Consider the following 57,671-nt stretch of genomic DNA (forward strand, 5'->3'; position numbering starts at 1 on the left):
GCAACATCTTCTCGACTCAGGATCACGCCGCCGCCGCAATCGCCGCGCGCGGCATTCCGGTGTTCGCCGTGAAGGGCGAAACGCTGGGCGAATATTGGGATTACGTCGGCCGTATCTTCGACTGGTCGAGCGAGGCTGATCAGGACCTTACCTGCAACATGATCCTCGACGATGGCGGCGATGCGACCATGTTCGCGCTGTGGGGCGCGCGCATCGAAGCGGGCGAGGAAATGCCTGCTCCTGCCAATGCCGAGGAAGTCGAATTCCAGCGTGCGCTCAAGGCCTTCGTCGCCGCCAAGCCGGGCTACCTCACCAAGACCGTCAAGACCATCAAGGGCGTTTCGGAAGAAACCACCACCGGCGTCATGCGGCTCTACCAGATCGCCAAGCAGGGCAAGCTGCCGTTCCCCGCGATCAACGTGAACGATTCGGTGACCAAGTCGAAGTTCGACAACCTCTACGGCTGCAAGGAATCGCTGGTCGACGCGATCCGCCGCGCGACCGACGTGATGCTGGCCGGCAAGGTCGCCTGCGTTGCCGGTTACGGCGATGTCGGCAAGGGTTCGGCCGCTTCGCTGCGTGACGGCGGCGCGCGTGTGATGGTGACCGAAATCGATCCGATCTGCGCGCTTCAGGCGGCGATGGACGGGTTTGAAGTCGTCACCATGGAAGACGCGGTCAAGCGTGCCGACATTTTCGTGACCGCCACCGGCAACGAGGACGTGATCACCGCCGATCACATGATGAACATGAAGCCGATGGCGATCGTCTGCAATATCGGCCACTTCGACAGCGAGATCCAGATTTCGGCGCTTTCCAACTATGACTGGAAGGAAATCAAGGAAGGCACCGATCTGGTCACCTTCCCCGATGGCAAGTCGATCCTGATCCTCGCCAAGGGCCGTCTGGTGAACCTCGGCTGCGCCACCGGCCACCCGAGCTTCGTGATGAGCGCGAGCTTCACCAACCAGACGCTGGCCCAGATCGAGCTGTTCACCAAGTCGGACGAATACGACAACGACGTCTACGTTCTGCCCAAGCACCTCGATGAAAAGGTCGCCGCGCTGCATCTCGAAAAGCTGGGCGTGAAGCTGACCCAGCTGTCGGACAAGCAGGCGAGCTATATCGGCGTGCCGCAGGCCGGCCCGTTCAAGCCCGATCACTATCGCTATTGATCGCCCACAGCCGCGTTCCCGCCCCGTTTTTTCACGGGGTTGGGGGCGGGCATGGCGAACCCCGTTGCACTGGCCGCGCGCCGCGCATAGCTGGTGAATGATGGAATCCTCGCCGCTTTCGCTTGTGCTGATTGCGCTGGTGCTCGCCGCATGGGCGGTGGGCGCGGCGGTGGTGGTGCTGCGCGCAAGCGGCAGCATGAAGCGCGCCCGGGCGCTCAAGGCCAGTCTCAAGCGGATGTCGACCTTGCTCGATGTCGCTCCGGCGGTGCCGCTGCTGGTGCGGGTAGACGGGCGGATCGAGGCACCGGAAAAGCTGGCGCGGCTGCTCGGTCTGCCGGCGATGCCGAAATATCTCAGCGAACTGGCAGCGCGCGGGGATGATCCGCGCAGCGGCGGCCTGTCGCCCGATCAGCTCGATCAGCTCTGGGCCAGGGTGCAGGCCACCCAGAAGACCGCCGCCCCGTTCCGCATGGCGATCAATCCGCTCGGCTCGCAGCGCAGTCTGGCATTGCACGGGACGCTGGCCGATCCGCAGGTCTCCCCCGGCGGTGCGGCGCTGGTGTGGGTGTTCGACTTCAGCGAAAGCCATGCCGAAATGGCACGCCTGCGCGCCGCTGCAACCCGGGCGACGGGGGACTTTGCTGCGCTGGTGGGGCTGATCGAAGCCGCGCCGATGCCGATGTGGTTCCGCGGCAGCGATCTTTCGCTCCAGCTCGTCAATCAGGCCTATGTCGACGCGGTCGGCGCGGCCAGCGCGACCGAGGTGGTGGAGGGGCAGATCGAACTGCTCGAACCCGAAGACGGACGCTCTCCGGCAGAAATCGCGCGCGACACGCTCAAAAGCCAGACCAAATCCGAACGTTCCGTCGCGGCGACCGTGCACGGCGCGCGCCGCACCTTGCGGGTCAGTGATCTGCCGCTGGGGCTAGAAGGCGTCGCCGGCTACGCCATCGATATCGAGGAACAACAGCAGGTCGCGCGGAATTTTCGCGCCTTCCGCGATGCACAGCGCGCGCTGCTCGATCAGCTTTCGGTCGGCGTGGCGCAGTTCGATGCGGAGGAACGGCTGGTCTTCGCCAATCGCCCGTTCCGCCGCCTGTTCGTGCTTACCGACGAAGCGATCGAGGCGCGCACGCCGTTCGAACGTTTCCTTGCCGAAGCGCGCGAGCGTGGGCGCACGCCGGAAGTGCGCGATTTCCCCGAATGGCGGCGCGAGCGGGCCGGATGGTTCGAGGCGAGCGCGACGCTGGAAGAGGCGTGGCCGCTGCCGGGCGGCACGCATCTGCGTATCGTTGCCCAGCCGCTTCCCGATGGCGGGCTGGTGCTGATTGCCGAAGACCGCACCGAACAACTGGCGCTTTCGGCCGTGCGCGACACATTGCTGCGCACCCGCACCGCAACGCTCGACAGCCTGTTCGAAGCACTGGCAATCTTCGCACCCGACGGTTCGGTGCAGCTGTGGAACCGTAGCTTCGCGGGCACCTGGGGCCTGACCCCCGAACTGCTCGACGCGCATCCCAGCGCCGATGAATTGCTTGGCGCGATCGGGCGCAATCTGGTGCGCCCCGAAGATGCCGGGTTGATCGGTGCGGCGGTGCGCGCGGCGACGCTCGACCGGCGCGAGAAGGGCGGTCAGGTGGACCTTGCCGACGGGCGCACCCTGCGTTTTGCCGGGGTGCCGCTGCCCGACGGCAACGGGCTTTTGACCGTGCTCGATATCACCGCCTCGCAAAAGGCCGAGCAAGCCCTGCGCGAACGCGCCGAGGCACTGGAGGAGGCCGACGCGGTCAAGGCGCGGTTCCTCGCCAACATGTCCTACGAATTCCGCACGCCGCTCACCACCATCGGCGGCTATGCCGAACTGCTGAAGGCCGGTGTGGCGAGCGATCCGCAAGCCGCGGGCGAATATGTCGATGCGATCCTCAGCGCGGTCGAACGCCTGACCGAACAGGTCGAAAACGTGCTCGACCTGTCGCAGAGCGAGGCAGGGTTGCTGCCGATCCGCAAGGAGAGGCTCGATCTGCTCGAATTCCTCACCACGCTGGTGCGCGAGCGCGAGCAGGCGATCATCGCCGCCGGGCTGAGCCTTGATCTCAAGGGCCGCCGCGGGCGGGTGATCGAGGGCGACCCGCGCCAGCTAGGCCGGGCGCTCGGCAATCTGATCGACAATGCCATTGCCGGAACCCCCGATGGCGGGCGGATCGTGATCGAGATCAGGAAAGCCCCCGAAGGCGCGGAGTGGGGAATGGAAATCGGCATTGCCGATAATGGCCGCGGGATGACTTCGCAGGAACTGGCGCGCGCGCTTGGCGGATTGCAGCCGGGCAAGGACGGATCGCCCGAACGCCGCACCGGGCTGGGCCTGCCGCTGGCCCGCCAGCTGATCGAGGCGCATGACGGCACGCTGGAGATCGCCAGCCGCCCGGGCGCTGGCACCACCGCAACGATTCGCCTCCCGTGAACGCACTCCCCGAAGTTCTGCCCGATCTTGCGGCCATGGCAGCCTATGGCGCGCGCATCGCGGCGCGGCTGCGCGCGGGCGACGTGGTCGCGCTGTCGGGCGGGCTGGGAGCGGGCAAGACCACGCTGGCGCGCGCGATCCTCGCCGCGCTGGGGCACAGGGGCGAGGTGCCTTCGCCAACCTTCACCATTATCGAAACCTACCCGTCGCCTCCCCTGCGTCTGGCGGTGGTGCACGCCGATTTCTACCGCCTTGAAAACCCGTCGGAGCTGTTGGAAATCGGGCTGGACGATTACCGCGTAGGCGCGGCGCTGCTGGCCGAATGGCCCGATCACGCGGGCGGTTTTTCGAATGAGCCGGGGTGTCTTGAGATCGCCCTCGAACCTGCCGGAGAAAGCGGGGAAGGCGGGCGGATTGCGATTGCCCGCGGCGGGGCGGATTGGGTAGGGCGGATGCCATGAGCGAACTGCCCGCAGGCCTTGCCGACTTCACTGCCCGTGCCGGATGGGCCGATGCCGCTGTCCAGCCGCTGCCCGGCGACGCCTCGTTCCGGCGCTATTTCCGGCTGGTGCGCGATTCGGGCGAAACGGCCATGCTGATGCACGCGCCCCCGCCGCATGAGGATCCTGCGCCTTTCCTGCATGTGGCCGGCTGGCTGACCGCCAACGGAATGCGCGGCCCGGCGATCATCGCTGCGGAAGCGGACGCGGGCTGGGTGCTGACCGAGGATTTCGGCAATGACCGGATGCGCGACTGGCTCGACGCGAACCCCGGCGACGAGCGGGCGGCCTATGAAGCCGCGGTCGAGGCGCTGGTGGCGCTGCATCGTCTGCCGCCCGGTTCCTTCGCACCTTATGACATGGCGACCTACCAGCGCGAGGCGGCGCTGCTGACCGAGTGGTATTGCCCTGCACAGGGGCTTGAAGTGGATGAGGCGGGGTATGCTGCGGCATGGGAAGAGGTGCTGTCTCCCTTGCTCACCCGCCAGCAGCCCGGAGTCACCGTGCTGCGCGACTATCATGCCGAAAACATCATGCTGCTCCACGGCCAGCCGGGCGCGCCGCAGGGCCTGATCGATTTCCAGGATGCGCTGGTGGGGCATCCGGCCTATGATCTTGTCTCGCTGTTGCAGGACGCGCGGCGCGACGTGTCGGAAGACCTCGAAACCGCGATGCTGCTTCATTACGCGCATCATTCGGGCGCCGCCGACGACGAATTCCTGGCCGACTACGCCCGCCTCGGCGCGCAGCGCAATGCCAAGATCGTCGGCATTTTTACCCGGCTCGACCGGCGGGACGGGAAGCCGAAATACCTTGCCATGATCCCGCGCGTCTGGGCCGCGCTTGAACGCGATCTGGCCCATCCGGCGCTGGAGCCGGTGGCGCGCTGGTTCGATGCCAATATCCCCGATACGCTGCGATTTGCCCATGGAGCCTTTGCCGCATGAGCGAAGCCGGCCTTGTCACCGATACCGCGATGGTGCTCGCCGCCGGGCTGGGCAAGCGGATGCGTCCGCTCACCGCCAGCCAGCCAAAGCCGATGGTCCGGGTCGCGGGAAAGCCGCTGATCGATCACGCGCTTGATCGTCTGGCCGAAGCGGGGGTCGCCCGGGCGGTGGTCAACGTGCATTATCTGGCCGACGCGCTGGAGGCCCATGTCGGCGCCCGCAAGACGCCGCAGGTGACCGTGTCGGACGAGCGCGCTGTGCTGCTGGAAACCGGCGGGGGGATGATCAAGGCGTTGCCGCAACTGCCCGATCCCTTCTTCGCGCTCAATGCCGACAACATCTGGCTCGACGGGCCGAACAACGCCTTTGCCGAATTGTCGCGGCGCTGGAATCCCGATCAGATGGATGCGCTGCTGCTGCTGGTGTCGCACGCGCGAGCGGCCAATTTCAACGGGCCGGGCGATTTCCACATGGACCCCAACGGCCTGCTTTCGCGCCGCCGCGACGGGCGGATCGCGCCGTTCATCTACACCGGCATCCAGCTTGTCAGCCACCGCCTGCTGCGCGATGCGCCCGAAGGGCCGTTCTCCACCAACATTCTGTGGAACCGCGCGATTGCCGAAGGGCGGCTTTACGGCCTGTCGTTCGGTGGTTTGTGGTTCGAAGTCGGCACGCCGCAGGCGATCCGCCCGACCGAGGAGGCCTTGCAGCGTGGCTGAGCCGCGCCGCGCCGGCCCCCTGGTCTATTCGATTGCCGCACACCGCGGGTTTGCAGATGCACTCGTCGCCGGGCTGGTGCCGCGTTACCGCGAGCCGGGTTTCGGCCTCGCGAGGCTGACGCTGCTCGTCCCTTCTAGCCGCGCGGCGCGCACCTTGTCCGAAGCTTTCATCCGCCACGCGGGCGAAACGGGCGAGGGCGGGCTGCTGATGCCGCGCATGGTCGCGGTCGGCGATCTCGATCTTGACGAGAAACTGGGCGCGGCGCTCGATCCGTTGGGCGCTGCCGACATTCCGCCCGCCTGCGATCCGGTGCGCCGCTGGCTGACGCTTGATCGCCTGATTGCCGAGGAACGCGCGGGCGAGAGGATGGAGCCGCTGCCGGGCCGCGCGCGGCTTAATCTGGCGCGCGAAATGGCGCGAACGATTGACCGGCTGCTGGTCGAGGAAAAGACCTTCGAGGATCTGCTGTCCGATCCCGTGCTCGACAGCATGGCCGGCGTAGCGGAGCACTGGAAGCGTTCGATCCGCCTGTTCGCGCGGGTTAATGTCCGCTGGCAGGCCGAACTGGCTGCGCGCGGCGAGGAGGATGCCGCAACGCGGCGCAACCTGCTGTTCGATCGTGCTGCACGGCGCTGGAAGGACCATCCGCCGCGTCATCCGGTCGTCGCTGCCGGTGTCACCAGCGCCGCGCCCGCGCTGGCGCGGCTGCTGCGCGTTATTGCCGAATTGCCCGAAGGGGCGGTGATCCTGCCCGATCTCGACCGCGAGATGAGCGCCGGGGCGTGGGACGAACTGGGCCGAGCGGGCGCTGCCGATGAGCCGGGCGGAGCGGTGTTCGGCGCCGATGATGCCGTCACCCATCCGCAATACCATCTGAAGCTGCTGCTGAACCGGATGGGCGTCAACCGGGCGGAGGTGCAGCCGTGGCACCGGCGCGGGATCGCGGCGGCGGAACCTGCCCGCAGCCGTGCAATTTCCTCGCTGTTTCTGCCCCCGCAGGCGAGCCGCGACTGGGTCAGCCTCGACGCGGCCGACCGTCGCCTTGCCGGTGTGCGTCTGCTTACCAGCGCGACGATCGAGGAAGAAGCCCAGGCGATCGCGCTGCTTGTGCGCGAGGCGCTGGAACAGCCCGAACGGCGTATCGCCGTCGTCACCGCCGATCGCGGTCTGGCGCGGCGGGTGGTGCAGCATCTGGAACGCTGGAATATCGCCGCCGACGATTCGGCGGGGCGTCCACTGGCCTTGACCCCTGCGGGCCGCCTGCTCGGTCTGCTGGCCGAGATTGCAGCGCATGGCCCCGATCCTGCCCGGCTTGTCGCCGCCTTCGGCCATCCGCTTGTGCGCGGATCCGAGCCGGACGCGCGGCGCGACTGGCTGAAGGGCCTGCGCGCCTTCGACCGCGAATTGCGCGGTCCTGCACCCGCAGCCGGATGGGAGCCGCTGCGCGAGGCGGCCGAAGAGGCAAAGGTTGCCGTGTGGTGGACCGAGGCCGAGGCGCTCGTCGCCCCGCTGACCGGTTGGCCCGAAGAGATCGCGCTTGCCGAGGCGCTCGACAAACTTGCCGCTGCGGCCGAGGATTTCGCTGGCACCGCCGCGTGGGAGCGCGAGGATGGGCGTGCGCTGGGCACCATGATCGAGGATTTGCGCCAGCAGGCGCAGGCGGCGGGAACGATGATCGCCGCCGCCGATCTTGCCGGTATCCTTCGTGACGCGATGGACGAGGTGGCGGTGCGTCCCGGCTATGGCGGGCACCCGCGCGTGGCGATCTACGGCTTGCTGGAAGCGCGTATGGCGCGTGCCGATCTTGTCGTCTGCGGCGGGCTGAACGAAGGATCATGGCCGCAGCCGCCGGGCGCCGATGCGCTGCTGGCGCCCGCGATTCTGCGCGCGCTTGGCGTGCCGGGGGCAGAATTCCGCATCGGCCTTGCCGCGCATGACCTTGCCGGGGCGCTGGGGGCTCCGCAGGTGGTGCTGAGCCGCGCCTTGCGCGATGCCGAAGGGCCGACGCTGCCTTCGCGCTTCCTCCTGCGGGTCGAGGCGCTGCTGGGCGAGGATCTGGCAAACGAGCACCGCGAAAGCGCCATCCCTGCGCTGCTGCCGCATCTCGACCGGCTGCGCCCGATCGCAGCACCCTATCCGCGCCCTGCGCCCGATCCCGAGCCACGGCTGCGCGATGTGGCGATCAAGGTAACCGCGCTCGACCGGTTGCTGGGCGATCCCTACCAGTTCTACGCGCAGGCGATCCTCGACCTGCGGCGGCTTGATCCGCTCGCCGCCGATCCCTTCAGCGACCCGGCGCTGCGCGGCACCCTGGTGCACGACATTCTCGACAAGTGGCACAAGGCGCGCCTGCGCGACCCGGCCGTGCCGATGGCGCCCTTTGCCGCCGCACATTTCGCCGCCGAGCGCGTCCATGCGCTGTTCCGGGCGCTGTGGCAGCCGCGTCTGATCGCCGCGCTCACCCGCTTTGAACAGTGGGTGCGCGAAGGCGAGGCCGAAGGCCGCACCGTGCTGGCGAGCGAGATTTCCGGCGCGATGGAGGTGGACGGCGTGAAGGTGATAGGCCGCGCCGACCGGATCGACCGGCTGGCCGACGGCAGTCTTGCCATCGTCGATTACAAGACGGGCGCGCCGCCTGCCAAGAAACAGGTGACTTCGGGCTTTGCCCTGCAACTCGGTCTGCTCGGGCTTATTGCCCGCGACGGGCGCTTTGCGGACGACAAGAGCGGGCAGGTTGTCACCGGTACACCGACGCGGTTCGAATACTGGTCGCTCGGCAAGGCAAAGAAGCAAGAAGGCTTCGGCTATCGCGAAACGCCGATGAAGATAGACAAAGCCAAGACCGGCCTCGAACCCGATGGGTACCTGCCCTTTCATGAAGAAAAGCTGGCCCTTGCGATCCGCGAATACATCAAGGGCAGCAAGCCCTTTACCGCGCGCGAGAACCCCGATTACGAAGGCTATAATGAATATGACCAGCTGATGCGGCTGGAAGAGTGGATCGTCCACCACACCGGCACCGACGACACGGCGGAGGACGCGGCGTGAGCGGCGGCAACGGCAAGGTCTTTCCGCTGCAGGATAACCAGCGTCTGGCGGCCGAACCGCAGGACAACGTCTGGCTGTCGGCATCGGCGGGGACGGGCAAGACGCAGGTGCTTTCTGCGCGCGTGTTGCGGCTGCTTTTGCGCGAGGATGTCGCGCCCTCGCAGATCCTGTGCCTGACCTTTACCAAGGCGGGCGCGGCGGAAATGGCCAACCGCATCAACGCGGTGCTGGCGCGCTGGGTGCGGTTGCCGGCGGGCCAGCTGGGCAAGGAGCTGGGCTATCTCGGCGCAGACATCGACCCCGCCACGCAGGCCCGCGCGCGCAGCCTGTTCGCCAGCGTGCTCGATTGCCCCGGCGGGGGGCTGCGGATCGACACCATCCATGCTTTCGCCCAGTTCCTGATCGGCAATTTCCCAGAGGAAGCGGGCCTAGCCCCCGGCACTCGGGTGATGGAGGATCGCAGCCGCGAATTGCTGGCGCGCGAGGTGCTGACCGATCTGGTCGAGGAGGCCGAACGGACGCATGACGTGGCGGTGCTGGACGGCATCCGGCTGTTCACCACCCGCAAGGACCCGGGCGCGCTGCATAACTGGCTGATGCGCGCCGCCGGGGCGCAGGAGCTGTGGGAAGGGCCGGGCAGCTGGCAACGGCCGATGGCGCAGCGGGTGCGCCAGCTGCTGGATATGCCCGCCGACGCGGACGCGGCATGGGCGACTGAGACGCTCGATCCCGATGTGTTTCCCGATGATCATCTCATGGCGATGATCACGCCGCTCGAATCATGGGGGACGGCAACTGCGGACAAGTGCCTGAATTTCATACGCGAATGGCTGGTACTAGATCTGCCAGCAAGAATAGATGCGGCAAGCGGTTTCCGCGGCACTGTGCTGAAGGCCGACGGCACCCCCAGCCTCAATCTCAAGAAGCCGCGCGAGACCGATCCCGATTTCGCCGATAATCAGGAAATCATAGCCGAAGCGTTGCGTCTGGTCGAAGAACGCCGCGCGCTGCTCGCCTGCGCTGAAATCGTCACCTCGGCGCTTGAGGTGGGGCGTGCCTTTGCTGTCCGCTGGGAGGACCGCAAGGCCCGCGAAGGCCTGCTCGATTTTTCCGATCTGATCCGCAAGGCCGCCGTGCTGCTCGGCAATAGCGAGGCCGCCGACTGGATCCGCTACAAGCTTGATCGCCACTTCGATCACATCCTGATCGACGAGGCGCAGGACACCAATGCCAGCCAGTGGGACATTGTCGATGCGCTGATCGATGACTTCTTCAGCGGCGACGGCGCGCGCGGCGACAAGCTGCGCACCATCTTCACCGTGGGCGATTACAAGCAGGCGATCTTCGGCTTTCAGGGCACCAGCCCGGAAAACTTCGCCCGCGCCAAAAAGCGTATCCATGCCCGCATCGAAGCCGCGCGGCAGGGTATCGCATCCAGCCGCACCAACCGCCGCATGCCCGGCTGGCAGGATCTCGATCTTGGCCGGTCGTTCCGCACCGCCGATATCGTGCTCGGTTTCGTCAACCGCATGATCGCGGCGCTGGGCTTTGCCGAATTCGGGCTCGACAAGGCGCCTCCCGAACACAGGGGGGATATCCGCCCCGGCCTTGTCACGCTGTGGCCGCCGGTGGTGCCGGAAAAGGGCGAAGATGCGGACGATCAGGACGATGGCGATGATGCCGGGCGCGACTGGCTGCCACGGCACGATACCCTGCTTGCCGGACGTATCGCCGATCAGGTGCAGCGCTGGCTGACCGAGGAACCCTTCGTGCTGGAGAAGGGCGGACGGCGCCACGCGCAGGCGGGCGACATCATGGTGCTGGTGCGCCAGCGCAAGGAGCTTGCCGCCCAGATCGTCGCCAAGCTTTATGCGCGCGGCGTTCCGGTGGCGGGGGTCGATCGCTTGCGGCTGGGCGCGCCGCTGGCGGTGCGCGACGTGCTTGCCGCACTGCGTTTTGCCGCGCAGCCGCAGGATGATCTCAGCCTCGCCAATCTGCTTGCCTCGCCGCTGATCGGGTGGACGCAGGACGATATCCTTGCCCATGTCCCGCGCGCGCCCAAGCAGCGTTTGTGGGATCATCTGCGCCGCGAAGATGCGCCGGCATTCGTGACAGAGACGGCAGAGCGATTGCGCGAACTGCTCCGCCGTGCCGATTATCAGACCCCGCAGGCGCTCATCTCATGGTTGTTGACGGGGCCGTGGGAAGGGCGGGCGAGGCTGGTCGCGCGGCTGGGCGCGGAAGCCAATGATCCGCTCGACGAATTGCTTAACCAGGCCTTCGCCTACGAGGCCGAGCATTGGCCGAGCCTCGCCGGGTTCCTCGGCTGGTTCGATGCCGGAACGGCCGATCTCAAGCGCGATCCGGACGCCGTCGGCGGGCAGGTGCGGGTGATGACGGTTCACGGGTCCAAGGGCTTGCAGGCGCCGATCGTCATTCTGGCCGATGCCACGGGCGCGCCGGGCGATCCGCGCGATCTGGCGCTGGAGGACGATCCGCTCGGCCTTGGCCTTGGCACAGAGCGCAAACGCGAAGTGCCGCTGCCGCCGCTGGGCAAGGACGAGAAGGCAGGCCGGGTCACCGAGGCCGAGGAGGTGGCCAAGGCGGCTGCGATGCAGGAACACTGGCGGCTGCTCTATGTCGCTGCGACCCGCGCCGAGGAAGCGCTGTTTATCGGCGGCTCGCTCAACAAGAAAGAAGCCAAGAAGGGCGTTCCGCATGACGACAGCTGGTATGCCCGCCTGGCGCCGCTGTTCGAGGGCGATCAACTCGACGACCCGGTATGGTGCTGGCGCAAGGAATGGGGCGAACGCGCCGAGCCGCTGGTGCCCGACGACAGAGCCGCTGCGGAACAGGGCGGCGTGCCCGCATTGCCGCACTGGATGACGACCCCCATCGGCCCTGAACCGCGCCCGCCGCGTCCGCTGGCACCATCGGCGGCGGGTGAGGAGGGAGGGGCCGAACCGCCGCTCCCGCCCGAGGCCGCGCGCCATGCCGCAAGGCGCGGCAGCCTGATCCACGGGCTGCTCGAACGTCTGCCCGATGTCGCGCCCGATGATCGCGGTGAGGCGGCGAGGGGCTGGCTCGAACGGCAGGCGGGGGATCTGGACGCAGGCCTGCGCGATGAAATGCTGGGCGCGGCGCTGGGGGTGCTTGATTATCCTGAATTCGCCGCGCTGTTTTCGCCGCAGGCGCTGGCCGAGGTGCCGCTGGCCGCGACGGTCGATGGCGTGGTGGTGGCAGGCACGGCTGATCGCCTGCTGATCGAGGATGCGCGCATTACCGTGGTCGATTTCAAGACAACCCGCCGCCCGCCGGCCAGCGCCGCCGACATTCCGGTCGCCACGCAGCGCCAGATGGCGGCCTATACCGCCGCGCTGGAGGTGATCTATCCGGGCCGCGAAGTGCGCGCGGGCGTGCTCTACACCCATGCGCCCGCGCTGTTCGATCTTTCGCCCGAAATGCTGCGGTTACACAAGAACGCGTTGCAGATGGCGCAGCAATCCTTTTTGCCGCCGGATATTGAGTGAAAAGCTTGGCGCACTAGATTGCAATGCGAGCCTGCGCGCCCCTATGTTCGCGGGCAAAAGGAGATTGATGAAATGGCCACCGTCACCGTAACCGATGCCAGCTTCAAGGCTGACGTGCTCGACAGCGATACCCCCGTGCTGGTCGATTTCTGGGCCGACTGGTGCGGCCCGTGCAAGATGATCGCCCCCGCGCTGGAGGAAATCAGCAACGAACTGGCCGGACAGGTCAAGATCGCCAAGGTCGATATCATGGAAAACACCGATATCGCCGCGCAGATGGGCGTGCAGTCGATCCCGCTGATGGTGCTGTTCAAGAACGGCCAGCCGGTGGCGCGCAAGGTCGGCGCTGCGCCCAAGAGCCAGCTCAAGGGCTGGATCGAAAGCGAACTGTAAGGCGTCCTAGGCCAGCACCCGGGCGACGAATTCATCCCAGATTGCCGGGCTGGACGCGCCGACAAGCCCCGGCTTGTTCTGTTCGTCCACCCGGTATTCGCTGCCGTCGAGGCGCGCGGCCTTGCCGCCTGCCTCGTTGAGCCACAACACGCCTGCGGCATGATCCCAGGCAAGCGTGCGCTTGAAGCTGGAAACGTCGTTTTCGCCCAGACCAAGACGCGGATATTGCTCTGCGGCACAGCGCGGGATGTCGACCAGCGTGTAATGCGGGGCGAGCTTCGCATCGACGAGTCGGCTTTGTTCGGGGGTGAGGAAAATCCGGCTCACTGCCGTCACCGGGCGATCCTGACCGGTGGTGCGCGCGACGATCTTTTCGCCGTTCACGAACGCCCCTTCGCCGGCGCGGGCGTGGCAGAACCGTTCGTGCACCGGATCATAAATCCACCCTGCCACCGCACGGCCCGCGTCGGCGAGCGCGATGATGATTCCGAACGGCTCCTTGCCTTCGGCAAAATTGGCGGTGCCGTCGAGCGGATCGATGATCCAGCACTGGCCCGATAGCGCATCAAGCACCGCCGGGTCGGCATGCGCGGCTTCCTCGCCCACCACAGCAACGCCGGGTGCGAGCCGGGTGAGGGCTTCGGTTAGAAAGCTCTCCACCTCGCGGTCAACCACGGTGACCGGATCGTCCGCGCCCTTCATCTCTACCTCGTGCGCGGCCAACTGGCGGAAGCGCGGCAGCATCGAACGCTGCGCGGCAAAGCGCATCAGGTCGCGGATCTCGTCGTCCAGCGCGCTCACGAACGGTAATCCCCGTTGATGGCGATGTAGCCGTGGGTGAGATCGCAGGTCCACACGGTGGCACGGCCTTCGCCGAGACCGAGATCGACGGCAATGTCGATCTCTTCGCCCTTGAGATGCGCGGCCACGGGGGCCTCATTATAATCCTCCACAGGAACGCCGTTTCGCGCCGTCCAGATCCCGCCGAAAGCGATTGAAAGCTTGTCGCGATCGGCCGGCTCGCCCGCCTTGCCCACCGCCATGACGACGCGGCCCCAGTTGGCGTCCTCGCCCGCGATGGCGGTCTTGACCAGCGGCGAATTGGCGATCGCAAGGCCGACGCGGCGGGCGCTGTCATCGCTCGCGGCGCCTAAAACACGGATGGTGATGAATTTTTGCGCACCCTCGCCATCGCGCACAACCAGCTGCCCAAGATTGCGGCACACCTCCGCCAGCGCGGCGGCAAAGGCATCCGCGCCGGGGCTGTCCCAGCTTTCGATGCGCGTATTGCCCGCCTTGCCCGTGGCGAACACCATCACCGTGTCGCTGGTCGAGGTATCGCCGTCGACGGTGATGCAGCTGAAGGTCTGCGCATTGGCGCGTTCGAGTGCTTCCTGAAGGAACGCGGGCGCGATGTCGGCATCGGTGAAGATATAGCCGAGCATGGTCGCCATGTCGGGCGCGATCATGCCGCTGCCCTTGATGATCCCGGCAAGTTCGACGCGGGTGTCGCCCACCATCGCGCTCGCGCCTGCGCCCTTGGCAAAGGTGTCGGTGGTGCCGATTGCATTGGCGGCATCCTCCCACCCGCAAGGTTCGGCTTCGAGCGCGGCGGCGACTCCGCCCCGTGCCTTGTCCTTGGGCAGCGGCACGCCGATCACCCCGGTGGAGGACACGAACACCTCTTCGCGCGGGCAGCCGAGTGCCGCGCTGACCTGATCCATGATCGCCTCGACCGCCTCGCGCCCGCGATAACCGGTGAAGGCGTTGGAGTTGCCCGCATTGACGACCAGCGCCCGCGCGCAGCCCTGTTTGACGCCCGCACGGCCGAGTTCGACTTCGGAGGAGGCGCAGGCGCTTTTGGTGAAAACCCCGGCGACGCTGGTGCCTTCGGCCAGTTCGGCAAAGGTCAGGTCGGCCCGGTCCCAATTCTTGTAGCGCGCACGAGCGACGCGCAGCGTCACACCGTCGATCATCGGCATGTCAGGGAAGGGCAAGGCGAGGGGGGATGTCTCTAATTCCATTCAGGCGCGATTAGTCTTTAGAACCTACTGATGCAATGAAGCCTGCAATCGTTCGGCCAAGCTTTGGTTTGCCGAATTCTGGGGATTGGTTCGAAGGAGCAGTATCTTGCGTCAATCGGGGAAGTTTCGCCTTGCATACGTTTTGGTACTGGGTGCTGCAGTGCCTCTTGCCGCGCCAGCTTATGGACATGCCTCCGTGGCTTCAGCGCAGGTCGTGGCGGACGAGGCAAGAGATCGCATCCCGCCACGGGCAATTCCCACCCGAGCTGATCCGGACAGGTATTCTTCGAAAAGCAAACAGCGGGATCCAGTGCCGATCTGGAATGACGGCGAATGGATCACCGACGCCGACATTCCCGCATCGTCGTGGATCGCGGGGCATGTTGGTGAAACCTTTTACCAACTGCGGATCACTGCCGATGGTGAGATAGCCGAATGCACCATCGAAGCGGCATCGGGCCATAGCGCCCTTGATGGGCTGGTCTGCCCTCTGCTGAAGGAAAGGGCGCAGTTCAAGCCAGCACTTGATGCCGAGGGCGTTGCTGAAGCGGGCGTCTATCAATCCAAGGTTGAATGGAGAAAGCGCGAACCGGAATTTGCAGCCGATGCCGTTGTGCGGACCCGTTACGAACTCGATGAGCGGGGCCGGATTCAGAACTGCACGGTGCTGGAAATTTCGGAGCATGTCCCGACGGAGATGCGTCGGAACATTCACAAAAATCCGTGCCGCATGAGCAGCCGTTACGAAGGCATTCCTTATCGTGACGAGACGGGCAAGCCGGTCCGCAAGGCTGTTACCCTGACCTATCGCATGGAAGTCGATCCGGTTGAATGAAGGATCGGTGTCAGCACGCCGGAGGATGATTGAAAGCCGGTAGACGTTTTTGGCCGGGAAGCCTATGTTCCACGTCGATGACGCGGAAACTGCTCGCCCTTCTGGCCCTGCTTACCGGCCTTGCTGCAATCGGCAGCCCGGCCAGTGCTGGCATTGGGGCGTCGCTGGCCGAGGCACTGGCATGCGATTCCAGCATTGCTGCTGCCGCCGGGGATGAAGCCTCCGGCAGCGAAAGCGTCGCGGGGCAAGCGGCCCCGGCTTCGCTGCGGGCGACCCGCAAGGCAGAAGCGCCCGAACGCCGCCCCGCACCGCCGCACGCGCTGCGCCTGCCGGTGCTGATGGGGATTGAACGCGCCTACGAATAGGCGCGCTTTCACACGCACTCCTCCGAAGATTTCCGCGCTGCGCCCTCGCGCGCGCACATTCCCGCAAAATTTCCGGCCCGCCGCAGGGCCGCACCGCTTCAAAGGCACGCCACACCCATGCTCAATACCATCATCAAATCCGTGTTCGGATCGTCCAACGACCGTTACGTGAAATCGCTGCGCAAGATCGTCGCGCAGATCAACGCGCTCGAACCGCAGGTGCAGGCCCTTTCCGACGAGGAATTGCAGGCCCAGACCGCCAAGCTGCGCGGCCTGATCGACAATGGTTCCAAGCTTGACGACATCCTGCCCGAAGCCTTCGCCACGGTGCGCGAGGCATCGGTGCGGGTGTTCGGGATGCGCCATTTCGATGTGCAGATGATCGGCGGCATCGTGCTCCACCGCGGCGAGATCGCGGAAATGCGCACCGGCGAGGGCAAGACGCTGATGGCGACGCTGGCGGTCTATCTCAACGCGCTTGAAGGCAAGGGCGTGCACGTCGTGACCGTCAATGATTACCTCGCCCGGCGCGACGCGGCGGAGATGGGGCGGCTTTATAACTGGCTTGGCCTGACGGTCGGCGTGATTGTCCCCGGGATGCCCGAGGAGTTGAAGCGCGACGCCTACAACGCCGACATCACCTATGGCACCAACAACGAATTCGGCTTCGATTACCTGCGCGACAACATGAAGCACGAACGCAGCCAGATGTGCCAGCGTCCGTTCAATTTCGCGATCGTCGACGAAGTGGACTCGATCCTGATCGACGAGGCGCGCACCCCGCTGATCATCTCCGGCCCGACAGAGGACAAATCCGATCTCTACATCGCGCTGGACGAGGTCGCGCGCGAGATTCCGGAAGACTGGCTCGACATCGACGAGAAGGTGAAGCGCGTCCAGCTGACCGAAGACGGGCTTGAGGAAATCGAAAAGCTGCTGCTGGAAAAGGGCCTGCTCGCCACCAACAACCTTTACGACGTCGAAAACACCCAGGTCGTCCACCACCTCGATCAGGCGCTGGTCGCCAATTTCGCCCGCAAGCGCGATACCGACTACATCGTCAAGGACGGCAAGGTCGTGATCATCGACGAGTTCACCGGCCGCATGATGGACGGACGGCGCTGGTCGAACGGCTTGCACCAGGCGGTAGAGGCCAAGGAAGGCGTCAAGATCGAGCCCGAGAACCAGACCATGGCCTCGATCACCTTCCAGAACTATTTCCGTATGTATCCCAAGCTGTCCGGCATGACCGGCACCGCGGCCACCGAAGCGCCGGAATTCTGGGACATCTACAAGGTCGGCGTGGTCGAAATCCCGACCAACCTGCCCGTCGCGCGCATCGACGAGGAAGACGAGTTCTACAAGAACACGGTCGATAAATTCGGCGCGATTGCCAAGGCGATCAAGGAAAAGCAGGAAATCGGACAGCCGGTGCTGGTCGGCACGGTGTCGATCGAGAAATCCGAGCTGCTCAGCCAGTTCCTCGACAAGGAAGGCGTGAAGCATTCGGTGCTGAACGCTCGTTTCCACGAACAGGAAGCGCATATCGTGGCGCAGGCCGGGCGATTGGGCGCGGTAACCATCGCCACCAACATGGCCGGTCGCGGCACCGACATCCAGCTGGGCGGCAATGTCGAATTTCGCATCAATGACGAATTGCGCGACATGCCCGACGGGCCGGAGCGCGATGCCGCCATCGCCCGCATCAAGGCCGAGGTGGCCGAGGAAAAGCGCAAGGTGATCGAAGCAGGCGGCCTGTTCGTGCTGGGCACCGAACGCCACGAATCGCGGCGTATCGACAACCAGTTGCGCGGCCGTTCGGGCCGTCAGGGCGACCCGGGCCTGTCGCGCTTCTACCTGTGCCTTGAGGATGATCTGCTGCGCATCTTCGGCCCCGACACGCTGTTTTCCAAGATGATGAAGTCGAACCTTGCCGATGGCGAGGCGATCGGTTCGAAGTGGCTGTCGAAAGCGATCGAGACCGCACAGAAGAAGGTCGAAGCGCGCAACTACGACATGCGCAAGCAGGTGGTGCAGTACGACGACGTGATGAACGACCAGCGCAAGGTGGTCTACGAACAGCGCGCCGAGATCATGGATTCCGAAGCCGTCGACGATGTCGTGATCGACATGCGCCACGACACCATCAACACCATCGTCGGCACCGCGTGCCCGCCGGGTTCCTATCCCGAACAGTGGGACATCGCCGGCCTGAAGGAAAAGGTCGAAGCGGTATTCGGCCTCCAGCCGCCGTTCGAGGAATGGCTGGCCGAGGAGCAGGTTGAGCCCGAACTGCTCGAAGAACGCCTGCGCACCATGACCGACGCGATGATGGACGAGAAGATGGCCACCAACACGGCCGACTGGCGTATCGTCGAAAAGGACGTCCTGCTGCGCCAGCTCGACCATCACTGGAAGGAACACCTCGCGACGTTGGATGCGCTGCGTCAGGTGATCTGGATGCGCTCGATCGCGCAGAAGCAGCCGATCAACGAATACAAGCAGGAAGCCTTCGGCCTGTTCGAGACCATGCTCGACACGCTGCGTGAAGAGGTCACCAGAATCCTGTTCCGCGCCGAGCTGCGCATCGCGCCGCCCGAAGTGCAGAATCTGCCCGAACTGCCCGATTTCCTGACCGGCCATATCGATCCGCTGACGGGGCTGGACAATTCGAATGACGGCGACGGGTCGGAAATGCGGCCCGAATTGTTCGGTGCGCTGGCCGGAAGCCCGCGTGCCGCCTTCGGTCCGGGCGGGGCCAATCCCGACAATCCCTACGCCAATCTCGACATCAGCCGCAATGCGCCGTGCCCGTGCGGTTCGGGGAACAAGTACAAGCATTGCCACGGCGCGGTGAGCGAGCGGCAGATCGTCTGATCCGGCCGGCCGCAGCGCAGGGGATTGAAGGATGATCGGTGCGGTGCCGGTGCTGCTGGTGCTCGGCTTTCTGGTCACCGCGCTGCTTTATGCCAGTGTCGGTTTCGGCGGCGGTTCGACCTATTCGGCGCTGCTGGCGCTTTCGGGGCTGGATTACCGGCTGTTGCCGCTGGTCAGCCTTGCCTGCAACATCGTGGTGGTGGCCGGATCGAGCATTCGCTTTGCCCGCGCCGGGATAACACCGTGGCGTCCGGCGCTGGTGCTGGTCGGCCTGGCCGCGCCTGCCAGTTTCCTTGGCGGGCTGGTGCCGATCGGGCGCGAGGCGTTTCTGATGCTGCTCGGCACGAGCCTGGTGCTGACCAGCCTGACAATGCTGATCCCCGTGGCCGAGGCGCGCGCGGGCGAGCCGACGCGCTTTGCCCGCTGGATGCCCTTCGTCGCGCCGCCGCTGGGCTTTCTGGCGGGGCTGGTGGGCATCGGGGGCGGCATCTTCCTTGCCCCGCTCCTGCATCTGGCCCGCTGGCAGGGCGCGCGGGCAATTGCGGCGACGGCGAGCTTGTTTATCCTCGTCAATTCGCTGTTCGGGCTGGCAGGGCAATTGCTGAAGAACGGCCCGGGCATGATGGGGCAGGCGATTGGCGCCTCCTTGCCGCTGCTGCTGGCGGTGGTGGTAGGTGGCCAGATCGGCAGCCTGCTCGCCGCGCGCCTGCTGCCGCTGCAATGGATCCGCCGGCTGACGGCGGTGCTGGTTTTCATGGTGGGGTTCCGGCTGCTCTGCACAGGCTGAGGCTTGCTTTTTGCACAAATATGTCTAGTAACGCCTCGCTGGATTATCGCTTCGGGATCACTGATCATGCAGAATGAGCATCACAAAGGCGCGAAGCACGCGTATGCGACGCCGGTTTTGTCCGTTTATGGATCGGTCCGCCAGCTTACTGGCGGCAGCAACGGACCGCACGGCGACGGTGGCGGCTCCAAGCGCGCCGGCACCGGCCCGAAATAAGCCTGTGACGCGGTTCGGCCGGATCGTTCATCTATAGAATTTCCGCGAGCGCAACAGATGGCCGGGGCGCGCAAGCGCCAGGGCCGCGCCGTTATTGTGTCCGGGTCAGGCTGGCGTCATACGATATCGCAGTGCAGTCGCGGCCATTCTGAACGGCGGGCGTTACCGCCTTGAAGATCATCCAGCACAGGACAATCAGCAGAGGTCCGATCAGGCTCGGCCAGCTTAGCGTCTGCGCCACTGCGGTGCCGCCGGCCAAGTTTGGCGCACCGGTCTCCGTCAACGCTGCGATCAGCACGCCGTAGCCGCTGGCCAGCCAGCACAATGCCAGCAATCCGGCAAGCTCCCCCAAGCGCTGGCGGGCGATCAGATCGGGCAGGATGAAGGCAAGGCCCACACCGAGGATCGCAAGATCATAGTCGTAGTTGTAAGGGCTGACGAACAGGGACAGCGCGCAGATCAGGGCGGCACGAAAGCGGAAGGCAATCGTGCTCGTGCAGGCCCAGACCAGCAAGCCGAGCGCCGTGAGCGCGCCGAGCGCGTGGCCGGCCATGGCCCATCCGGCAGGCAGTCCCGCAGCGTGCAGCGCGGCATAGACCGAATTCATCCGGTAAAGCGGATAAAGGCCGGCGGAAAGAAACGCGCCCGCTTCCTCCACCGCAAAGCGGAACGCATCCCAGACGACGAAGCCATAGGCGAAGGTTGCCAGCCCCAGCGCTACGGCTGCGACAATCGCGGCGATCGCCAGCACACTCCACCGCCTACCGAACAGCGCCAGCAGGCCGACGCCCGCGGCAAGGTGCGGCTTGATGATCATCAGGCCCAGCGGCAGCCCGGCAGCGGGGCTTTGCCTGCGCCAAGCGATCAGGAAGGCACCGATCAGCCCCGCGACAAGAAACCCGTTCTGTCCGGTGCGCAGGCTGATCAGGATCGTGGGCATCATGAACAACAGGACGCCGGGCAGATATTCCCCGGCAATTCGGCGCAGGACCGCGAGATAAAATCCGAAACTGGCGAGAATGAACAGCACATAGGCAGTGCCGATCGGCAGCCGGGCCAGACCATCGACGAACAGGGTAAAGGGCGGCGGATAGGTCCATGGCATCAGCTTCACCTTGCCGGTCAGCTCCAACTGGGCCTGCCGCATGGTTTCAGCGTGATAGGCATCGGCCACATCGCCGCGCCCGGCCAGGGTTCCGGCAATGTGGAAGGCATCGAAATCGGTCAGCACCTTTTCCTGACCGAGCAGTTCGGGAGCCTGGAACCGCACCGCCGAAACCGCGACCAGCGCCAGCGCCACCAGCACGAAGGCCCAGAGGATCACCCGGCTGCGGGCGACCTGTTCGGGCACGGACAGGCCGGCATGGCTCACAGCTTCGTCCCCTTGAAGATGCCCTCGGGTATCGCGCGGATGATGGCCATCACCAGCCGCCAGACCGGCTTCACGTAGATCACGTCGCGCTGTTTCGTCGCGGCGCGGAAGATCGCCTCTGCCACGGCGGCGGGTTCGGCGGTCAGGCGCGCAGGCAGGTCCATGCCCGCGGTCATGCGGGTGCGCACGAACCCGGGCAGCACCGTCATTACATGCACGCCCGTTTTCGACAGGCGGTTGCGCAGACCCGAAAGGAACGCGGTGTAACCTGCCTTGGCCGATCCGTAGACGTAATTGCTCGCCCGACCGCGCTCTCCCGCGACCGAGCTGATGCCGATGATCGTGCCGCTGCCGCGAGCGGCGAAGCGTTCGGCAATGAGGCCGGTAAGCAGCGCAGGGCCTTCGTAATTGCTGCGCATGGTCAGCTGTGCGGCGGCGATATCGGTCTGCGAGGTGGCCTGATCGCCCAGCAGTCCGACCACGCAGATCGCCACGTGCGGAAGCTGCGGCAGGCTGTCGAGAAACGCTGCGAAGCTTTCGGGTTCGAGAATGTCGATCTCGTGCACGCTGGCGCTTGTGCCGTGACGCAGCGCGATGTTGGCGGCGTCCGCTTCCAGCCCCTTGCTCGCGCGCGCGGCCAGCTGCACCGGATGCCCGGCTGCGGCGTAGCGGTGCGCCAGCGCCATGCCGATGTCGGAACGCGCGCCGATGATGAGGACGGGGGCAGCAGTCACAGGCAAAGTCTTTCAGATTGGCTGGAACGGAAATTGGCAAGGCCGGCATCGCGTCGCACCTTGGCCAGCACATCGGCGCGCGGGTCTGCACGGCGCAGGGTGGCGGCGCTCATGCGGGCATCCTTGGCGAGATAGAACCGCCCGCCGTGATCGAGCGTTATCGCATCGAGCCGCTCCATCAGCCGCGCGGTGCCGGACGAAAACGGAAAGTCTAACGCCAGCGTGTAGCCTTCCATCGGAAAGGAGAAGGGGCCGTGTTCCGCGCCCATCCGTTTCAGCACCGACAGGAACGATCCTTCGCCGCTGGCGATAATCGCGCGCAGCAATTCGGTGAGGCCCGCATGGGCGCTGTCCAGCGGCAGCACGCATTGGAACTGCATGAAGCCGCGCGCGCCATAGATGCGGTTCCATTCGAGGATCGCGTCGAGGGGGTAGAAATAGCTGTCCCAATCGACCAGCGCGTCGCCCGCAGCGGCGCGGGCATTGCGATAATACAGGGCGTTGAAGGCCTTCACCGTCATGCGGTTCAATGCCGCGCGCGGCAGATCGACCGGCATGGTGCGGCTGCGCTTTGCCGGCACCGAAAACGGTGCGTTGCGGCGGGTGCGCGACAATTCGTCGGCGCACGCATGTTCGCCCAGCATCAGCGCCGAACGGCCAAGCCCGCTTCCGGTGTTGAGGCAATCGATCCACGCCACCGAATAGGTCGCCGCGCCGTTTTCCTCGAACAGCGCCATGACATGATCGAGATTGCGCGCGGGCAGGGTGGTCTGGCGGATCCATGCGCTTTCCACCCGGCGCAGGCGAAAGGCGACGCGCAGGATCACTCCCGTCAGCCCCATGCCGCCGATCGTCCAGGCGAAAAGCTCGGCGTTCTCCTGCGGGCTGCAACGGCGCACCTCGCCATCCTCGCCCATCAGATCGATCCAGTCGACGAAACGCCCGAAGGTGCCGTCGCGGTGGTGGTTCTTGCCGTGCACGTCGGCCGCCACCATGCCGCCGATGGTGACGAACTTGGTCCCCGGAGTGACCGGCGGAAACCAGCCGCGCGGCAGGAAGGTGTCGATCACCTCGGCCAGCAGCACGCCTGCCTCGGTCACCAGCTGGCCGGTCTCTTCCTCGAAGGCGAGCATGCGGTTGAAACGGCGCATCTCGATCGTGGCGTTGCGCTGCATTGCGCAGTCGCCATAGCCGCGCCCGTTGCCGCGCGCGATCCGCGGCCCTGTCGCCATCGCCGCGCGCACTTCGGCCTCGTCACGCGGCTGATGCAGCGCGCACCATTGCTGCGGAAAGCGGCCCCAGCCCGACAGCATCATGCCGCAAGCCCCCCGCCGGTGGTGAAGACGAAGCGCCGGTCGAGCCGGTATTTGACGACATAACCGATCGCGAGGCCGATCACCGCGCCCAGTTCGCGCGCGGTGTGAGTTAGCCAGACGATCCAGAACAGCGTTTCGGTTCCCCAGAAAATCGCCGTGGTCGCCACGCCCATCAGCGCATAAAGCGAAAAGCGTTTGCCGTGCGCTTCGATCCCTTGCGAGAAATCATGGAAGATCCAGCGCTTGTCCAGCAGGTACTTGATCACAAGGCCCGCCAGCGTGCCCGCGCCCAGCGCCAGCGGATATGCCAGGATTGCGGGCACACCCGGCAGCGCCAGCGCCAGCCGCTGTACCGCCAGATTGGCCAGCGTCGCAATCACTGCGAAGGCGACATAACGCAAGGTCAGCGTGGTGCGGCTCACATCAGCGCCCCTGCCAGTGCGAGCGCGCCGACAATCGCGCCGCAGGCAAGGCTCACCTTGTCGCGCGCGGCGAAGACCAGCGGATCATCGTGCATCTCTCCGCGCTGGGTCAGGATGGTGATGCGGCTGTTCCAGAACAGCAGGACAAGGCAGATGCCCCACAGCGTTTCGGGCGTGCGATACAGCGCCTGCACCGGATCGGAATTGGCATAGAGCGCCAGCACCAGCACCGACACCATCCCTGCAGACACCGCGATATTGCCGACGATCGCAAGGTCATCGACATGATAGCCGCGACCATGCGCCTTGACCCGGCCCGCGCTGATGCCATCGACCAGTTCGGCCTGACGCTTCACCGCTGCCAGCGAGAAGAAGAAGAACGTGGAGAAAGCCAGCAGCCACATCGACGACGGAATGCCCGTCGCCGCGCTGCCCGCGAGGATGCGCAGGGTATACAGCACGGCGAGGGTGCACACATCGATCACCACCAGCCGTTTGAGGCGGAAGGAATAGGCGCTCGTCAACAGCGTGTAGAGCAGCAGCATGGCGAGCAGCGCGGGGCCGGAAACCAGCGCCGCGCCGATCCCCGCCAGCGCCAGCAGCGGCATCAGCAAGGTGCCTTGTGACAGGCTCACCGCGCCCGAGGCGAGCGGGCGGTTGCGTTTGCGCGGATGGGCGCGGTCGGCGTTGAGATCGAGCAGATCGTTGAGGATATAGGTGCTCGACGCGATCAGGCTGAAGGCGACGAATGCAAGCACCGAATGCCACAGCGCCGCCGGGGTGAAAGCATGCGCGGCCAGCATCGGCACAAACACCAGCGCGTTCTTCAGCCACTGGTGCGGACGCATCAGCCGGATCATCGCCTTGAAAGAGGCTTCGGGTGCAGTTGCGGTAACTTCGGGCATGGGATCGCGCGCGGCCGCGGCGGCCCAGTCCGGCGCGATCAGCGTATCATTGGCGATCGTGGCATAACCGCCCTGGCCATAAAGTCCCTCGAGACCGCCGGTTGCGGCGGCGACGCCGCCATGGGCTTCATCGAACAGCGCGAGGTGCGCGGCAACGGCATCGACGGTGGCCTGATCCTGTCCGCCCACCAGCGCGACGCGGCCACCCGCTTCCCGCCATGATTGCACCGCACCCAGCACGTCCTCGCGGTAATGCAGCCGCGCAGGCACGCGGTAGAGCGTTTCTTTCAGCCGGTTCTGGAGGCGTGCCCGATCCGGTGCGTGGCGGGCGAGTGCCGATAGCGTCGCCAGCCAGTTGGCCGAGGCAGCGGTCCAGAACGCCTCCAGCAGCGATGCGGGCGGGCTGACCAGTTCGTCGAGACCCACCACCACAATCGCGTCAGACGGGTTCCTGCGCCCCTCGTCCATCAAATCACCCCTCGTGCCCGTTCCGGCGCGCTTGCACCGTCTTCAAGGGAGGGCGGTATAGTTAATATGCTAATAATTCCTGACCGCGCGTGCCCTTGTGGCCGAATTTCGCGGGCCGGCCGATCAGGATCTATCATGCGGCCAGCGACACCGTTGTTGACCTGATTGAAATGTGGCATTTTTCTTCGATGGGACGAAGAAAGCTGATGCAGCTCGGGGTGGGGATTGCGCTGCTGGCAGCCTTTCCCTTCGTCGCCCCGGTGGCGCTCACAAAACCTGACCGCGCCACCAGGACACTTCTTGCGCAGGGCTACACCGATGTTCGCACGACGGGCTATGCCTATTTTGATTGCGGGAAGGGTGACCTTTTCGCGACCGCGTTCGAAGCCACCAGTCCCTCCGGACAGCGCGTCGAAGGGGCTGTTTGTTCGGGGCTGTTAAAGGGCAACACGGTTCGCCTGGATTGAAAAGGGCAAGCAGTCCGGTCCCTAGCCGTGTCCCATTCCCCGCGCCGTGCGGGCCAGTGCGATCACACTGTGGCTCGGCATCGGCCGGGCGCGCAGGTAACCTTGCCAGTAATCGCACCCTTCCGCGGTGATCGCGGCGCGCTGGATCTCGGTCTCGATACCTTCGGCATAGATCGCCAGCCCCAGCGCTTTGCCCAGCGCGACGATGGCACGGAATACCGCGAGCGCGGTCGGATCGCCGGGCACGCCCTCAACCATCGCCTTATCGAGCTTGAGCGCATCCAGCGGCAATTCGCGCAGGTAGCGGAAATTGCAGAACCCCGCACCGAAATCGTCGAGTGCGGTACGGAAACCCAGCTTGCGCAACGCGCCTAGCGCGGCGGCAGCCTGCTTGAGATTGCGCAGCAGCAGATCCTCGGTGATTTCCAGCATCAGCCGGTGCGGCGCGATTTGCGACTGTCCGATCAGTGCCGCAAAATCATGGGCGAAGCGCGGATCGCCCAGCTCCTCGGGCGTGATGTTCAGCGACAGGGTGAGATTGTCCGGCCAGGTCGCGGCATCTTCCAGCGCGCGGGCGACGACGTGGCGCGATAGCGGTGCGACCAGCGCGGCCCGTTCGGCAATCGCGAAAAGATCGCGCGCGCCGATCTCGCCCAGTGAGGGGTGCTGCCATCGCGCCAGCGCCTCGGCCCCTACCACGGCCCCGCTGGTGCAGGCGAATTGCGGCTGGAACAGCACTTCGATCTCGCGCCGGTCGAGCGCGCGCAGCAGGTCGGTTTCGAGCATGCCGGCGCGCACGCCGGGAAAGGTCCCCCGCGTGGCTCCGCGCAATGATGTCAGGCCCTGTTCCATCCGCGCCCTTTCTGCCACGGCTTTAGACACGAATCTGTCACTTGGCGTGCATCAATTGCAATCCGCCCAAATCTGGCACATCAGGGCGATCCTCCGGCACGGCGCGGGGGATAAGTGCCATGTTCGGCATAGGCATCCTGGAGGGGGATAGATGGCAAGCAACGGCACACCTTTCCAACGGCTGGCGCTGGTTGCGTCTGACACGCCGCGTGCGCAGGAAGGTTTCGCCGCGCTGTCGGCACAGTGCGAATGGGTGCCGCTGGAACAGGCGGATGCGGTGGTGGTGCTGGGCGGGGACGGCTTCATGCTGCACACGCTCCACGCGATGATCGACGCGGGGCGGGTGATCCCGGCCTACGGGATGAACTTCGGCACGGTCGGTTTTCTGATGAACCGTTATGACAAACGCGCAGCGATCGCCGCGCGGGTGGCCAAGGCGCGGCGCTGGACGATCGCCCCTTTGCGGGTCGAGGCGATCACGCAGGACGGCGAGAGCCACGAGATGTGCGCGATCAACGAAATCTCTTTGCTGCGCGAAACCCGCCAGACCGCCAAGATAGAAGTCACCGTGGGCGACCGGGTGCGGATCAACGAACTGGTGTGCGACGGGGTGCTGGTGGCAACGCCTGCGGGTTCCACCGCCTACAACCTGTCGGCCAATGGCCCGATCCTGCCGCTGGACAGCAAGATGCTGGCCCTGACACCGATCAGCCCGTTCCGCCCACGGCGCTGGCGCGGCGCGATCCTGCCCGACCGGATGAAAATCATCCTCAAGGTGCTCGACCCGGTCAAACGCCCGGTCGCTGCGGTGGCCGACCAGAAGGAACTGCGCGACATTGCCGAGGTGCGCCTGCAGATCGCGCAGGATACCGAGCTGACGCTGCTGTTCGATCCGGGCCAGAGCCTTGAGGAACGCATCGTGGCGGAGCAGTTCATAACCGAATGATGGGTGCAGGGAGAGTTTCAAAACCCCCTTGCAATCATCGGCCCTGCCCCATATAGGCGCGCCTCTGCCAGCGGACTTGTCTGCCGGTTGCTCCCCGATAGCTCAGCGGTAGAGCATTCGACTGTTAATCGAATGGCCGTAGGTTCGAATCCTACTCGGGGAGCCATTTTCCTTCAAAGTCTGACGGAAAATCAGGGTGCTGGACGCAAGGCGCCAAGTATCTCCCTACATTCTTCACCACAGCAGGATGGAAGTAGCCCGCTTGGGCCCCACCTGTTTTGGGTTCTTCGGCAGCTGGCAAGGCCGCTTTCGGGCGGAAGTCGAAAGCAGAACTATGGACGGGCACGGGCGGGTTTAAGACACGGCTGAATGCCGCGCCGCCCAAATATCAACTTGCCGCGCGCTGCTTCCATGACCGTGTGATCATCAGACCGCAGACAGCGCCGCCAACTGCTGCTGCGGCACCCCCACTGGTCCAATCCAAAAGCGTCCGCCCGATAATCTTGAAATATCGGAACAGACCAGCCGGTTAGCGTAGTCTAAGCGCTGTCTTGTTGAAGACGAATTCGCGCTCAAACATCACGGTATTTGCTTTTGCATCGCCCCGAAAAGGCAAACAATCGACAGATTGTCAGGGCTGCTATATCACTAAGTCTTGGGCAAACGATCCCGGTCTTTTCGTATGTGGGGTTGGTGGCAATTTGGGGCACAATGGGCGAACCTGATCAAGTGACAGGCGGCGAGAAGTCAGACTTGAAACAGCGGGGTAGCGATGTTTTCCTGAGCTATTCGCGCGATGACCAGCCACGGGCACATCAGGTGCTTGAGGCGCTCGAAGCGGCCGGGGTAAGCGTTTGGTGGGACGCCATGCTCGAAGGTGGCGCGAGATTCCACCAGGTCACTGAAGCCAATCTTGAAAATGCGTCCGTCGTTGTCGTGCTTTGGTCCGAAATTTCAGTCGCATCGCATTGGGTGCATGACGAAGCAACACGCGGGCGTGACCGCGGCGTACTTGTCCCGGTCTCGCTTGACGGCACGTTGCCACCGCTTGGCTTTAGACAGTTCCAGTGGATCGATTTGGCAGGCTGGAACGGCAATGCCGGCGATGCCCGGCTGGGCAAACTGGTTGAAGCGGTAAAGGCAAGACGGGACGGGACTGCGTCAGTGGCTCCGCCCTTCCTGTCAGCGATGACACCGGCGAAAACATCTGTCAGTCGGAGGGCTGCTCTTGTCGGCGGTGGTGCAGCGCTGGTTGGACTTGCGGGTTTCGGTTCGTGGCAAGCGGGTCTGTTCGGCGGCGGCGCTGGCAGTGGGTTAAAGCGCGTTGCTGTGATGCCGTTCGATATCCCCGCAGATACGGGGGACCAGACAACGATCCTGAAAAGCATCGCAGACGAGATCCGCACTCAGCTATCGCGCAATCGCTTGCTGCACGTCGCGGCTCAAACCTCGTCGCAGGCCCTGGCGAACAGCGGCAAGACAGCAAGAGGTATCTGCGAAGAACTGAAGGTGGATTACCTTTTGACCGGTGCCGTTGGCCTTGCAAGCAATCGGATCAATATCAGTTGCGAACTGATTGACGGACAAATTGATCGCACATTGCTGCCCATCAAGGAAAATGTGCCGATTGCAGACATCCTGTCACTTCAAAGCATGATCACCACGCTGATTATCGATGAATTGGCTGCCAACGACGAGACGAGTGTTAACCTGCGAGCCGGCGGGACTGACAGTGTTGCGGCATACAACGCCTACCTCGAAGGGCGCGAACTGTTCCTATCTGGAGCCAGCGAAGCCAGTGACAGGGCCGCGCTGGCAAAATTTGAAGAGGCCATTCGCGTCGATCCCAATTTTGCAGCGGCACATACAGCCAAAAGCAGGCTGCTTGCCCTTATGGGTAATCTTTATGCAGGCCCGAAAGAGCGAGGCCCGATCTATAAAGCGGCAGAAGATTCAGCTCGGAACGCCATCCGCATCGCTCCCGATTTTGCGGACGGCTATCTTGAATTGGGATACGTGCTTTCAACCGGTCAACTGAACATGTCGGCCGCGCGCGAACCTTATGAAATGGCCGCCAAGCTTGGGCCCGGAGATGCGGGGATCATTAGCTCGAGCGGTGTTTTCAAGAGCCGCAATGGTCAATTTGAGACGGCACGATCGGATGTCGAAACTGCCATCGCGCTCGATCCGCTCAATTCTGCGATGTACCGCTTTGCAGGTTATGTCGAATATAACGCAGGAGAATTCCAAAGAGCTCTCGAATGGTTCCAGAAGGCACTGGAAATGCGAGAAAACGGTTCGGCACACAAGCTGGTTGGCGAGGCGCAGCTTGCGCTCGGTCAACTGGAACAGGCCCGAGAGAGCTTCAGCAAGGAACAGCGCCTAGTCTTCCAAAGGACCGGGCTTGCGATTGTCGACTGGTTGCTGGGCGAGCGTTCGCAAGCACAGAAGTACTATGAACAATTGCGTGACGAGGAGGGAAACAAGAGCCATTACCAATACATGCAAATCGAGGCGCAGTGGGGAAATCTGGATAATGCCGTCTCAGAGCTTGCTGCTGCCTGGAAGTATCAGGATCCAGGACTGGTGCTGATGCGGGACGATCCGTTGCTTGAACCCATCCGGAGCCATCCAGATTTCAGAGCGATCCTGCGCAAAATCGGCTTCGCCTGAAGGCCGTCATTGGTGTTCCGTGACACAAACGGCAACTTGTGTTATCCAGAAATCGGGTCGCGAATTTTCTTGAACTGAAGCTCTGGGGGGAGCCAAGAAAATGAGACGGCACGGTGCGGCCATTTGCCGCGACACAGCCTTGGTCATCATAGGATTGACCGCACTTCTGGCAGCGCCCGGCATCACTCTTGGTTTGATCGAAGAGGTCAGCAAGACCACTGCCGACATGATGCCGGTTCAATTGGCGAGCGCTGACTACCGGGTCCCTTAGGTGTTGCATCCGGCCAGCTTCGGCAGGCCGATCTCCGGCTCGGCAATTCTCGCTTTCGCGGCAGTCAGCCTGGCAGCTTATTTGCGACTTTTGCGCGCGGCATAGCGCGCGTCGCGCGCTGCCTTCAGCTCGGCCTCGGTCCGCTTGGGCAGCGCGGCCTTGATCTTTGCCGCTTTGCTCTCCGCTCGCTGTTCGTCTGCGAGGCGTTGCTTTTCTTCTCTCTGCTGACGCACCTTTGCGGCCTTGGCGGCGGCAAGCGCTTCGCGCTCCACACGTCGCTTTGCGCGCAATGCCAGCTCGGCTGCATCGAGCTGCGGCGCTGCCTTCAACTTCGCCAGAGCCTTTTCCTTCGCCTGCAACGAGGCCGCAGCCCGTTCCTGAAAACTTGGTGCATTGTAACCATTCATCTGACGTCTCCTGCCGGACCGCTCGGGTGCAGCGCGGCTTTCATGTTCAATTGTCGCGCGTTCAGCTTTGTTCGGCCGCCGCAAGGCGCGCAGCGCTCCAGGCGCAAGCGGCCGCAGCGCCGAGTTCAAGCTGGAATGCGCTGATCCGGCCCGCGATATCGGATGCCTTGGCGAACTGGCGTTTGCGTTGATCCTGATGTTCGGCAACCTCGGCGCGCATCAGCGCCGATTGGTGCGCGGCGTATTCGTGATTGATATCCATGGTGCGACCTCCCTTGAGGGCACGACGCCCGGTTTGTCTGTGTTGGTGCCTCATCAATCGACCATAGCCGCAACCATCCCGCGCAAATCGCGCGCGGAAAGGAAGGCGTAGGGTTGTTGCGGCGAGTGGTGTCGGCGATGCTGCGGCAATGTTGCGCGGTTCGCCCTGGTGCGGTCGAAGTGTGGACCGCTCGTAATAAAGTTCATGTAGTCTCTGCAAATTAGATTAGCGCGCAGACGGGCCAATCCCGCTGCGGGTCCATGCTGCATGAAAAGGAAAATGTGGTCGTCGGAAGCGGTTTCAGAGCTACTTGGCGATTACGCCGAGCCCAAGAACGCCCGAGGCGCCGATCAGATTCCGTCGCAAGCGACGTGAAGAAATGTTCTTATGAAGCATTATTATAAAATTTCAAGTTAATTCGGCTTCGCGCTTCAGGCCTTGCGGGTTTGACGAACAAGTTCGGCCAGACGAACGCTGGTTCCGGCAAGGCCCTTGCGGGCGTGATCCGCCCCTACGGTGCGCGCCGTCGCGGTGGCTTCGGCAAACAGCCGGCCGCCGACCGATACCACCGTCGGGTGTTCGGAAACGACCAGCCGGCTGTGCTCGATGGTGCTGCGCAGCTGGTCGATGGCGTGCTGGCGCGGCATGGCGTCCGACAGGCCGATGTCCACCGCATCGGGATGCTGCGCATTCAGCTGGTTGGTCAGTGCCTCCTCGCTTTCGGGGAAGGCCATGTCGACCTGCCATCCCTGCGCCAGAAACTGATCGGCCAGAAGCGCGGTGCCGAGCATGTGCTTCTCGCCCGGCGCGGTCGCCAGCAGGATGCTGTAACGGCTGTTGCGGATCGACTGTGCGGACGGGCTATAACGGATCGCGTGCCCCGCCAGCTGCAACATGCTGAGGCCGATGGTCAGATCAAGTTCGCTGCATCGATCATCAAGCCACGCATCCCCGAGCGCGCGGCCGGCCGGTTCGATCAGCAGCGAAAGGATCGCCTCACTCGTCCATCCCTGCTCGGCAAAGCCGGCGATCATCGTGTTGATCGCCAGATCATCGGCATTGAGCGCCAGTTCGACCAGTCGCGCCAGATGCCCGGCCACGGCCGGCGGAATGGCGGGCGGCGCCGCAGCCTCGCGCGGCATATCGGCAAACCGGCCATCGAGCAGCAGATTCCAGTCCGAGAATACCCGTGCTGCGGTCATATGCTCGCTCAGCACTTCGATATGATTGTGCCGCCCGTCGCGCTCGATCGATGACCACAGCTCGGCCACGGCCTTGGGCGGACCTTCGAGAGTCTGGAGAAAACAGCCCTTTTCGAACAATAGCATGCCCGTCACATCGAGGCTGCGGTTCCGGGCGCGGGCCTTGCCGGCGAGCAGATCGAGGTCGCTTGCACGCGGGGCAGCGGTGGCGACGCTTTTGTATGTCAGCGACGCGATCCACCCTGTGGGGCCTTTCGGCCTTTGCGTTTCGTCAACCGGCATATTCCTCTCCCATCCGGGCGACGAGGAACATCGGCAATCAAGGCGCAGCTATGCCACGCCAAGCAGTCCGGCAGACGATCCCCATCCGCCCCAAATCTGTTTGTCCGGCGCGATCCTTGATAAGAGCGGCGCCGACCAGCACCGTCAGCTTCTTCCCTGATGCGACTATCGTCAAGCGGCAATTCGTGAAACGCCGTCGGCGAGCTGCCGACTGACAGCGCCAATAGGGTTTCTTTTAGGCGGAAAACCCCCCATGCTTGCATCAAGGCGCGCAGACATTGGGGAAAATAATGAAAATCAGAATCGTAGCTCTGTTGCTGGCATCGGCGCCGTTAACGGGTTGCCAGATGCTGACGCCACCTGTTGCAACGATTGATTGCGCGACCACGCAGACTGAATGCCTGAACCAATGGTTCGACACCAAGTTCGAACAAGAGCTGGCTTTCAGCCCACTTCGCCAGACGGCGCTGGGGAGAAAGACCGACTATGACAAGATTGATGATCTGAGCATGGAGGCCGCGCTGGCGCAGGTCGCGTGGTGGCAGCAATCCGTCGCTGAGATGGAGGCCAATTTCGATTATGATGAACTGTCGGAGGATGCGAAGCTGTCCTTTGACCTGTTCAAATTCCGCGCAGAAGAAGCCGAACGCGCGGCGGAATTCTTCGACCATCACTTCGTCCTTGAACAGATGGACGGCGCACATACCGGCATACCAAGCCGCGTGCTGAGCTTCCACAGCGTCGAAAGCGAGGGCGAGATGGAGGCATTCATTGCCCGGCTTGGCGGCATTGGAAAGGCAATGGATCAATCGCTTGCAAAGGCACAGGCCAATGCCGGCAAAGGCGTTCGCCCCCCGCGCTTCGCCTATGATTTTGTAATCGAGGAATCACGGGGCCTGATCACCGGTGCGCCATTTGATGACGGCAAGCCCTCGGCGCTTTGGGAAGGGACTTTGACGCGTCTCGCAAAGCTGGTCGAAGATGGCACCATCACGCAGGAACGCTCAGACCAATTGCTGGAACAGGCGCGCGTTACACTGACGCAGGAAACCGGCCCAGCCTATCAGCGGATCATCGACTGGATGACGCAAGATCGCCCGAATAGCGACGAGATCGCCAAAGGCGTATCGGCACTACCCAGGGGTGAGGCATATTATGCTCACCAACTCGCGCAGATGACGACCACGCAGCTTAGCGCAGATGAAATTCACAATCTCGGCCTTAGCGAAGTTGCACGTATCCGCGGCGAAATGGAAGCGCTGAAGGACGAAACCGGTTTCGAAGGATCGCTGGAAGAATTCTTCGAATTCGTCCGCGAAGACGATCGGTTCTTCTTCCCGAATGGCGATGCGGGCGCGAAGATGTATATCGATCGCGCGACCATGCATATCGAGACGCTTTCAAAGCGCTTGCCGGAATTCTTTGGTCGGTTGCCCAAGGCCAGGCTTGAAGTGCGCCGTGTGGAACCGTTCCGCGAACAAGACGGCGCCGCGCAACATTATCAGACTGGCTCGCCAGACGGGACGCGTCCAGGCATCTATTATGCGCACCTTTCAGATATGCGCGCCATGCCTATCCCGGTGCTCGAAACGATTGCCTATCATGAGGGGAATCCCGGCCACCATATGCAAAGCTCCATCGCGCAAGAGCTTGAAGGCGTCCCGCTGTTTCGGGCGCAGGGCAACTACATCCCTGCTTATGGAGAAGGCTGGGGCCTGTATGCCGAAGCATTGGCCAAGGAAATGGGTGGGTTTGAAGACCCCTATTCCGATTTCGGCCGGTTGCAGAACGAAATGTGGCGGGCGATCCGCTTGGTCGTTGACACCGGCATCCATTCCAAGGGCTGGACCGAGGACGAAGCGGTAGCTTACTGCCTTGAAAACGCTCCCCTGCCGGAAACGACCGCCCGATCAGAAGTGCGGCGGTATTTCGTGCTGCCGGGACAGGCCACCTCCTACAAGATCGGGATGATCCGCATTCAGGAACTGCGCGCCAAGGCCGAACGGGAATTGGGAGAAAATTTCGATATCCGCGGTTTCCACGACACGGTTCTTGGAGGGGGAGATGTCCCGCTTCCCATCCTGGAAAGGCAAGTCGATAACTGGATTGCTTCCGTTAAGGGCGGCTAGCCAATGCCGCGTAATCGCACAAGGCAAGGGACAAAGCAGATTGCCACCGGCACCGCCCGATCCATTCGACCGTCTATCAAGAAAAGTCTGGCGCTATAACCAAAGGACGAAACGCCAAATCCTGACTTCTGAAACGGCAGCTTCCGGCCTGTCGAAGGCAATAGCGGCCGTTTCCTACAGGCGGCCGGGCGCGTAGCTTCGGCGCGGCTCTTTCGCATTGCTGCAAGGGTGGTTTCACAGCCGCCAGACGCGATTTCGCGCTCTCCGCCACTGTCCGTCCGCTGGACCGGACAGGGTTTACGATTCTGAAAAAACGAGAGAAAATGATATCTCGCAAAGGTGACACGGTGTCACCTTTGTATACTTTGTAATATTGTTGCGCACTTAGACCGGGGGCAGGCTCAGGCCGCTTTCCTTGCCTTGGCCGCCTTTTTCACGATGCCCGAAAGCCCCTTGGTCAGCTGGAACAACCCGTTCAGGCGGCTGGCCGGATCGCCCCATGCGCGGTTGATCACCAGCTTCATGTCGGGGCGCAGGCGGGCGGTGTCCTTGCCGCCCTGATTGAGCCGTTCGACATAGGCGATAAGGCCCGCCGGATCGGGGAAGTCGTCGTTGTGGAAGCCCACCAGCGTGCCGCGGGCGCCGACGTCGATCTTGGCGATGTTGGCGGCGATCGCCTGATGCTTGATCTCGATCAGGCGGATGAGGTTCTTGGTCGGCTGCGGCAGGTCGCCGAAGCGGTCGATCATTTCGGCGGCGAGGCTCTCGATCTCGTTCTGCCCTTCGGCCTGGTTGAGGCGGCGGTAGAGCGCCATTCTGACCGCCAGATCGGGGACGTAATCCTCCGGGATCATGATCGGTGCATCGACGGTGATCTGGGGGCTGACCTTTTCGCGAGGCCGTTCGAGGCCCATTTCGCCCGCCTTGGCCGCAAGGATCGCCTCCTCCAGCATCGCCTGATAAAGCTCGAAGCCGACTTCGCGGATGTGGCCCGATTGCTCGTCGCCCAGAAGGTTGCCCGCGCCGCGAATGTCGAGATCGTGGCTCGCCAGCTGAAAGCCCGCGCCGAGGCTGTCGAGGTCGCCGAGCACCTTCAGCCGCTTCTGCGCGACTTCGGACAGTGCGACGTCTTTCTCGTGCGTGAGATAGGCATAGGCGCGCAGCTTGGCCCGCCCGACGCGGCCGCGCAGCTGGTAAAGCTGGGCAAGACCGAAGCGGTCGGCGCGGTGGATGATGATCGTGTTGGCCGAGGGGATATCGAGCCCGCTTTCTACGATGGTGGTCGATAGCAGCACGTCATATTTCCGGTCGTAGAAGGCGCCCATGCGCTCCTCGACCTCGCTGGGCGACATCTGGCCGTGGGCGGAGACCGATTTGATCTCGGGCACGTGTTCACGCAGCCATTCCTCGACGTTGGCCATGTCGGAGATGCGCGGCACGACGATGAAGCTTTGCCCGCCGCGGTGATGTTCGCGCAGCAGGGCTTCGCGGATCACCATGTCGTCCCACTCCATGACGTAGGTGCGCACGGCAAGACGATCGACCGGCGGGGTCTGGATGGTGGAAAGTTCGCGCAGGCCGCTCATCGCCATCTGGAGCGTGCGCGGAATCGGCGTGGCGGTGAGGGTCAGCACGTGGACGTCGGCCCGCAGCTGCTTCAGCTTTTCCTTGTGGGTGACGCCAAACCGCTGCTCCTCGTCGACGATGACGAGGCCGAGGTTCTTGAATTTGGTGGACTTGGAAAGGATCGCGTGGGTGCCGACGACAAGGTCGATCTGTCCGGCTTCCAGCCCCTCGCGGGTTTCGGCGGCTTCCTTGGCCGAGACAAGGCGCGACAGGCGACCGACCTTGAGCGGGAAGCCGGCAAAACGCTCGGCAAAGTTCTGGTAGTGCTGACGGGCGAGCAGGGTGGTCGGTGCCACAATCGCAACCTGCTGGCCGTTCATGGCGGCGACGAAGGCGGCGCGCAGGGCGACCTCGGTCTTGCCGAAGCCGACATCGCCGCACACCAGCCGGTCCATCGGTCGCCCGCTTTCAAGATCGCCCAGCACATCGGCGATGGCGCGTTCCTGATCTTCGGTTTCCGACCACGGGAAGCGATCGACGAACTGGTTGAGGGTCGCGGGATCGGCGGGCAGGGCGGGGGCCTGTTTCAAGGCGCGTTCGGCGGCGACCTTCATCAGCTCGCCCGCGATTGCGGTGATGCGTTCCTTCAGCTTGGCGCGGCGGCGTTGCCACGCCTCTCCGCCCAGCCGGTCAAGCGGGACGACCTGATCGGACGAGCCGTAACGGGAAAGAACGTCAATATTCTCGACCGGGATGAACAGCTTGTCGCCGCCCGCATATTCCAGCGCGACGCAATCGTGCTGGCTCTTGCCCACCGGGATCGGTTCAAGGCCGAGATATTTGCCAATCCCGTGTTCGACATGAACCACCAGATCGCCGCGCGACAGGGCCTGAAGTTCGGCAAGGAAGGCGTCGGAATCCTTGCGCTTCTTCTTGCGCCGCACCAGCCGGTCGCCGAGCACGTCGGCTTCGGTGAGCAGTTCCAGCGTGTCGTTGGCAAAGCCGGTTTCAAGCGGCAGAACCAGCACTGCAACCTTGGCCTTTGCCGCAAGGCCCAAACCTTGCTGCCAGCTATCGGCGAGCGCGGTGGGGGCGCCGGCTTCTTCCAGGATCGACGCGATGCGGCGCGCGCTGCCGGTGGAATAGGCCGCGAACAGCGGCTTGCGTCCGGCCTTGGCGATTGTCTTGAAGTGTGCCGCGGCAGCTTCATAGACATTCTCTCCGCGTCCCCGCTCGGGCGAAAAATCGCGGGCCGAGCGGAAGCCGAAATCGACTGTCCCGCTACCGGCTTCGGCAGCAAATCCGCTGGCCCGATGCGCAGGGCCGGCCGTCAGCGCCGCGTCGAATTCTGCGCGGGTGAGGTAAAGCGCATCCGGCGACAACGGGCGGTAACTGCCTTTCCGCTCGCCCGCGATCCGACCGCGCTGTTCGTGGTAATCGGCGATATCCGACAGACGCTCCTCGGCCGCGCCCAGCGCGCCCTGATCGATTACCAGCAGATCATTCTTGGCAAGATGATCGAACAGCGTGGCGAGCCGTTCCTCGAACAGCGGCAGCCAGTGTTCCATCCCGGCCAGCCGGCGCCCGTCCGAAATCGCCTCGTAAAGCGGATCCTGCGTGGCATGGGCACCGAACAGTTCGCGGTAACGGGTGCGGAAACGCTTGATGCTGTCGTCGTCCACCAGCGCCTCGGACGCAGGCAGAAGCAGGTGCGAATCCACCCGCTCCACCGTCAGCTGGGTGGCGGGATCGAACAGACGAAGGGACTCCAGCTCGTCGCCGAAGAAATCGAGCCGCAGTCCTGCATCAAGGCTGGAGGGGAAGATGTCTACAATCGAACCGCGCACCGCGAATTCGCCGTGGTCGATCACCGTGTCGGTGCGCGAATAGCCCTGCCGGGTCAGCAGCGCGGCGAGGCTGTCATGTCCAATCTGCGTGCCGACTCTGAATTCGCGCACGGACTCGCGGACCCGGAAAGGGGTAAGCACCCGTTGCAGCACGGCATTGACCGTGGTGAGCAGCAACTGGGCGCTACCTGCCGGGTTCTGCAACCGGTGCAACGTCGCCAGCCGTTCCGCGCTGATCGACAGCGCCGGGCTGGCGCGGTCATAGGGCAGGCAGTCCCATGCGGGGAAGGTCAGCACTTCAACTTCGGGCGCGAAGAAGCGCGCCGCATCTGCCGCGGACCGCATGGCCGCTTCGTCCGGTGCGATGAACACCGCGCGCTGGCCGCCCTTTACCCCCTGGCTTGCGCGGGCGAGATCGGACAGCACCAGCGGCAAGCTGCCGCGCGGCAGCGAGGACAGGGTCAGCGGGTCGCGCGCTGCAAGGATGCGGTTGAGGTCGGGCATTGTGTTTCCAGTCAAGCCCCGCGCGCCGGAGCGGTTCCCGCAAAAACGGGCGGGGCGGCTGCGCCCCTAGCGCGGGATGTCGACGTAATCGAGTTTCTGCATCGCCGCCAGCAGATCGCCTGCCAGATGGGCAGGCGGGGTCTGGCTGCCGAGCGCCCATGCCATCACGTCGACATCGTCTTCATCAAGCAGGGCTTCGAACCATGCCAGCTCGGCCTCGCCCCACCGGGCGTGATAGCGATCGTAGAAGCCGCCGATCATGTAATCGGCCTCGCGCGTGCCGCGATGCCAGGAACGGAACTTTGCGCGGGCAAGACGCTGTTCGAAAGATGGGGCAGAGGAAGGAGTGTAGGTCATGCGGCTCACCTAGCCACAGGCTTGCGCAGGCACAACTCGCAAAGACGCAACCGTGATGGTAGCGGATGCATCATGCGCCCCGAGGCTCTCAATCCGCTGTTCGCCGAAGTCCAGACGCTCGAAGGCGTCGGGCCGAAGCTGCTGAAGCCGCTCGAACGGCTCGGGCTCGCGCGGGTTAAGGACGTGGCCTATCACCTGCCTGAACGTTTCGTCAGCAGGCGCGCGATTGCCGATCTCGACGACGGCAACGAGGGCGAACAGGTGATCGTCGCGCTCACCCCGGTCGAACACCGCAGCCCGCGCGCCGGAAGCCGCGGGCCGTATCGTGTGCTGGCACAGGATTCGGCGGGCAATATCTGCGCGCTGACATGGTTCGGCAAGGCGGCCTATACCGCGAAAAAACTGCTTCCCGTGGGCGAACGGCGCTGGATCGCGGGGCGGCTCGATCGATATGGCGACATGCTCCAGATCGTCCATCCCGATCATATCGAGGTGGAGAGTGCGGCCAACATGGGGCGCTTGTCGGAGCCGGTCTACGGATTGTCCGAAGGCCTCACGCAGCCGCGTATCGCCGACTTCGCGGCACAGGCGCTTGCGCGTCTGCCGGAGCTGCCCGAATGGATCGAACCGGGCCAGCTAGAACGCGCAGGCTGGCCGACATGGCGCGATGCGCTGCGGTTGGCGCATGAAAGCACCGACGAAAAGGCGCGAGACCGGCTGGCTTATGACGAATTGCTCGCCAACAGCCTCGCGCTGCTGCTGGTCAAGGCGGAGGGGCGGCGGAAACGCGGACAGGCGCTGGTGGGTGACGGCAGCCTTAGAGCGAAGCTGCAACTGCCCTTCGCGCTGACAGGCGCGCAAAAACGTTCGATCGCCGAGATTGAAGGGGATATGACGCAGGAAGCACCGATGCTGCGCCTGCTTCAGGGCGATGTCGGCGCGGGTAAGACCGTGGTGGCTCTTGAAGCGATGCTGATCGCAGTCGAGGCGGGAAAGCAGGCAGCCTTGCTTGCTCCGACTGAAATTCTCGCGCGCCAGCATTTTGAGACCCTGCGCAAGATGGCCGCACCTACGGGGGCGGAGATCGCGCTGCTGACGGGGCGCGCAAAGGGGCGGGAGCGCGAGAGCATCCTGATGGGGCTGCTTGACGGGTCGATCGACATTCTGGTCGGCACCCACGCGATTTTTCAGGACACGGTGAGTTACCGCGATCTGGCGCTGGTGGTGATTGACGAACAGCACCGCTTTGGCGTGGCGCAGCGGCTGGCGCTGGCGGGCAAGGGCCGGCGCGCGCCGCATACCCTTGCCATGACTGCGACCCCGATCCCGCGATCGCTGACGCTGGCGCAATATGGCGAGATGGACGTTAGCCGCCTCGACGAGCTTCCTCCTGGGCGGCAGGCGATCGACACGCGCGTCATCCCGCAGGAACGGATGGATGAGGTGGTCGAAGGCCTCGCGCGGCATCTGGCGGGCGGGCAGCAGGCCTATTGGGTGTGCCCGATGGTGCGCGACAGCGAAGTGGCCGATATCGCCGCCGCCGAGGCGCGCTATGCCGCGCTAAAGGAGCGGTTCGGGGACGACGTCGTGCTGGTCCATGGCCAGCTGCGTCCCGAGATCAAGGACGCGAATATGGAACGCTTTGCCAGCGGTCAGGCGAAGCTGCTGGTAGCGACCACGGTGATCGAGGTCGGGGTCGACGTGCCCGCCGCCACGCTGATGGTGATCGAGCAGGCGGAACGCTTCGGCCTCGCCCAGTTGCACCAGTTGCGTGGCCGGGTGGGGCGGGGCGCGGAAAAATCGGTCTGCCTGCTGCTGCGCGGCGGGGAGTTGTCGGAAACCGGCCGCGCACGGCTGGCGCTGATGCGCGAGACGCAGGACGGGTTCCGTATCGCCGAAGAAGACCTCGAATTGCGCGGCGGCGGCGAATTGCTCGGCACGCGGCAATCGGGGGAGGCAGCGTTCAATGTTGCCAGCCTCGATCAGGTGCAGCGGTTGTTGCCTGCCGCCCATGCCGACGCCCGTTTACTGATGGAGCGCGATGGCGGCTTGACCAGCGAACGGGGCGAGGCGGCGCGGCTGCTGCTTTATCTGTTCGAACGCGACTGGGGCGTGCAACTGCTGCGTGGCGGATAGGCCGCTCTAGAAGCGGGCTTCGACTCCGTCCCTGATCAGGCGTTCCACCAGCGCATCCGCGGCAAGGGTCACGTCCTGCCACACCGCGTCGAAATCGCTTTCATCCCCGTAATAGGGATCCCTGATTGGCTCGCCGCCGCGCCCCTCCACCGCATCGAGGAACAACCCGATCCGTGCCGTCGCATCGCGCGGGGCCTGGGCCCTGATGCCGACCAGATTGGCGCTGTCCATCGCAAGGATATGGGTAAAGGCGTAGAAGTCGTTGCGTTCGATCTGCCGGGCGCGCTGGCTGGAAATCGTAACGCCGTTGGCCTCGGCCGTGGCAATCGCACGCGGATCGGGCGGGTGGCCGATATGGTAGGATGCCGTGCCGGCCGAATCCACGTGGCATTCGAAGCCGCGGCGCGCAGCAGCTGCGCGAAAAGCGCCTTCGGCCATCGGTGACCGGCAGATATTGCCGAGACACACGAACAGCACCGCGACTGTGTTATGCCCCCTCCCATGCATGGCGCGAGCGTTATTACAAGTAAGTAAGCCTGTCTATTCCAAGCTGCATGGTTCCCAAGAGAAACTTCCGCAAAACAAGGGTTAACTGCGGCCTAACGGGGGTGAACCGGGGGCTGGCCGTGGTCAGGCATCGGCCAGCGGGCGCGGCGATGTGCTGGCGAGCACTTCTTCCGTGATGCGGCGGATATTGACCTTCGCTTTCAACCTTGCGCCGAGCAGGGCCGTGCCCGAAACCTTGCGCTGCACGAACAGCGTCTCGATCGGCGGGAAGGCCCAGGTGTCCTTGTCCTGCGCAATTGCAAAGCCTTCGTCGCGCAGCAGCGGAATGAAGGCGCGGTCGCCGAAATCGAAGGGCGCATCCTCGCGCATTTCGTTGATGACGATGTCGATCATCCGGTTGACACGATCGGGGTGTTTTTCGGCGACGATCGGCATCATGAAACCAGCCTCGATGGTGGCAGCGAGCACCTCCTGCGCGTTGCCTTCCAATCCGGCGAGCAGCATCTTGCGATAGCCGTTGGCCACTGCCGGATCGACCGCACGGCAGGCGCCGAAATCGAGCAGAACGATCTCGCCGGTTTCGCGCCGGTAACGGAAATTGGCGAAGTTGGGATCGGTCTGCATCACGCCGAATTCGAACAATTCGCGCGCCACCAGACGGATCAGGTTGGCGAACACCGTGTCGCGGCGCTCGGGCGGCTCGTTGCCCAGTTCCTCGATACTGACGCCGTCCTCGAAGCTCATCGCGAGGATCGAGCCGCGGGTGAGTCCTTCGTGCAGGCGCGGGACGACGAAACCGGGGGTATCGGCCAGCTGCGCGCGATACATCGCCATCTGCTCGCCTTCGCGCTGGTAATCGGCTTCCTCGTGAAGCTGCTGCTTGGCCGCGGCCATCAACTTTTCCATTTCCAGTTCGGGCGGCGCGAAGCCCGCGACCTTGAGCAACGTCATCACATTATCGACATCGCTGTCGATGCTTTTGGCGACGCCCGGATATTGCACCTTGATCGCCAGTTCTTCGCCGTCGCGGGTCAGCGCCTTGTGCACCTGACCGATGCTCGCCGCTGCGATCGGACGGGGGTTGAACCAGCGGAACTGCTTGCGCCAGTCGGGGCCCCATTCGTTCCTGAGAACCTGATCGAGCTGGCGGGTCGGCATGAAATTGGCCTGATCGCGCAAGGTGGCCAGAATGCGCGACAATTCTTCTGGAAGGAAATCGCCCGCATCAAGGCTGATCATCTGCCCCATCTTCATCGCCGCGCCGCGCAGGTGCGAAAGGCGGTCGGTCAGGCGCTGGACATTGCCGGGGGTAAGGATCAGGTCGCGGGCGGTGATGCCTTCACCGCTCGCCAGACGCCTCGCCCCTTCGGCCACCATGCCGCCCGCGACGCCGCCCACCAGTCTTCCGAAAGTTCCGAACCGTGCCACGCGGCCTGCCGGCACGGCGCGCTGCCGGGTGCGGTCTTCGGGCAGGTCCTGGAAGTCGGGAATGTCGTCGTTGGCCACGGGGGGAGGGGCTTTCGGTTCGGATGAAAGGTATCGGGCGGCTAACGGTCGGGCAGGGCGGGCGTTCCCCTCAGGAAATGCACAAGCCGCCGTCGACGGGAAGGCATTGGCCGGTGATGTAGTCCGAATGCGGCGATGCGAAGAATACCGCCAGACCTTCCAGCCCCGCATGGTCGCCCGGGCGGCGCAGCGGGATGCGGCGGCTCATCCACTCGGCAAATTTCGGGTCGGCCTTGGCGGTGATATCGGTCTCATAATAGCCGAAAAGCAGCGCGTTGGCGGTGATCCGGTAGCGCGCCAGCTCGAAGGCGGCGGCGCGGGTGAGGCCGTTGAGCGCGGCCTTGGAGGCGGCGTAGTCGGACGAACGGTTGACCCCCATGATCGACTGGCCCGACGAGGTCGCGATCAGCTTGCCGCCCGGATCGCCTTCCTGCGCCCGCGCGATCATGTGGCGGGTAACATGCTTGTATACCAGCGCAGCGCCGCGGGTGTTGACGGCCATGGTGTGATCCCAGCCTTCGGGCGTGATGTCAGGGATCGCCACGCCCGCGCCCGAAATCCCGGCATTGGCGAAACACGCATCGATCCGGCCGAACGCACCGAGCGTCTGTTCGATCGCCAAAGCGATTGCGTCATCCTCTGCCACATCGCAGGTCAGCGCCAGCACGTCGCCATTCCCCAGACCGCGCAGTTCCTCCACCGCAGCGGCATTCTTTGCAGCGTTGCGGGCAAGAATAGCGACATGGGCACCCGCCTTTGCGAGCCCGCGGGCCATGGCAAGGCCAAGCCCGCCATTGCCGCCGGTGACGATGGCCGTCTGGCCAGAGAGATCGAACAGGTTCATGGCTGTGCTTGGTGGCGCAATCGACCCTGTCCCGCAAGTGGCCGGGAACTTCGCGCCCGTCCGGTCTTTTGAGCCAGCATGACAGCACCGGTTCCAACCCCCGCAGCATCGCTTTCCACCACGGCCCGCCTGCTCGGCTATGCCGGCTTGTTGCCGCAGATCCTGTGCGTGGCAATGGTCGCGGGCGGTCACGAATGGCGCTTTTCCGCGCTGGCGGGGGGATTTGCCTATGCTGCGGCGATTTTCAGCTTCCTTGGCGGGGTGTGGTGGGGACAGGCCGTACAGAGCGCCAAAAGCGGCCAGCCTGCGACGACGGGGGCCTATGTGGTGGCAGTGATGCCGAGCCTGCTGGCGGTGGCGCTTTTCATGCCGTGGACCTTCGGCTGGGACTGGCCGGCCCCGGCGCTGCTCTATCTGGGTGCGTTTATTGCCCTGTCGCCGCTGGTCGATCGTGCGCTCGGCTATGCGGCACCCGATTTTCTGCGTCTGCGCTGGCACCTTTCCGTCGGTCTTGGTGGTCTGACCATGGCACTGGGCCTTCTGGCGGAGGCGCTGGTCTGACCTTGTTCCGAAAGCGTTCGCGCTAGCATTGGGCCACGCGCGGAAGTCCGCGGCAGATCATCGTTCGCGATGAATTAACCACTGCACGCTAGGAAAATGCTCGGCTTTTGAGAACGGAACCGGGCGCCCATGATTGCATCCCTGGCATCAATGACAGGATTCCTGCGACGCGGTCTCGTGCGCGCCAGGGGCAATCGAGCTGTTTTGCTTGAAGAAAACGCTCTGAATTCGGGTGCTGGCCTGCTGCGGCGCAAACGCCTCAAGGTCGCGATCTTTGCAATCCTGTTCGGGCTGGTTTCGGCGGCGATCGACCTGCCTTTGCCGGCCGAGGATTTTTACCGCGCCGTCCGTGCCGAACTGCGTTCGCGTCCCGCACCGCAGGACGTCGCGATGATCGCGATCGACGATAAGACGTTGAATGCGTTCAATCGCAGTATGCCTTCGCGGACTGACGACAGTCGCCTGATCGACGCCCTGATCGAAGCGGGCGTAAAGAAGATCGTTTTCGATCGCGCCCATGCCGACCCGGAAAACCCGAAGGCCGATGCGATGTTCGCCGATACCCTTGCACGCCACGACGGCAAGGTTTGGCTCGGTATCGCACCCAAGCACAATATCGGATTTCAGGTCGTCGAGGAGATCGTACCGCTGCCCGCGTTCCGCGAACACGCTCGCCTTGCGGCCATGAACGGGATGGGTAGCCCCTTCCGGCTTTCAGTGGTTTTCCCGACCAGTGTCGTTCTAGACGGTGAGAAGCATCCGTCGCTGTCGGCCGCTCTTGCCGGTTACAACGGGCCAGACCGCAGCTTCAGGCCGGATTATTCCTTCGACCTCGATTCAATTCCGACAATCAGCTATATCGATGTTTTGGAAGGGAAATTCTCTCCGGACAAAATTAAGGGTGCAAGCGTGGTTGTCGGCAAGGCTTATTACGAGTCCGCTGACTACTATCTCATGCCCCTTCGCGACGGGAAGATTCCAGGGGCATATTTTCACATCATGGGCGCACATACGCTCAAGCGGGGCGTGCCGCTGGACCTGATGTGGATTCCGGCCCTTCTGGTCGTCGCTGTCACGGTTGTTTCGCAATCGCGCGCGCGCGGTCGGTCTGTCCAAACATTGACGATTGCCGCCGCCGGGCTGTTTGCGGCGCCGCTTTTGCTCGACGAATTCGGGATCAACATCGACGTGATGTCGGGCCTGCTTGCGTTGTTGTTTGCGGCCATCGGGTTCCAGCGGTTGTCGAAGAAGTATTACAGCAGCGAGGTCGATGCGATGACGACCTCGGCGCTCAATGTCGAAAACGTCAATGAAGATCTTGATGTCTATGCCCTCAAGATCGCCAATCTCGCCGAAATGTCGGAAGACTGGAGCGCGCGAGAATTGGGCGAATTCGTCAACACCCTCATTACCTATGTGAAGGGTCCGGGCGAGGCCGGGGATGTCGCTTTCGAGCGCGACAGTCTCGTTTGGCTCGCGCCGCGCATGGACACGGTCAGCCTCGAACGGCACGCCGATGGGCTGGCACTGATGCTCAAGACCGCGATCAGCCACGACTGGCAATCGGCCAGCAGCACGCCGGCGATCGGGATCGACACGAATCATGCCTTTCCTCTCGGCCAACGGATCAAGAAGGCCATGCAGGCTGCCGACGAGGCAGCAGTGCGCGGTGCGCGCTTCATCATCAACGACGCCGCCTATCTCGAAGCGCGCAACCAGCGGCTGGAAATCATGCGCGTGCTGGAAAAGGGTCTGCGCGAGCGGAATATCGGCGTCGCTTACCAACCCAAGATCGATCTCGCCACGGGGAGTATTGTCGGGGCCGAGACTCTGATCCGCTGGAAGCCCGAGGGCGACGATTTCGTCAATCCGCAGGAACTGGTGTTGGCCGCAGAGGCGACCGACCGCATCAACGAACTGACGCTGATCGTGATGGAGGCCGCGCTGGTCGACGGCAGGCGTGCCATCGCAATCGATCCCGGCTTCAAGCTCGCGGTCAACATGTCGGCCAAAAGCCTGAGTGATACCCATCTTTTGTTCGACATGATGACAATGCTGGGACGAATCGGCTTCCCGGCCGAGAATCTGACGCTCGAACTGACCGAGACCGCCAAGCTTGAGGACAAGCTGATTGCGCCCCAGATCGCCGCGCTCAAGCAGCGAGGGATCGGCCTTTCGATCGACGACTTTGGTACCGGCCAGTCGAATCTCGAATATCTGGAAAAGCTGCCGAGCTCCGAACTGAAGATCGACAAGAAGTTCGTCCAGCACATGGCGAGCTCGGACGAGAGCAAGGCGGTGGTGCGCGCGACGATCGAAATTGCCCATTCGCTCGGCAAGATCGTGGTCGCCGAAGGGGTCGAGGATCAGGCCATGGCCGATGCCTTGCGTGCCATGGGTTGCGATCAGGCGCAGGGCTTCCTGTTCTCCCGGGCGATCACAATGTCCGAACTCATCGGCATGATGGGAGGTCGCCGAATCGCGATTAGCATTTGATTAAGGTTAATTTTGTGTTAAAGCCTTCTACAGCTTGTTGGTAGCTGATAGGAGATTTTTTATGTGGGGCTGGTTCTCGCACCTCTTCGGTAGCCGCTAATTCGGCGTCGCAGGAGTTATGAAAAAGCCCCGGGAAACCGGGGCTTTTTTGATTCGTGCTCACAAGCGGGCGCTTTGTCATGAATCGCCTCGTCATTGCTTTGCCAGCGCGCGGCTCGCGGCTTCATGCACGCCTACGTCCTGAGGCGCGACGCTCCGTCAACGGCATGTTTTCATGAGATAATTGGTCGGGGAGAGAGGATTCGAACCTCCGGCCCCTGCCTCCCGAAGACAGTGCTCTACCAGGCTGAGCTACTCCCCGACCGTGTCGGTCCCGCATGAAGAAATCCCCACGCGGGTCGAGGCAAGGCGCGCCCTATAGGTGTGGATGAGCACAGTGGCAAGCGGGCAATTGCGCTCCTATAGTCACATCCATGGCGAGCGTAGCGATTCCCCTTTCCGATCCAGCGAATCGGCACCCCGAGCAGCAATATCTCGATCTGATGCGCGCGATCTGGGAAACCGGAAGCGAGCGGATCGATCGTACCGGCGTGGGCACGCGCTCGATCTGCGGGGCGATGCTGAGGTTCGATCTGGCAAACGGCGCAATGCCGCTGCTTACGACCAAACGGGTGTACTGGAAGACTGCGACCCGCGAATTGCTGTGGTTCCTTACGGGTGAAACCAATATCCGTCCGCTGGTGCTGCAAGGCGTGAAGATCTGGAACGAGTGGCCGCACGCGCGCTATGTTCGCGAGACGGGCGATGCGATCAGTCTTGAAGATTTCGTCGCGCGAATCGCCGAGGACGAAGATTTCGCCGCGCGCTGGGGCGATCTCGGGCCGGTCTATGGCAAGCAGTGGGTCGATTGGCCGACCTATCGCTATCGTCCCGATGGCCTCTATGAAAAGGGCGAGGGGATCAACCAGGTCGCGCAGGTGATCGAATCGCTGCGCGCCAGCCCCGGCAGTCGCCGCCACATTATCGAGGGCTGGAACGTCGCCGAGCTTGATCGCATGGCGCTGCCGCCTTGTCACAAGACCTACCAGTTCCATGTCGCGGGCGAGGGAGCCGACGCGCGCCTCAATTGCCTGCTGTATCAGCGCAGTTGCGATGTGGCGCTGGGCCTGCCGTTCAACCTGTGGTCGGCGGCGCTGCTCACCCGCATGATCGCGCAACAGGTGGACATGCTCCCGGGAGAGCTGGTGTGGATGGGCGGGGACGTGCACCTCTATCTCAACCACGCGCATCTGATCGACGAACAGCTATCGCGCCTGCCGCAGGGGAGCCCGCGGCTCGAAATCACCCGCCGGCCCGAAACAATTTTCGACTACCGGATCGATGATTTCGTGGTGCATGATTACGCGCCGCTGCCCCCGATCAGCGCGCCTGTTGCGGTATAGCTCACGCGGACGCGGCGCGCTTGACCGCTCTTAGGCGTTGAAATAAAAATACACTTCCAAGCAATGATTGCACCCGCATTACGCGGCGTGCCAGCAAGGGGGAGAGCGCCGCTATGGCCGACAAGGCCCAAACTGCCAAACCGGCGGACACGAACCGCCCGGCGCTTGCGCTGCATGTTCCCGAGCCGAAATATCGTTCAGGCGACACGGTCGATTTCTCGCATATCGAGATTGGTCAGGCCGGCGCGCAGCCGCGTCCCGACGAAAGCGCGCATCCCTCCCAGATGGCCGATCTTGCCTATGGGCTGATCCGCGTTCTAGGTGAGGACAATCATGCTCACGGGCCATGGAACCCGCGGCTCGATGCCGAAACCCTGCGAGCCATGCTGGGCCACATGGCGATGGTGCGGGCGTTCGACGAACGGATGTTCCGCGGGCAAAGGCAGGGCAAGACCAGCTTCTACATGAAGTGCACTGGCGAGGAGGCGACTTCGATCGCACCCGCCATGGCGCTGGCCAGTGACGACATGGTGTTCCCATCCTACCGCCAGCAGGGCATCCTGATCGCGCGCGGATACCCGCTGATCGAGATGATCAACCAGATCTACTCGAACAAGGCTGACAAGCTGAAGGGCCGCCAGCTGCCGATCATGTATTCGAGCCGGGAGCACAGCTTCTTCAGCATCTCCGGCAACCTTGCCACGCAATGCCCGCAGGCGGTGGGCTGGGCGATGGCGAGCGCGATCAAGGGCGACAGCCGGATCGCGGCGAGCTGGGTGGGTGAAGGCTCCACTGCCGAAGGCGACTTCCATTCGGCCTGCACCTTTGCGGCAGTCTACAACGCGCCGGTGATCCTCAACGTCGTCAATAACCAGTGGGCGATTTCAAGCTTTTCGGGCTTTGCCGGCGCGGAGCGCACCACCTTTGCCGCGCGCGGTCTGGGGCACGGGATCGCGGCGCTGCGGGTTGACGGCAATGATGCGCTGGCCTGCTTTGCCGCCGCCCGATGGGCGGCCAACCGCGCCCGTGCCAACCACGGCCCGACTCTGATCGAATATTTCACCTATCGCGCGGAAGGCCATTCGACCTCGGACGATCCTTCGGGCTACCGTTCGGCGCAGGAGCGCGAGGAATGGCCGCTGGGCGATCCGGTCAACCGGCTCAAGAACCACCTTATCGCGATCGGCGAGTGGGACGAGGAGCGGCAGGCCGCGATGGATCTTGCCTGTGCCGAAAAGGTCAAGGAAACCACCAAGGAAGCCGAGAAGAACGGTATCCTCGGTCATGGCCTTCACCATCCGTTCCACACCATGTTCGAGGATGTCTACGAAAAGCTGCCCTGGCATCTGGAAGAACAGGCCGAACAGGCCATCCGCGAGCGTGTCACCAAGTTCGGCAGCGAAAGGCCCTTCGGATGAGCGACGTGACCGAAACCGCAGTGGAAGCGGCGACCGGACGCCGCCTCAATATGATCGAGGCGATCAACGAAGCGCTCGACATCATGCTCGCGCGCGATCCCGATGTGATCATCATGGGCGAGGACGTGGGTTATTTCGGCGGCGTATTCCGCGCCACTGCAGGCCTTCAGGCCAAGCACGGCAAGACCCGCGTGTTCGATACGCCGATTTCCGAATGCGGGATCATCGGCGTGGCGGTGGGGATGGGCGCCTATGGCCTGCGTCCCGTGCCGGAAATCCAGTTTGCCGATTACATCTATCCCGGCCTCGACCAGCTCATTTCCGAGGCCGCGCGCCTGCGCTATCGTTCGGCAGGCGACTTCATCGCGCCGCTCACAGTGCGTTCGCCCTTCGGCGGCGGCATCTTCGGCGGGCAGACCCACAGCCAGAGCCCCGAGGCGCTGTTTACCCATGTCTCTGGTCTCAAGACGGTCATTCCCTCGACCCCGCACGATGCCAAGGGGCTGCTGATCGCCGCGATCGAGGATAATGATCCGGTGATCTTCTTTGAACCCAAGCGCATCTATAACGGTCCGTTTTCAGGGTATTACGACAAGCCGGTGGAGCCTTGGAAAAAGCACGACGCCAGCATCGTGCCCGAAGGTTACTACAAGATCCCTCTCGGCAAGGCGCGCATCGTGCGCGAGGGCGAGGCACTGACGATCCTTGCCTATGGCACGATGGTGCATGTGGCCGAGGCTGTCTGCCGCGAGAAGGGCGTCGATGCCGAAATTCTCGATCTGCGCACGCTCGTGCCGCTTGATATCGAGGCGATCGAGGCTTCGGTCGAAAAGACCGGACGCTGCATGATCGTGCACGAGGCGACGCGGACCAGCGGTTTCGGCGCGGAGCTGTCCGCGCTGGTCACCGAACGCTGTTTTTACCACCTTGAAGCCCCGGTCGAACGCGTCACCGGCTTCGACACGCCCTATCCCCACAGCCTCGAATGGGCCTATTTCCCCGGCCCCGTCCGCATCGGCGAGGCGATTGACAAGCTTCTGAGCGAGTAACCGCACCATGGCGAAGTTCACATTTAACATGCCCGACGTGGGCGAAGGCGTGGCCGAGGCGGAAATCGTCGAATGGCACGTCAAGGTCGGTGACCGGGTCGAGGAAGACCAGCATCTCGTCGATGTCATGACCGACAAGGCGACCATCGACATCGAAAGCCCCGTGGCGGGCACAGTGATCGCGGTTGCTGGCGAGGTTGGCGATGTGATCGCCGTCGGCGCTATGCTGCTGGTGATCGAGGTCGAAGGCGACGTCGACGAGGAGCCCGAAGCCGCACCCGCACCCGCACCCGCGCCCAAGGCGGAGGTGGTGGAGGAGCGCATCGAGGTCGAAACTTCGGACGCTTCCGATGCGGATGATGCGCTGGCCGCTGATCCTGCGCCCGAGCCGCTTCCCGAACCGACTCCCGCGCCGTCGCCGAAGCACGAGGCCAAGGTGCTGGCCTCTCCCGCGGTGAGGCAGCGCGCGCGCGATCTGGGGATCGATCTGGCCGAGGTGAAGCCGGCAGAGGACGGACGCATCCGTCACGGCGATCTCGACGCCTTTCTCGCCTATAATGCGGGTGGCGGCTTCGCGGCGGCGGGCAAGGCGCGCGCCGACGAGGCGATCAAGGTTATCGGCCTTCGCAAGCGCATCGCCCAGAACATGGCCGCGGCCAAGCGTCACATTCCGCACTTTACCTATGTCGAGGGATGCGACGTTACCGATCTGGAGGATATACGTGCGCAATTGAACGCCGCACGCGGAGACAAGCCCAAGCTCACCATGCTGCCGCTGCTAATCCGCGCGATCTGCAAGGCGCTGCCCGATTATCCGATGATCAACGCCCGCTATGACGACGAAGCGGGTGTGGTGACGCGCTACGGCGCGGTGCATCTTGGCATGGCCGCGCAGACCGATGCCGGGCTGATGGTGCCGGTGATTCGCAATGCAGAGAGCCGCAACCTGTGGCAGCTTGCGCGTGAAATCGTCCGCTTGGCCGAGGCTGCGCGCAACGGCAAGGCGACCTCGGAAGAGCTGTCCGGTTCCACCCTGACGGTTACCTCGTTGGGCCCGCTGGGCGGGGTGGCGACGACGCCGGTCATCAACCGCCCAGAGGTTGCGATCATCGGTCCCAACCGCATCGTCGAGCGCCCGATGTTCGTGTCCGACGGAATGGGCGGTGAACGAATCGCCAAGCGCAAGCTGATGAACATCTCGATTTCCTGCGACCACCGGGTGGTCGACGGACATGATGCGGCAAGCTTCGTTCAGGCCGTCAAGAAGCTCATCGAAACCCCGGTGCTGCTGCTCGCGGAACAGGGGTGAAAAAATAGCGTCGGGCAGGGCGAAAGGGGCGTTGACAGCCCCCGCGCCCGAGCCTAATGGCGCTGCTCCACGAGCGGGGCGGCCAAGGCCGGAACGCTCGACGGACACAAAATGCGCGGGTGTAGCTCAGTTGGTTAGAGCGCCGGCCTGTCACGCCGGAGGTCGCGGGTTCGAGCCCCGTCACTCGCGCCACTTGTGTTCGGAAAGCCCTTCTAAAGGCATCGGACAAGGCGGGCGTTAGTCCGCCTTTTCTTTTGCCTGCGATACGTCCGGCGCGCTCCAGCGGCCCGTTTCCATCCAGATCAGGAAGCGCTTGAGCGGCAGCAGCCAGACCAGCCCCAGCACCACATAGACGACAGTCTGCGCAAGCCCGGACCAGCTGCCGATCAGCGACGGCGCATAGCGCGCGATGATTACGCCATAGATCATCAGGCCCACAAACAGGCCAAGAATGCCCAGGGGAATTCTCCAGGTCGGGGTTTCGCGCATCATTCCAGTCCGTAAATCCGGGTCGGGGTGACGACGGCATCAAGTGCCGCGTCATGAGGTTCGGCAGGCAATGCGTCGCATAGCTGCACGTCCCACGCCAACCCAATCGACAGAGCGGGCCGATGTTCCGCCAACCAGCGATCATAATGTCCGCCGCCCTGGCCGAGCCGTTCGAGCGAGGCGGTAAAGCCCACAAGCGGCACGAATAAAATGTCGGGGACAATGATTTCGGCCTCTGCCGGTGGCTGCAGCATGTCGAACGGGCCGGGCGCAAGATCGCTTTCGCCATAGGGGTCGACATGGCGAGCGAAGGTCATCGGGGCACCGCGCGAAGCAAAGCGGGGCAGGGCGATGCCGTGTCCGGCCTCGTGGAAGAATCGCGCATAGCCGCCTGCGGGGGCTTCCCATGGTCCGGCATGGTACAGACCGATCACCGCATCGGGCGCAATCCGGGAAAGCAGCGGCGAAGGGGGGCGATGGAACAGCAGCCCGCGGATCGCATCCGGCTGCGCTTCGACATGCGCGCGGCGTGCAGCGCGAAGGGTTCGGCGAAGTTCGGTTTTGGTGGTCACGCGCTTCTTCAACCTCACATCAGAGCGCCAATCGGCCCGATGGGCCGCAAGGCCGACCGGCCGCCCGCAGCGACGCGCCCGAAGGGCGTGTGAGCGAGGAATTCCCACGCCGGAGGGCGTGTGGAGAAACAAAAACGTGGCGGAACCACCATGGGTCGTTTGCACTAGAAATCCTCTGACGCCTAACGTCAGGTGGGAACCATATGTCCAAGCCCTCAGGACGAACCCGTGGACCCAGACAGGGACAGCTCCCATGGATTGCTTATAGCCTCAGGGATATTCAATCGGCTCGTGCCGGGCAGTCCCGCCGTTGATGTATCTAAGCGCTCTAACCGAGCCCTTCAAGCGCCGCGGCGGTCGCTTCTGCCTGCTCCGCCAGAGCCTCCAGCCGTTCGGCCAGCGCGGCTGACGGGGCGGCTCCGCCGAACAGATCGGCCTGCGGTGTCGGGGGGGGAGGCGGCGCTTGACGGGCTGCGACCAGTTCCGCTTCCAGCCGCGCGATTTCGGCCCGTAAACAGTCTGCCTCCGCGCTGCCTTCGGGCGAGGTTTTGGCTTTGCCCGGCTTGCCTTTGCGCGCCTCGGCCAGTTCGTCGGCAAGGAACAGAGCGGCAAACAGCAGGTTCTGCGCTTCCAGCGGTGCACGCGCGGCACCCAGCAGCGCGTATTTTTCCGCGATCATCGCGCCCAGCGCTTCGATATGGGCTTCCTCGCCATCGGCGCAGGCCACCGGATAGCTTTTGGGGCCGATCGTAAGCGTGACGGTGCTCATGCTTCGCTACTCTTCCAGCTTGCCGATCAGATCGTCGATTTCGCGAAGGCTTTCAGCTACCTGTTCGCGCAGCTTCTCATGCGCGTTCACCAGTTCGACGACCCGCGCCGAACCTGCGGCCTGCTGTCCGCCGGGCGACACCGTCGCTTCACGCGCGGCGGCGATCCGCTTCATCGCGGTTTCGATCCGGCCCAGTGCGCCTCCGATGCGGTCTTCGTGCATGCCCGTGAAATACCAAGATAGGTTGCCCGCGCAAAGTCTTGGGCAGGCCTGTTGATAAGTCCTCGGGGGGCGCCCAGCGCGATTGCGCTTTGTCGAGGTTGACCTCACCCCACGGCTCGGCAATGGCACAGCCCGCAATCGAGGGATCGAATCGCCCGCTCGCGCGCGCAGCGCGGACGGTCAGGCTCCGGGTCGGACGCGAAAGGCTTCGGGGCAGCATCAGGAGACACTCGCGCCCATGACGATCGAACCCGCCCGCCTTCCGCTCATGGCCAATGCCATCCGTGCCCTTTCGATGGACGCGGTAGAGGCGGCCAATTCGGGCCACCCCGGGATGCCCATGGGCATGGCCGACGTGGCAACGGCGCTGTTCACCGGCCACCTCAAGTTCGATCCGTCCGCGCCGCACTGGGCCGATCGCGATCGCTTTGTGTTGTCGGCAGGCCACGGCTCAATGCTGATCTACAGCCTGCTCTACCTGACGGGCTATGCCGCGCCGACGATCGACGACATCCGCAATTTCCGCCAGCTTTCCAGCCCTTGCGCGGGGCACCCCGAAAACTTCCTGCTCGACGGGGTGGAATGCACCACCGGGCCGCTGGGGCAGGGGCTCGCGATGGCGGTGGGCATGGCGATGGCCGAACGGCACCTTAATGCCGAATTTGGCGATGACCTGGTCGATCACCGCACCTGGGTGATCGCGGGCGACGGCTGCCTGATGGAAGGCATCAACCACGAGGCGATCGGGCTGGCCGGGCACCTTGGGCTTGGCCGCCTCAACGTGCTGTGGGACGACAACCGCATCACGATCGACGGCGCGACCGATCTTTCGACCTCCGAGGACATCAAGGCCCGCTATGTCGCGACCGGTTGGCACGTTACCGAGTGCGACGGGCATGACTTTGCCGATATCGAGCGTGCGCTGCAGGAAGCAAAGGCCGATCCGCGCCCCTCGCTGGTCGCCTGCCGCACCCTGATCGGCAAGGGGGCCCCGAACAAGCAGGGCACCAGCGCGACCCACGGATCGCCGCTGGGCGCGTCCGAAGTCGCCGCCGCGCGCGAGACGCTGGGGTGGGCGGCGGCGCCGTTCGAAATCCCGTCGGATATTCTCGCCGACTGGCACATGGCGGGCGAACCTGGCCGCCGCGCGCACGGCACCTGGGCAGGTCACCTCGAAGGCTCGCCCCGCAAGGCCGAGTTTGAGCGCCGCATGGCCGGCGATTTGCCGGAAGGCTTCAGCCTCAATGCGCATATCGCGGGCCTGATCGAAGCGCCACAAAAGATTGCCACCCGCAAGGCTTCGGAAATCGCACTCGCCGCGATCAACAAGGCGCTGCCCGATACAATCGGCGGCAGCGCTGATCTGACGGGCTCGAACAACACGCTCGCAGGCGGCATCGGCACCTTCTCGAAGGACGATTATGCGGGCCGCTATGTCTATTACGGCATCCGCGAATTCGGCATGGCTGCGGCGATGAACGGCATGGCGCTGCACGGCGGGGTGATCCCCTATGGCGGCACGTTCCTCGTCTTTACCGACTACGCCCGCGGCGCGATCCGCCTGTCGGCGCTCCAGCACTGCCGCGTCGTCTATGTCATGACCCACGATTCCATCGGGCTGGGCGAAGACGGGCCGACACACCAGCCGATCGAGCATCTGGCGAGCCTGCGGGCGATGCCGAACCTTCTGGTGATGCGCCCCTGCGACGCGGTCGAGACTGCCGAGTGCTGGGAAATCGCTCTGACGCAGAAGGATCGCCCGACGGTGCTTGCGCTGACCCGCCAGAACCTGCCGCAGCTGCGGCTTGAAGCGTCGGCGGAAAACCTTTCGGCAAAGGGCGCTTACCGGATCAAGGCTGCCGAAGGGCCGCGCAAGGCGGTGATCCTCGCCACGGGCTCGGAAGTATCGCTGGCAGCCGAATGCGCGACGCAGCTCGAAGCTGCTGGCATCGGCACGGATGTTGTCTCGATGGTGTGCAGCGAGTTGTTCGACGAACAGGACGCCGCCTACCGCGCCGACATTTTGCCGGCTGACGCTCTGATCGTCTCGATCGAGGCGGCGAGCACCTTCGGCTGGCAGCGCTATACCGGGTGCGATGGCCTGAATATCGGCATCGACAGCTTCGGCGCCTCGGCGCCGGCAAGTGACCTGTTTGCCCATTTTGGCCTCACCGCGGAAGCAATCGTTCCGCAAATCCAGAACAAACTGAACGCTTAAGCAGGAGTACCTCTCATGGCCACCAAAGTTGCCATCAACGGTTTCGGTCGCATCGGCCGCCTTGTTGCCCGCGCTATCCTCGAGCGCACGGATCACGATCTCGAACTGGTGGCGATCAATGATCTCGCCGATGCCAAGTCGAACGCGCTGCTGTTCGCCTATGACAGCGTTCACGGGCGTTTCGCGGGCGAGGTAAAGGCCGAGGGCGATGCCATCATCGTCAATGACAAGCGCATTGCCGTGACCGCAGAGCGCGATCCGGGTAAGCTGCCGCACGCCGCAATGGGCATCGACATCGTGCTGGAATGCACCGGGTTCTTCCAGTCGGACGAAGCAAGCCGTCCGCACCTTGCCGCCGGTGCCAAGCGCGTGGTGATTTCGGCGCCGGCTACGGGCGTTTCGAAGACGATCGTCTACGGCGTGAACCACGAAACGCTGACCGCCGATGACGTGATCATCTCCAACGCAAGCTGCACCACCAACTGCCTTGCGCCGGTAGCCAAGGTGCTGAACGACGCGATCGGGATCGAGCGCGGCTTCATGACGACGATCCACAGCTACACCAACGACCAGCGCATGCTCGACCAGATCCACAAGGATCTGCGCCGGGCGCGTGCGGGCGCGGTCAATATGATTCCGACCACCACCGGCGCAGCGCGCGCGGTGGGCCTGGTGCTGCCTGAGCTCAAGGGCAAGCTCGACGGTTCGTCGGTGCGCGTGCCGACCCCCAACGTGTCGATGGTCGACCTAGTGTTCGTGCCGAGCCGCGACACCACCGCCGAAGAAGTGAACGCTGCGCTCAAGGCCGCTGCGGAAGGTCCGATGAAGGGTGTGCTCGACTTTACCGAAGAGCCGCTGGTTTCGAGCGATTTCAATCACTACCCGGCGTCTTCTACAGTCGATTCGCTGGAAACCAGCGTGATGGAAGGCAAGCTTGCCCGCGTGGTGAGCTGGTATGACAACGAATGGGGCTTCTCCAACCGGATGATCGACACCGCCGGGGTGATGGCGAAGTTCCTCTGATCCGATCCCGCCAGCGGAGGTGACCGTGGCCAAGTTCAAGACCCTCGATGATCTGCCTGCCGATCTGACCGGCAAGGTTGCGCTGGTGCGCGTCGACCTGAACCTGCCGATGAAGGACGGTTCGGCCACCGACGTTACGCGGGTCGAGGCGGTGAAGCCGACGATTCTCGAACTGGCGGGCAAGGGCGCCAAGGTGCTGCTGCTCGCCCATTTCGGGCGGCCGGGCGGACAGCGTTCTTCGGTGCTCTCC

Annotated in this window: 46 protein-coding genes and 3 tRNA genes (2 of these 49 running past the window's edge); 28 read left to right on the top strand and 21 right to left on the bottom strand. The window is 63.9% G+C overall.

Annotated elements, in window-relative coordinates:
- The 8 genes from ahcY to trxA form a co-directional block, all read left to right on the top strand.
- Positions 1 to 1,175, top strand: the 3' portion of a protein-coding gene (gene ahcY, locus OIK40_RS00390) for an adenosylhomocysteinase (protein ID WP_273675272.1). It extends 244 nt beyond the left edge of the window; only the last 1,175 of its 1,419 coding nucleotides appear in the window; the start codon falls outside the window, past its left edge; its stop codon occupies positions 1,173 to 1,175.
- A gap of 100 nt (positions 1,176 to 1,275) precedes the next feature.
- Complete coding sequence (locus OIK40_RS00395) at positions 1,276 to 3,636, top strand: PAS domain-containing sensor histidine kinase (RefSeq protein ID WP_273676035.1); 2,361 nt, start codon at positions 1,276 to 1,278, stop codon at positions 3,634 to 3,636.
- A complete protein-coding gene (gene tsaE, locus OIK40_RS00400) occupies positions 3,633 to 4,097 on the top strand; it encodes a tRNA (adenosine(37)-N6)-threonylcarbamoyltransferase complex ATPase subunit type 1 TsaE (RefSeq protein WP_273675275.1) in 465 nt (154 codons plus the stop codon). The genes OIK40_RS00395 and tsaE overlap by 4 nt, the downstream gene beginning before the upstream one ends.
- Positions 4,094 to 5,083, top strand: coding sequence for an aminoglycoside phosphotransferase family protein (locus tag OIK40_RS00405; RefSeq protein WP_273675277.1), 990 nt, complete (start codon positions 4,094 to 4,096; stop codon positions 5,081 to 5,083). The genes tsaE and OIK40_RS00405 overlap by 4 nt, the downstream gene beginning before the upstream one ends.
- Entirely contained in the window at positions 5,080 to 5,802 is a 723-nt protein-coding gene (locus OIK40_RS00410) for a nucleotidyltransferase family protein (protein WP_273675279.1), read from the top strand. Before OIK40_RS00405 ends, OIK40_RS00410 begins: the two co-directional genes overlap by 4 nt.
- Entirely contained in the window at positions 5,795 to 8,851 is a 3,057-nt protein-coding gene (locus OIK40_RS00415; protein WP_273675281.1) for a PD-(D/E)XK nuclease family protein, read from the top strand. Before OIK40_RS00410 ends, OIK40_RS00415 begins: the two co-directional genes overlap by 8 nt.
- The gene (gene addA / locus OIK40_RS00420; protein WP_273675282.1) at positions 8,848 to 12,381 is read left to right on the top strand and encodes a double-strand break repair helicase AddA; all 3,534 of its coding nucleotides are present in this window, start codon (positions 8,848 to 8,850) and stop codon (positions 12,379 to 12,381) included. The genes OIK40_RS00415 and addA overlap by 4 nt, the downstream gene beginning before the upstream one ends.
- Positions 12,382 to 12,453: 72 nt before the next feature.
- A complete protein-coding gene (gene trxA / locus OIK40_RS00425; protein ID WP_273675283.1) occupies positions 12,454 to 12,774 on the top strand; it encodes a thioredoxin in 321 nt (106 codons plus the stop codon).
- Between the two features lie 6 nt (positions 12,775 to 12,780).
- Here the strand turns inward: trxA and OIK40_RS00430 are convergent, their stop codons facing one another.
- Entirely contained in the window at positions 12,781 to 13,575 is a 795-nt protein-coding gene (locus tag OIK40_RS00430) for an inositol monophosphatase family protein (RefSeq protein ID WP_273675285.1), read from the bottom strand.
- Complete coding sequence (argJ, locus tag OIK40_RS00435) at positions 13,572 to 14,798, bottom strand: bifunctional glutamate N-acetyltransferase/amino-acid acetyltransferase ArgJ (RefSeq protein ID WP_273675287.1); 1,227 nt, start codon at positions 14,796 to 14,798, stop codon at positions 13,572 to 13,574. Before argJ ends, OIK40_RS00430 begins: the two co-directional genes overlap by 4 nt.
- Before the next feature lie 196 nt (positions 14,799 to 14,994).
- On the opposite strand from argJ, the gene OIK40_RS00440 reads away from it, so the two are divergent.
- The 4 genes from OIK40_RS00440 (at position 14,995) to OIK40_RS00455 (ending at position 19,662) form a co-directional block, all read left to right on the top strand.
- Positions 14,995 to 15,633 (top strand): energy transducer TonB, encoded by a 639-nt coding sequence (locus OIK40_RS00440; RefSeq protein WP_273675288.1) that lies wholly within the window; start codon positions 14,995 to 14,997, stop codon positions 15,631 to 15,633.
- Positions 15,634 to 15,710: 77 nt separating this feature from the next.
- A complete protein-coding gene (locus OIK40_RS00445) occupies positions 15,711 to 15,998 on the top strand; it encodes a hypothetical protein (RefSeq protein WP_273675290.1) in 288 nt (95 codons plus the stop codon).
- Between the two features lie 117 nt (positions 15,999 to 16,115).
- Entirely contained in the window at positions 16,116 to 18,875 is a 2,760-nt protein-coding gene (gene secA / locus OIK40_RS00450) for a preprotein translocase subunit SecA (protein WP_273675292.1), read from the top strand.
- A gap of 31 nt (positions 18,876 to 18,906) precedes the next feature.
- Positions 18,907 to 19,662, top strand: coding sequence for a sulfite exporter TauE/SafE family protein (locus OIK40_RS00455; protein WP_273675294.1), 756 nt, complete (start codon positions 18,907 to 18,909; stop codon positions 19,660 to 19,662).
- A 307-nt stretch (positions 19,663 to 19,969) separates the two neighbouring features.
- Here the strand turns inward: OIK40_RS00455 and OIK40_RS00460 are convergent, their stop codons facing one another.
- From OIK40_RS00460 to OIK40_RS00480, 5 genes are read right to left on the bottom strand one after another with little or no spacing between them, the layout of a single operon-like run.
- Positions 19,970 to 21,250, bottom strand: a complete 1,281-nt coding sequence (locus OIK40_RS00460; RefSeq protein WP_273675296.1) for a glycosyltransferase family 87 protein — start codon at positions 21,248 to 21,250, stop codon at positions 19,970 to 19,972.
- Positions 21,247 to 21,984 (bottom strand): SDR family oxidoreductase, encoded by a 738-nt coding sequence (locus OIK40_RS00465; protein WP_273675298.1) that lies wholly within the window; start codon positions 21,982 to 21,984, stop codon positions 21,247 to 21,249. Before OIK40_RS00465 ends, OIK40_RS00460 begins: the two co-directional genes overlap by 4 nt.
- Positions 21,981 to 23,300, bottom strand: a complete 1,320-nt coding sequence (locus OIK40_RS00470) for an FAD-binding oxidoreductase (protein WP_273675300.1) — start codon at positions 23,298 to 23,300, stop codon at positions 21,981 to 21,983. Before OIK40_RS00470 ends, OIK40_RS00465 begins: the two co-directional genes overlap by 4 nt.
- Positions 23,297 to 23,722 (bottom strand): GtrA family protein, encoded by a 426-nt coding sequence (locus tag OIK40_RS00475; RefSeq protein ID WP_273675302.1) that lies wholly within the window; start codon positions 23,720 to 23,722, stop codon positions 23,297 to 23,299. Before OIK40_RS00475 ends, OIK40_RS00470 begins: the two co-directional genes overlap by 4 nt.
- Complete coding sequence (locus OIK40_RS00480) at positions 23,719 to 25,095, bottom strand: UbiA family prenyltransferase (protein ID WP_273675304.1); 1,377 nt, start codon at positions 25,093 to 25,095, stop codon at positions 23,719 to 23,721. Before OIK40_RS00480 ends, OIK40_RS00475 begins: the two co-directional genes overlap by 4 nt.
- Before the next feature lie 95 nt (positions 25,096 to 25,190).
- Between OIK40_RS00480 and OIK40_RS00485 the strand changes: the two genes are divergently transcribed.
- Positions 25,191 to 25,562, top strand: coding sequence for a hypothetical protein (locus OIK40_RS00485; RefSeq protein WP_273675305.1), 372 nt, complete (start codon positions 25,191 to 25,193; stop codon positions 25,560 to 25,562).
- Positions 25,563 to 25,583: 21 nt separating this feature from the next.
- Here the strand turns inward: OIK40_RS00485 and OIK40_RS00490 are convergent, their stop codons facing one another.
- Positions 25,584 to 26,414 carry an EAL domain-containing protein gene (locus OIK40_RS00490; protein WP_273675306.1) on the bottom strand — a complete coding sequence of 277 codons (831 nt, stop codon included), beginning with the start codon at positions 26,412 to 26,414 and terminating at the stop codon, positions 25,584 to 25,586.
- A 151-nt stretch (positions 26,415 to 26,565) separates the two neighbouring features.
- On the opposite strand from OIK40_RS00490, the gene OIK40_RS00495 reads away from it, so the two are divergent.
- The 3 genes from OIK40_RS00495 (at position 26,566) to OIK40_RS00505 (ending at position 30,033) form a co-directional block, all read left to right on the top strand.
- Complete coding sequence (locus OIK40_RS00495) at positions 26,566 to 27,360, top strand: NAD kinase (RefSeq protein ID WP_273675308.1); 795 nt, start codon at positions 26,566 to 26,568, stop codon at positions 27,358 to 27,360.
- Positions 27,361 to 27,451: 91 nt separating this feature from the next.
- Positions 27,452 to 27,526 (top strand) — tRNA-Asn (locus tag OIK40_RS00500).
- A gap of 545 nt (positions 27,527 to 28,071) precedes the next feature.
- Positions 28,072 to 30,033, top strand: coding sequence for a TIR domain-containing protein (locus OIK40_RS00505; protein ID WP_273675309.1), 1,962 nt, complete (start codon positions 28,072 to 28,074; stop codon positions 30,031 to 30,033).
- Between the two features lie 348 nt (positions 30,034 to 30,381).
- Here the strand turns inward: OIK40_RS00505 and OIK40_RS00510 are convergent, their stop codons facing one another.
- The 3 genes from OIK40_RS00510 to OIK40_RS00520 all read right to left on the bottom strand — a co-directional run bounded on the left by OIK40_RS00510 (position 30,382) and on the right by OIK40_RS00520 (position 32,457).
- On the bottom strand, positions 30,382 to 30,840 hold the full coding sequence (locus tag OIK40_RS00510; RefSeq protein WP_273675310.1) for a DUF6481 family protein: 459 nt from the start codon (positions 30,838 to 30,840) through the stop codon (positions 30,382 to 30,384).
- Entirely contained in the window at positions 30,773 to 30,973 is a 201-nt protein-coding gene (locus OIK40_RS00515; protein WP_273675311.1) for a hypothetical protein, read from the bottom strand. The genes OIK40_RS00510 and OIK40_RS00515 overlap by 68 nt, the downstream gene beginning before the upstream one ends.
- Positions 30,974 to 31,404: 431 nt before the next feature.
- On the bottom strand, positions 31,405 to 32,457 hold the full coding sequence (locus OIK40_RS00520) for a BLUF domain-containing protein (RefSeq protein WP_273675312.1): 1,053 nt from the start codon (positions 32,455 to 32,457) through the stop codon (positions 31,405 to 31,407).
- Positions 32,458 to 32,747: 290 nt separating this feature from the next.
- Here OIK40_RS00520 and OIK40_RS00525 point away from each other — a divergent pair, with 290 nt between their 5' ends.
- Entirely contained in the window at positions 32,748 to 34,586 is a 1,839-nt protein-coding gene (locus OIK40_RS00525; protein ID WP_273675314.1) for a DUF885 domain-containing protein, read from the top strand.
- Positions 34,587 to 34,987: 401 nt separating this feature from the next.
- Here OIK40_RS00525 and mfd read toward each other — a convergent pair whose 3' ends face one another.
- Together mfd and OIK40_RS00535 are read right to left on the bottom strand one after the other, a co-directional pair.
- A complete protein-coding gene (mfd, locus tag OIK40_RS00530) occupies positions 34,988 to 38,503 on the bottom strand; it encodes a transcription-repair coupling factor (RefSeq protein ID WP_273675316.1) in 3,516 nt (1,171 codons plus the stop codon).
- Between the two features lie 66 nt (positions 38,504 to 38,569).
- On the bottom strand, positions 38,570 to 38,860 hold the full coding sequence (locus OIK40_RS00535; RefSeq protein WP_273675318.1) for an FAD assembly factor SdhE: 291 nt from the start codon (positions 38,858 to 38,860) through the stop codon (positions 38,570 to 38,572).
- 72 nt (positions 38,861 to 38,932) lie between these two features.
- On the opposite strand from OIK40_RS00535, the gene recG reads away from it, so the two are divergent.
- Entirely contained in the window at positions 38,933 to 40,996 is a 2,064-nt protein-coding gene (recG, locus tag OIK40_RS00540; RefSeq protein ID WP_273675320.1) for an ATP-dependent DNA helicase RecG, read from the top strand.
- Positions 40,997 to 41,002: 6 nt separating this feature from the next.
- On the opposite strand, the gene OIK40_RS00545 is transcribed toward recG, so the two are convergent.
- From OIK40_RS00545 to OIK40_RS00555, 3 genes are all read right to left on the bottom strand, one after another.
- Positions 41,003 to 41,503 (bottom strand): low molecular weight protein-tyrosine-phosphatase, encoded by a 501-nt coding sequence (locus tag OIK40_RS00545; protein ID WP_273675322.1) that lies wholly within the window; start codon positions 41,501 to 41,503, stop codon positions 41,003 to 41,005.
- A gap of 123 nt (positions 41,504 to 41,626) precedes the next feature.
- Positions 41,627 to 43,009, bottom strand: a complete 1,383-nt coding sequence (locus OIK40_RS00550) for an ABC1 kinase family protein (RefSeq protein ID WP_273675324.1) — start codon at positions 43,007 to 43,009, stop codon at positions 41,627 to 41,629.
- A gap of 70 nt (positions 43,010 to 43,079) precedes the next feature.
- Positions 43,080 to 43,853 (bottom strand): SDR family NAD(P)-dependent oxidoreductase, encoded by a 774-nt coding sequence (locus tag OIK40_RS00555; protein WP_273675326.1) that lies wholly within the window; start codon positions 43,851 to 43,853, stop codon positions 43,080 to 43,082.
- Positions 43,854 to 43,931: 78 nt separating this feature from the next.
- Here OIK40_RS00555 and OIK40_RS00560 point away from each other — a divergent pair, with 78 nt between their 5' ends.
- Together OIK40_RS00560 and OIK40_RS00565 are read left to right on the top strand one after the other, a co-directional pair.
- Positions 43,932 to 44,414 carry a DUF3429 domain-containing protein gene (locus OIK40_RS00560; protein WP_273675329.1) on the top strand — a complete coding sequence of 161 codons (483 nt, stop codon included), beginning with the start codon at positions 43,932 to 43,934 and terminating at the stop codon, positions 44,412 to 44,414.
- A 204-nt stretch (positions 44,415 to 44,618) separates the two neighbouring features.
- The gene (locus tag OIK40_RS00565) at positions 44,619 to 46,910 is read left to right on the top strand and encodes an EAL domain-containing protein (protein ID WP_273675330.1); all 2,292 of its coding nucleotides are present in this window, start codon (positions 44,619 to 44,621) and stop codon (positions 46,908 to 46,910) included.
- Positions 46,911 to 47,194: 284 nt separating this feature from the next.
- On the opposite strand, the gene OIK40_RS00570 is transcribed toward OIK40_RS00565, so the two are convergent.
- Positions 47,195 to 47,271, bottom strand: a tRNA-Pro gene (locus OIK40_RS00570).
- A 112-nt stretch (positions 47,272 to 47,383) separates the two neighbouring features.
- On the opposite strand from OIK40_RS00570, the gene thyA reads away from it, so the two are divergent.
- The 5 genes from thyA (at position 47,384) to OIK40_RS00595 (ending at position 52,320) form a co-directional block, all read left to right on the top strand.
- A complete protein-coding gene (gene thyA / locus OIK40_RS00575) occupies positions 47,384 to 48,352 on the top strand; it encodes a thymidylate synthase (RefSeq protein ID WP_273675331.1) in 969 nt (322 codons plus the stop codon).
- Between the two features lie 113 nt (positions 48,353 to 48,465).
- Positions 48,466 to 49,770 carry a 3-methyl-2-oxobutanoate dehydrogenase (2-methylpropanoyl-transferring) subunit alpha gene (locus tag OIK40_RS00580; RefSeq protein ID WP_273675332.1) on the top strand — a complete coding sequence of 435 codons (1,305 nt, stop codon included), beginning with the start codon at positions 48,466 to 48,468 and terminating at the stop codon, positions 49,768 to 49,770.
- Complete coding sequence (locus tag OIK40_RS00585) at positions 49,767 to 50,819, top strand: alpha-ketoacid dehydrogenase subunit beta (RefSeq protein ID WP_273675333.1); 1,053 nt, start codon at positions 49,767 to 49,769, stop codon at positions 50,817 to 50,819. Before OIK40_RS00580 ends, OIK40_RS00585 begins: the two co-directional genes overlap by 4 nt.
- A 7-nt stretch (positions 50,820 to 50,826) precedes the next feature.
- Positions 50,827 to 52,128, top strand: coding sequence for a dihydrolipoamide acetyltransferase family protein (locus tag OIK40_RS00590; protein ID WP_273675334.1), 1,302 nt, complete (start codon positions 50,827 to 50,829; stop codon positions 52,126 to 52,128).
- Between the two features lie 115 nt (positions 52,129 to 52,243).
- Positions 52,244 to 52,320 (top strand) — tRNA-Asp (locus OIK40_RS00595).
- Between the two features lie 45 nt (positions 52,321 to 52,365).
- Here the strand turns inward: OIK40_RS00595 and OIK40_RS00600 are convergent.
- From OIK40_RS00600 to OIK40_RS00615, 4 genes are all read right to left on the bottom strand, one after another.
- Positions 52,366 to 52,617 carry a DUF2842 domain-containing protein gene (locus OIK40_RS00600; RefSeq protein ID WP_273676038.1) on the bottom strand — a complete coding sequence of 84 codons (252 nt, stop codon included), beginning with the start codon at positions 52,615 to 52,617 and terminating at the stop codon, positions 52,366 to 52,368.
- Complete coding sequence (locus OIK40_RS00605; RefSeq protein ID WP_273675336.1) at positions 52,617 to 53,189, bottom strand: 5-formyltetrahydrofolate cyclo-ligase; 573 nt, start codon at positions 53,187 to 53,189, stop codon at positions 52,617 to 52,619. The genes OIK40_RS00600 and OIK40_RS00605 overlap by 1 nt, the downstream gene beginning before the upstream one ends.
- Positions 53,190 to 53,517: 328 nt before the next feature.
- The gene (locus tag OIK40_RS00610; protein ID WP_273675338.1) at positions 53,518 to 53,958 is read right to left on the bottom strand and encodes a cell division protein ZapA; all 441 of its coding nucleotides are present in this window, start codon (positions 53,956 to 53,958) and stop codon (positions 53,518 to 53,520) included.
- Between the two features lie 6 nt (positions 53,959 to 53,964).
- Positions 53,965 to 54,180 carry a hypothetical protein gene (locus tag OIK40_RS00615; protein WP_273675340.1) on the bottom strand — a complete coding sequence of 72 codons (216 nt, stop codon included), beginning with the start codon at positions 54,178 to 54,180 and terminating at the stop codon, positions 53,965 to 53,967.
- Between the two features lie 238 nt (positions 54,181 to 54,418).
- Here OIK40_RS00615 and tkt point away from each other — a divergent pair, with 238 nt between their 5' ends.
- The 3 genes in view from tkt to OIK40_RS00630 are tightly spaced (at most 25 nt apart) and all read left to right on the top strand, a layout consistent with a single transcriptional unit that may run on beyond the window.
- Positions 54,419 to 56,398 carry a transketolase gene (gene tkt, locus OIK40_RS00620; RefSeq protein ID WP_273675342.1) on the top strand — a complete coding sequence of 660 codons (1,980 nt, stop codon included), beginning with the start codon at positions 54,419 to 54,421 and terminating at the stop codon, positions 56,396 to 56,398.
- A 15-nt stretch (positions 56,399 to 56,413) separates the two neighbouring features.
- On the top strand, positions 56,414 to 57,421 hold the full coding sequence (gene gap / locus OIK40_RS00625) for a type I glyceraldehyde-3-phosphate dehydrogenase (RefSeq protein ID WP_273675344.1): 1,008 nt from the start codon (positions 56,414 to 56,416) through the stop codon (positions 57,419 to 57,421).
- Positions 57,422 to 57,446: 25 nt separating this feature from the next.
- Positions 57,447 to 57,671, top strand: partial view of a phosphoglycerate kinase gene (locus OIK40_RS00630; protein WP_273675345.1) — the beginning only. Its footprint extends 978 nt past the window's final position; 225 of the gene's 1,203 nt are visible here — the first part of the coding sequence; the start codon lies at positions 57,447 to 57,449; its stop codon lies off the right edge, out of view.

Origin of the sequence: Erythrobacter fulvus (assembly GCF_028595285.1) — a bacterium.
Lineage (GTDB): Bacteria > Pseudomonadota > Alphaproteobacteria > Sphingomonadales > Sphingomonadaceae > Erythrobacter > Erythrobacter fulvus.

Bases quoted from the DNA above. Each gene is read 5' to 3' on its own strand.
- OIK40_RS00395 (WP_273676035.1), top strand. From the start codon at position 1,276: ATGGAATCCTCGCCGCTTTCGCTTGTGCTGATTGCGCTGGTGCTCGCC.
- OIK40_RS00405 (WP_273675277.1), top strand. From the start codon at position 4,094: ATGAGCGAACTGCCCGCAGGCCTTGCCGACTTCACTGCCCGTGCCGGA.
- OIK40_RS00410 (WP_273675279.1), top strand. From the start codon at position 5,080: ATGAGCGAAGCCGGCCTTGTCACCGATACCGCGATGGTGCTCGCCGCC.
- trxA (WP_273675283.1), top strand. From the start codon at position 12,454: ATGGCCACCGTCACCGTAACCGATGCCAGCTTCAAGGCTGACGTGCTC.
- argJ (WP_273675287.1), bottom strand. From the start codon at position 14,798: ATGGAATTAGAGACATCCCCCCTCGCCTTGCCCTTCCCTGACATGCCG.
- OIK40_RS00445 (WP_273675290.1), top strand. From the start codon at position 15,711: ATGACGCGGAAACTGCTCGCCCTTCTGGCCCTGCTTACCGGCCTTGCT.
- secA (WP_273675292.1), top strand. From the start codon at position 16,116: ATGCTCAATACCATCATCAAATCCGTGTTCGGATCGTCCAACGACCGT.
- OIK40_RS00455 (WP_273675294.1), top strand. From the start codon at position 18,907: ATGATCGGTGCGGTGCCGGTGCTGCTGGTGCTCGGCTTTCTGGTCACC.
- OIK40_RS00470 (WP_273675300.1), bottom strand. From the start codon at position 23,300: ATGATGCTGTCGGGCTGGGGCCGCTTTCCGCAGCAATGGTGCGCGCTG.
- OIK40_RS00480 (WP_273675304.1), bottom strand. From the start codon at position 25,095: ATGGACGAGGGGCGCAGGAACCCGTCTGACGCGATTGTGGTGGTGGGT.
- OIK40_RS00490 (WP_273675306.1), bottom strand. From the start codon at position 26,414: ATGGAACAGGGCCTGACATCATTGCGCGGAGCCACGCGGGGGACCTTT.
- OIK40_RS00495 (WP_273675308.1), top strand. From the start codon at position 26,566: ATGGCAAGCAACGGCACACCTTTCCAACGGCTGGCGCTGGTTGCGTCT.
- OIK40_RS00505 (WP_273675309.1), top strand. From the start codon at position 28,072: ATGGGCGAACCTGATCAAGTGACAGGCGGCGAGAAGTCAGACTTGAAA.
- OIK40_RS00515 (WP_273675311.1), bottom strand. From the start codon at position 30,973: ATGGATATCAATCACGAATACGCCGCGCACCAATCGGCGCTGATGCGC.
- OIK40_RS00520 (WP_273675312.1), bottom strand. From the start codon at position 32,457: ATGCCGGTTGACGAAACGCAAAGGCCGAAAGGCCCCACAGGGTGGATC.
- OIK40_RS00525 (WP_273675314.1), top strand. From the start codon at position 32,748: ATGAAAATCAGAATCGTAGCTCTGTTGCTGGCATCGGCGCCGTTAACG.
- mfd (WP_273675316.1), bottom strand. From the start codon at position 38,503: ATGCCCGACCTCAACCGCATCCTTGCAGCGCGCGACCCGCTGACCCTG.
- OIK40_RS00535 (WP_273675318.1), bottom strand. From the start codon at position 38,860: ATGACCTACACTCCTTCCTCTGCCCCATCTTTCGAACAGCGTCTTGCC.
- recG (WP_273675320.1), top strand. From the start codon at position 38,933: ATGCGCCCCGAGGCTCTCAATCCGCTGTTCGCCGAAGTCCAGACGCTC.
- OIK40_RS00545 (WP_273675322.1), bottom strand. From the start codon at position 41,503: ATGCATGGGAGGGGGCATAACACAGTCGCGGTGCTGTTCGTGTGTCTC.
- OIK40_RS00555 (WP_273675326.1), bottom strand. From the start codon at position 43,853: ATGAACCTGTTCGATCTCTCTGGCCAGACGGCCATCGTCACCGGCGGC.
- OIK40_RS00560 (WP_273675329.1), top strand. From the start codon at position 43,932: ATGACAGCACCGGTTCCAACCCCCGCAGCATCGCTTTCCACCACGGCC.
- thyA (WP_273675331.1), top strand. From the start codon at position 47,384: ATGGCGAGCGTAGCGATTCCCCTTTCCGATCCAGCGAATCGGCACCCC.
- OIK40_RS00580 (WP_273675332.1), top strand. From the start codon at position 48,466: ATGGCCGACAAGGCCCAAACTGCCAAACCGGCGGACACGAACCGCCCG.
- OIK40_RS00585 (WP_273675333.1), top strand. From the start codon at position 49,767: ATGAGCGACGTGACCGAAACCGCAGTGGAAGCGGCGACCGGACGCCGC.
- OIK40_RS00590 (WP_273675334.1), top strand. From the start codon at position 50,827: ATGGCGAAGTTCACATTTAACATGCCCGACGTGGGCGAAGGCGTGGCC.
- OIK40_RS00600 (WP_273676038.1), bottom strand. From the start codon at position 52,617: ATGCGCGAAACCCCGACCTGGAGAATTCCCCTGGGCATTCTTGGCCTG.
- OIK40_RS00610 (WP_273675338.1), bottom strand. From the start codon at position 53,958: ATGAGCACCGTCACGCTTACGATCGGCCCCAAAAGCTATCCGGTGGCC.
- OIK40_RS00615 (WP_273675340.1), bottom strand. From the start codon at position 54,180: ATGCACGAAGACCGCATCGGAGGCGCACTGGGCCGGATCGAAACCGCG.
- tkt (WP_273675342.1), top strand. From the start codon at position 54,419: ATGACGATCGAACCCGCCCGCCTTCCGCTCATGGCCAATGCCATCCGT.
- gap (WP_273675344.1), top strand. From the start codon at position 56,414: ATGGCCACCAAAGTTGCCATCAACGGTTTCGGTCGCATCGGCCGCCTT.